56 protein-coding genes, 4 tRNA genes and 1 other RNA gene (1 of these 61 running past the window's edge) are annotated in these 55,064 nt (G+C 67.7%); 42 read left to right on the forward strand and 19 right to left on the reverse strand.

What is annotated here, in order from left to right; all coding sequences use genetic code 11:
* Positions 1-255: 255 nt before the first annotated feature.
* From ON43_RS00905 to ON43_RS00925, 5 genes are all read left to right on the forward strand, one after another.
* On the forward strand, positions 256-948 hold the full coding sequence (locus tag ON43_RS00905; RefSeq protein ID WP_040802444.1) for a dienelactone hydrolase family protein: 693 nt from the start codon (positions 256-258) through the stop codon (positions 946-948).
* Between the two features lie 88 nt (positions 949-1,036).
* Positions 1,037-1,126: transfer RNA gene (locus ON43_RS00910), tRNA-Ser, on the forward strand.
* A 38-nt stretch (positions 1,127-1,164) separates the two neighbouring features.
* Positions 1,165-1,237, forward strand: a tRNA-Arg gene (locus tag ON43_RS00915).
* A gap of 246 nt (positions 1,238-1,483) precedes the next feature.
* Entirely contained in the window at positions 1,484-2,221 is a 738-nt protein-coding gene (locus ON43_RS00920; RefSeq protein WP_040802445.1) for an MmyB family transcriptional regulator, read from the forward strand.
* Positions 2,222-2,311: 90 nt separating this feature from the next.
* Positions 2,312-2,983 carry a hypothetical protein gene (locus ON43_RS00925; RefSeq protein ID WP_040802448.1) on the forward strand — a complete coding sequence of 224 codons (672 nt, stop codon included), beginning with the start codon at positions 2,312-2,314 and terminating at the stop codon, positions 2,981-2,983.
* Between the two features lie 14 nt (positions 2,984-2,997).
* Here the strand turns inward: ON43_RS00925 and ON43_RS00930 are convergent, their stop codons facing one another.
* From ON43_RS00930 to ON43_RS00945, 4 genes are all read right to left on the reverse strand, one after another.
* Positions 2,998-3,714 carry a maleylpyruvate isomerase family mycothiol-dependent enzyme gene (locus ON43_RS00930; protein WP_051177733.1) on the reverse strand — a complete coding sequence of 239 codons (717 nt, stop codon included), beginning with the start codon at positions 3,712-3,714 and terminating at the stop codon, positions 2,998-3,000.
* Positions 3,715-3,741: 27 nt separating this feature from the next.
* The gene (locus ON43_RS00935) at positions 3,742-4,500 is read right to left on the reverse strand and encodes a DUF998 domain-containing protein (RefSeq protein WP_083913068.1); all 759 of its coding nucleotides are present in this window, start codon (positions 4,498-4,500) and stop codon (positions 3,742-3,744) included.
* Positions 4,501-4,623: 123 nt separating this feature from the next.
* Entirely contained in the window at positions 4,624-5,043 is a 420-nt protein-coding gene (locus ON43_RS00940; RefSeq protein ID WP_040802449.1) for a very short patch repair endonuclease, read from the reverse strand.
* Positions 5,044-5,136: 93 nt separating this feature from the next.
* Positions 5,137-6,279, reverse strand: a complete 1,143-nt coding sequence (locus tag ON43_RS00945) for a DNA cytosine methyltransferase (protein ID WP_040802451.1) — start codon at positions 6,277-6,279, stop codon at positions 5,137-5,139.
* 274 nt (positions 6,280-6,553) lie between these two features.
* Between ON43_RS00945 and ON43_RS00950 the strand changes: the two genes are divergently transcribed.
* Positions 6,554-7,156 carry a putative glycolipid-binding domain-containing protein gene (locus tag ON43_RS00950; RefSeq protein ID WP_083913070.1) on the forward strand — a complete coding sequence of 201 codons (603 nt, stop codon included), beginning with the start codon at positions 6,554-6,556 and terminating at the stop codon, positions 7,154-7,156.
* Between the two features lie 9 nt (positions 7,157-7,165).
* On the opposite strand, the gene ON43_RS00955 is transcribed toward ON43_RS00950, so the two are convergent.
* Entirely contained in the window at positions 7,166-8,116 is a 951-nt protein-coding gene (locus ON43_RS00955; RefSeq protein ID WP_040802454.1) for a prephenate dehydrogenase, read from the reverse strand.
* A 58-nt stretch (positions 8,117-8,174) separates the two neighbouring features.
* Here ON43_RS00955 and ON43_RS00960 point away from each other — a divergent pair, with 58 nt between their 5' ends.
* The 4 genes from ON43_RS00960 to ON43_RS00975 all read left to right on the forward strand — a co-directional run bounded on the left by ON43_RS00960 (position 8,175) and on the right by ON43_RS00975 (position 9,982).
* Positions 8,175-8,714 (forward strand): tRNA adenosine deaminase-associated protein, encoded by a 540-nt coding sequence (locus tag ON43_RS00960; RefSeq protein ID WP_040802456.1) that lies wholly within the window; start codon positions 8,175-8,177, stop codon positions 8,712-8,714.
* Between the two features lie 35 nt (positions 8,715-8,749).
* On the forward strand, positions 8,750-9,187 hold the full coding sequence (locus ON43_RS00965; protein ID WP_040802548.1) for a nucleoside deaminase: 438 nt from the start codon (positions 8,750-8,752) through the stop codon (positions 9,185-9,187).
* 55 nt (positions 9,188-9,242) lie between these two features.
* Positions 9,243-9,330 (forward strand) — tRNA-Ser (locus ON43_RS00970).
* Between the two features lie 163 nt (positions 9,331-9,493).
* A complete protein-coding gene (locus ON43_RS00975; protein ID WP_040802458.1) occupies positions 9,494-9,982 on the forward strand; it encodes a hypothetical protein in 489 nt (162 codons plus the stop codon).
* On the opposite strand, the gene ON43_RS00980 is transcribed toward ON43_RS00975, so the two are convergent.
* The 3 genes from ON43_RS00980 to ON43_RS00985 form a co-directional block, all read right to left on the reverse strand.
* Complete coding sequence (locus ON43_RS00980) at positions 9,967-10,263, reverse strand: hypothetical protein (RefSeq protein WP_174416432.1); 297 nt, start codon at positions 10,261-10,263, stop codon at positions 9,967-9,969. The genes ON43_RS00975 and ON43_RS00980 overlap by 16 nt on opposite strands.
* A gap of 125 nt (positions 10,264-10,388) precedes the next feature.
* On the reverse strand, positions 10,389-10,601 hold the full coding sequence (locus ON43_RS44545) for a hypothetical protein (protein WP_157513861.1): 213 nt from the start codon (positions 10,599-10,601) through the stop codon (positions 10,389-10,391).
* A gap of 162 nt (positions 10,602-10,763) precedes the next feature.
* Entirely contained in the window at positions 10,764-11,330 is a 567-nt protein-coding gene (locus tag ON43_RS00985) for a TetR/AcrR family transcriptional regulator (protein WP_051177735.1), read from the reverse strand.
* Positions 11,331-11,420: 90 nt separating this feature from the next.
* Between ON43_RS00985 and ON43_RS00990 the strand changes: the two genes are divergently transcribed.
* Positions 11,421-12,530: an FAD-dependent monooxygenase gene (locus ON43_RS00990; protein WP_218003184.1), complete on the forward strand. Its 1,110-nt coding sequence runs from the start codon at positions 11,421-11,423 to the stop codon at positions 12,528-12,530.
* Here ON43_RS00990 and ON43_RS00995 read toward each other — a convergent pair whose 3' ends face one another.
* Both ON43_RS00995 and ON43_RS01000 read right to left on the reverse strand, forming a co-directional pair.
* A complete protein-coding gene (locus tag ON43_RS00995) occupies positions 12,531-13,733 on the reverse strand; it encodes an FAD-dependent monooxygenase (protein ID WP_040802462.1) in 1,203 nt (400 codons plus the stop codon).
* Positions 13,734-13,891: 158 nt separating this feature from the next.
* Positions 13,892-16,216, reverse strand: a complete 2,325-nt coding sequence (locus ON43_RS01000; protein WP_040802464.1) for an MMPL family transporter — start codon at positions 16,214-16,216, stop codon at positions 13,892-13,894.
* Positions 16,217-16,457: 241 nt separating this feature from the next.
* Between ON43_RS01000 and ON43_RS01005 the strand changes: the two genes are divergently transcribed.
* From ON43_RS01005 to tgt, 5 genes are all read left to right on the forward strand, one after another.
* Positions 16,458-17,045 (forward strand): TetR/AcrR family transcriptional regulator, encoded by a 588-nt coding sequence (locus ON43_RS01005; protein WP_040802466.1) that lies wholly within the window; start codon positions 16,458-16,460, stop codon positions 17,043-17,045.
* A 38-nt stretch (positions 17,046-17,083) separates the two neighbouring features.
* Entirely contained in the window at positions 17,084-17,623 is a 540-nt protein-coding gene (locus ON43_RS01010) for an RrF2 family transcriptional regulator (RefSeq protein ID WP_083913071.1), read from the forward strand.
* A gap of 89 nt (positions 17,624-17,712) precedes the next feature.
* The gene (locus ON43_RS01015; protein ID WP_040802468.1) at positions 17,713-19,446 is read left to right on the forward strand and encodes an ABC transporter ATP-binding protein; all 1,734 of its coding nucleotides are present in this window, start codon (positions 17,713-17,715) and stop codon (positions 19,444-19,446) included.
* Positions 19,443-21,407 (forward strand): ABC transporter ATP-binding protein, encoded by a 1,965-nt coding sequence (locus tag ON43_RS01020; RefSeq protein ID WP_083913072.1) that lies wholly within the window; start codon positions 19,443-19,445, stop codon positions 21,405-21,407. Before ON43_RS01015 ends, ON43_RS01020 begins: the two co-directional genes overlap by 4 nt.
* Positions 21,408-21,473: 66 nt before the next feature.
* Entirely contained in the window at positions 21,474-22,733 is a 1,260-nt protein-coding gene (gene tgt, locus ON43_RS01025; protein WP_040802470.1) for a tRNA guanosine(34) transglycosylase Tgt, read from the forward strand.
* A 76-nt stretch (positions 22,734-22,809) separates the two neighbouring features.
* Here the strand turns inward: tgt and ON43_RS01030 are convergent, their stop codons facing one another.
* Positions 22,810-23,583: a queuosine precursor transporter gene (locus ON43_RS01030; RefSeq protein WP_040802473.1), complete on the reverse strand. Its 774-nt coding sequence runs from the start codon at positions 23,581-23,583 to the stop codon at positions 22,810-22,812.
* A 61-nt stretch (positions 23,584-23,644) separates the two neighbouring features.
* On the opposite strand from ON43_RS01030, the gene ON43_RS01035 reads away from it, so the two are divergent.
* Entirely contained in the window at positions 23,645-24,250 is a 606-nt protein-coding gene (locus ON43_RS01035) for a DUF4190 domain-containing protein (protein WP_040802475.1), read from the forward strand.
* A gap of 75 nt (positions 24,251-24,325) precedes the next feature.
* On the opposite strand, the gene ON43_RS01040 is transcribed toward ON43_RS01035, so the two are convergent.
* The 3 genes from ON43_RS01040 to ON43_RS01050 form a co-directional block, all read right to left on the reverse strand.
* The gene (locus tag ON43_RS01040) at positions 24,326-25,132 is read right to left on the reverse strand and encodes an RDD family protein (protein ID WP_040802477.1); all 807 of its coding nucleotides are present in this window, start codon (positions 25,130-25,132) and stop codon (positions 24,326-24,328) included.
* Between the two features lie 57 nt (positions 25,133-25,189).
* Entirely contained in the window at positions 25,190-26,143 is a 954-nt protein-coding gene (gluQRS, locus tag ON43_RS01045; RefSeq protein ID WP_040802479.1) for a tRNA glutamyl-Q(34) synthetase GluQRS, read from the reverse strand.
* Between the two features lie 98 nt (positions 26,144-26,241).
* Complete coding sequence (locus ON43_RS01050) at positions 26,242-26,739, reverse strand: DUF309 domain-containing protein (RefSeq protein WP_040802558.1); 498 nt, start codon at positions 26,737-26,739, stop codon at positions 26,242-26,244.
* A gap of 393 nt (positions 26,740-27,132) precedes the next feature.
* Here ON43_RS01050 and ON43_RS01055 point away from each other — a divergent pair, with 393 nt between their 5' ends.
* Positions 27,133-27,342, forward strand: a complete 210-nt coding sequence (locus ON43_RS01055) for a DUF397 domain-containing protein (RefSeq protein ID WP_040802481.1) — start codon at positions 27,133-27,135, stop codon at positions 27,340-27,342.
* A gap of 131 nt (positions 27,343-27,473) precedes the next feature.
* Here the strand turns inward: ON43_RS01055 and qcrB are convergent, their stop codons facing one another.
* Positions 27,474-29,108: a cytochrome bc1 complex cytochrome b subunit gene (gene qcrB, locus ON43_RS01060; RefSeq protein WP_040802483.1), complete on the reverse strand. Its 1,635-nt coding sequence runs from the start codon at positions 29,106-29,108 to the stop codon at positions 27,474-27,476.
* A gap of 97 nt (positions 29,109-29,205) precedes the next feature.
* Between qcrB and ON43_RS01065 the strand changes: the two genes are divergently transcribed.
* Positions 29,206-30,627, forward strand: coding sequence for a WS/DGAT domain-containing protein (locus ON43_RS01065; RefSeq protein ID WP_040802485.1), 1,422 nt, complete (start codon positions 29,206-29,208; stop codon positions 30,625-30,627).
* Between the two features lie 43 nt (positions 30,628-30,670).
* Here ON43_RS01065 and ON43_RS01070 read toward each other — a convergent pair.
* Both ON43_RS01070 and ON43_RS01075 read right to left on the reverse strand, forming a co-directional pair.
* A tRNA-Ser gene (locus ON43_RS01070) sits at positions 30,671-30,756 on the reverse strand.
* A 54-nt stretch (positions 30,757-30,810) separates the two neighbouring features.
* The gene (locus ON43_RS01075) at positions 30,811-31,884 is read right to left on the reverse strand and encodes a hypothetical protein (RefSeq protein WP_040802487.1); all 1,074 of its coding nucleotides are present in this window, start codon (positions 31,882-31,884) and stop codon (positions 30,811-30,813) included.
* A gap of 100 nt (positions 31,885-31,984) precedes the next feature.
* Between ON43_RS01075 and ffs the strand changes: the two genes are divergently transcribed.
* Together ffs and ON43_RS01080 are read left to right on the forward strand one after the other, a co-directional pair.
* Positions 31,985-32,079, forward strand: an RNA gene (gene ffs, locus ON43_RS43305) — signal recognition particle sRNA small type.
* Between the two features lie 107 nt (positions 32,080-32,186).
* Complete coding sequence (locus ON43_RS01080; RefSeq protein WP_040802490.1) at positions 32,187-33,476, forward strand: aspartate aminotransferase type Ic; 1,290 nt, start codon at positions 32,187-32,189, stop codon at positions 33,474-33,476.
* 90 nt (positions 33,477-33,566) lie between these two features.
* Here the strand turns inward: ON43_RS01080 and ON43_RS01085 are convergent, their stop codons facing one another.
* The gene (locus ON43_RS01085; RefSeq protein ID WP_083913073.1) at positions 33,567-34,421 is read right to left on the reverse strand and encodes a methyltransferase domain-containing protein; all 855 of its coding nucleotides are present in this window, start codon (positions 34,419-34,421) and stop codon (positions 33,567-33,569) included.
* Between the two features lie 76 nt (positions 34,422-34,497).
* Here ON43_RS01085 and ON43_RS01090 point away from each other — a divergent pair, with 76 nt between their 5' ends.
* The 18 genes from ON43_RS01090 to ON43_RS01170 all read left to right on the forward strand — a co-directional run bounded on the left by ON43_RS01090 (position 34,498) and on the right by ON43_RS01170 (position 51,401).
* The gene (locus ON43_RS01090) at positions 34,498-35,076 is read left to right on the forward strand and encodes an HhH-GPD-type base excision DNA repair protein (protein ID WP_083913074.1); all 579 of its coding nucleotides are present in this window, start codon (positions 34,498-34,500) and stop codon (positions 35,074-35,076) included.
* Between the two features lie 114 nt (positions 35,077-35,190).
* A complete protein-coding gene (locus tag ON43_RS01095; RefSeq protein WP_040802492.1) occupies positions 35,191-35,910 on the forward strand; it encodes a DUF8020 domain-containing protein in 720 nt (239 codons plus the stop codon).
* 155 nt (positions 35,911-36,065) lie between these two features.
* Positions 36,066-36,797, forward strand: a complete 732-nt coding sequence (locus ON43_RS01100; protein WP_040802494.1) for a DUF8020 domain-containing protein — start codon at positions 36,066-36,068, stop codon at positions 36,795-36,797.
* 141 nt (positions 36,798-36,938) lie between these two features.
* A complete protein-coding gene (locus ON43_RS01105) occupies positions 36,939-37,511 on the forward strand; it encodes a flavin reductase family protein (RefSeq protein ID WP_083913076.1) in 573 nt (190 codons plus the stop codon).
* Between the two features lie 46 nt (positions 37,512-37,557).
* The gene (locus ON43_RS01110) at positions 37,558-38,430 is read left to right on the forward strand and encodes an amino acid ABC transporter permease (protein WP_083913075.1); all 873 of its coding nucleotides are present in this window, start codon (positions 37,558-37,560) and stop codon (positions 38,428-38,430) included.
* Positions 38,431-38,442: 12 nt separating this feature from the next.
* A complete protein-coding gene (locus ON43_RS01115) occupies positions 38,443-39,207 on the forward strand; it encodes an amino acid ABC transporter ATP-binding protein (RefSeq protein ID WP_040802496.1) in 765 nt (254 codons plus the stop codon).
* 28 nt (positions 39,208-39,235) lie between these two features.
* The gene (locus tag ON43_RS01120; protein WP_040802498.1) at positions 39,236-40,219 is read left to right on the forward strand and encodes an ABC transporter substrate-binding protein; all 984 of its coding nucleotides are present in this window, start codon (positions 39,236-39,238) and stop codon (positions 40,217-40,219) included.
* A complete protein-coding gene (locus tag ON43_RS01125; RefSeq protein WP_040802501.1) occupies positions 40,216-40,725 on the forward strand; it encodes a GNAT family N-acetyltransferase in 510 nt (169 codons plus the stop codon). Before ON43_RS01120 ends, ON43_RS01125 begins: the two co-directional genes overlap by 4 nt.
* The gene (locus ON43_RS01130) at positions 40,722-41,792 is read left to right on the forward strand and encodes an LLM class flavin-dependent oxidoreductase (RefSeq protein ID WP_040802503.1); all 1,071 of its coding nucleotides are present in this window, start codon (positions 40,722-40,724) and stop codon (positions 41,790-41,792) included. The genes ON43_RS01125 and ON43_RS01130 overlap by 4 nt, the downstream gene beginning before the upstream one ends.
* The gene (locus ON43_RS01135; RefSeq protein ID WP_040802505.1) at positions 41,789-43,405 is read left to right on the forward strand and encodes an ABC transporter substrate-binding protein; all 1,617 of its coding nucleotides are present in this window, start codon (positions 41,789-41,791) and stop codon (positions 43,403-43,405) included. Before ON43_RS01130 ends, ON43_RS01135 begins: the two co-directional genes overlap by 4 nt.
* 4 nt (positions 43,406-43,409) lie before the next feature.
* Positions 43,410-44,369 carry an ABC transporter permease gene (locus tag ON43_RS01140; protein ID WP_040802507.1) on the forward strand — a complete coding sequence of 320 codons (960 nt, stop codon included), beginning with the start codon at positions 43,410-43,412 and terminating at the stop codon, positions 44,367-44,369.
* Complete coding sequence (locus ON43_RS44550; RefSeq protein WP_157513862.1) at positions 44,362-44,523, forward strand: hypothetical protein; 162 nt, start codon at positions 44,362-44,364, stop codon at positions 44,521-44,523. Before ON43_RS01140 ends, ON43_RS44550 begins: the two co-directional genes overlap by 8 nt.
* Entirely contained in the window at positions 44,516-45,388 is an 873-nt protein-coding gene (locus ON43_RS01145) for an ABC transporter permease (protein ID WP_040802510.1), read from the forward strand. The genes ON43_RS44550 and ON43_RS01145 overlap by 8 nt, the downstream gene beginning before the upstream one ends.
* Positions 45,385-47,010 carry a dipeptide ABC transporter ATP-binding protein gene (locus tag ON43_RS01150; protein WP_040802512.1) on the forward strand — a complete coding sequence of 542 codons (1,626 nt, stop codon included), beginning with the start codon at positions 45,385-45,387 and terminating at the stop codon, positions 47,008-47,010. Before ON43_RS01145 ends, ON43_RS01150 begins: the two co-directional genes overlap by 4 nt.
* Positions 47,010-48,086: an LLM class flavin-dependent oxidoreductase gene (locus ON43_RS01155; protein ID WP_040802513.1), complete on the forward strand. Its 1,077-nt coding sequence runs from the start codon at positions 47,010-47,012 to the stop codon at positions 48,084-48,086. The genes ON43_RS01150 and ON43_RS01155 overlap by 1 nt, the downstream gene beginning before the upstream one ends.
* An 8-nt stretch (positions 48,087-48,094) precedes the next feature.
* On the forward strand, positions 48,095-49,459 hold the full coding sequence (locus ON43_RS01160) for an NtaA/DmoA family FMN-dependent monooxygenase (RefSeq protein WP_040802515.1): 1,365 nt from the start codon (positions 48,095-48,097) through the stop codon (positions 49,457-49,459).
* The gene (locus ON43_RS01165; RefSeq protein WP_040802517.1) at positions 49,456-50,268 is read left to right on the forward strand and encodes a DUF1684 domain-containing protein; all 813 of its coding nucleotides are present in this window, start codon (positions 49,456-49,458) and stop codon (positions 50,266-50,268) included. The genes ON43_RS01160 and ON43_RS01165 overlap by 4 nt, the downstream gene beginning before the upstream one ends.
* Complete coding sequence (locus ON43_RS01170; protein ID WP_040802519.1) at positions 50,265-51,401, forward strand: LLM class flavin-dependent oxidoreductase; 1,137 nt, start codon at positions 50,265-50,267, stop codon at positions 51,399-51,401. Before ON43_RS01165 ends, ON43_RS01170 begins: the two co-directional genes overlap by 4 nt.
* Positions 51,402-51,602: 201 nt before the next feature.
* On the opposite strand, the gene ON43_RS01175 is transcribed toward ON43_RS01170, so the two are convergent.
* The gene (locus tag ON43_RS01175) at positions 51,603-52,877 is read right to left on the reverse strand and encodes an ROK family transcriptional regulator (RefSeq protein ID WP_040802521.1); all 1,275 of its coding nucleotides are present in this window, start codon (positions 52,875-52,877) and stop codon (positions 51,603-51,605) included.
* 514 nt (positions 52,878-53,391) lie between these two features.
* Here ON43_RS01175 and ON43_RS01180 point away from each other — a divergent pair.
* The 3 genes in view from ON43_RS01180 to ON43_RS01190 are tightly spaced (at most 9 nt apart) and all read left to right on the forward strand, a layout consistent with a single transcriptional unit that may run on beyond the window.
* Complete coding sequence (locus ON43_RS01180; RefSeq protein WP_051177737.1) at positions 53,392-54,180, forward strand: GntR family transcriptional regulator; 789 nt, start codon at positions 53,392-53,394, stop codon at positions 54,178-54,180.
* Complete coding sequence (locus tag ON43_RS01185) at positions 54,181-54,408, forward strand: 4Fe-4S dicluster domain-containing protein (RefSeq protein WP_040802523.1); 228 nt, start codon at positions 54,181-54,183, stop codon at positions 54,406-54,408.
* A 9-nt stretch (positions 54,409-54,417) separates the two neighbouring features.
* A protein-coding gene (locus ON43_RS01190) for an ABC transporter substrate-binding protein (RefSeq protein WP_040802525.1) crosses the window boundary here: on the forward strand, positions 54,418-55,064 show its start. Its footprint extends 733 nt past the window's final position; only the first 647 of its 1,380 coding nucleotides appear in the window; its start codon is at positions 54,418-54,420; the stop codon falls past the right edge of the window.

The following is a 55,064-nucleotide window of genomic DNA, read 5'->3' on the forward strand; positions in this document are numbered from 1 at the left end:
ACTGGCCAGCTTCACCGCGCCGGGGTGGGTCTTCCCGGCGACGTACGCCGGGATGGCATCGAGGTCCGGGCGAATGTGCGCACTCACCCCTATACCCTAAGTCCCGTTCGTCCGGGGCCGCCCGGGGGTGGCGGCGCACCGGCCCGCCGCGGGTTGCCCGGTTTGCTCGAATGCCGCTCGGCCGGAATATCTCCGGAAGATCGGACCCCCGGAAAGATTTATCCCGTTTTTACCTAGCGCAACTACAGTGGCCCTATGTCGGGCATCTATCGAGAACACGCCCCTGTGCACGACACGACCACGGTCCCGCTCACCGTGCTCGAACCCGAGGGACACGCCCGCGGCGGCATCGTGGTGTTGCACGAATCACGCGAATTCACCGAGCCATTGCTGGAACTCATGCACGCGCTCGCCGCGGACGGCTGGACCGTCCTGGCCCCGGACCTCTTCCACCGACCCGTCAACGGCGCCGATCCGGACCGCGTCTTCGGCGACGACCTCTTCGCCGACTTCGACGCCTGCTTCGACTGGCTCACCGCGCACGGCGTCTTCCGCGACTGCATCGGCGTGCTCGGCTTCGACTCCGCGGGCACCGCCGCCGCCCTGGTCGCCACCAACCGCCGCGTCGGCGCGGCGGTCAGTGTCGCCGCCCCCGGCATCGAGGCGCCCCTCACCCCGCAGGCCATCGCCCTGCTCGCCGCCGCCCCCGCCCTGCAGGCGCCCTGGCTCGGCCTCTTCGGCGAGGACGACCCCCTCACCCCGCCCGACCAGGTCGCCCGCCTGCGCGACGCCGCCGCCCGCGCCGATGTCGCCACCCTCGTCGTCACCTACCCGGGACTGCACCACCGCCCCGACCACCCCGGCTTCGACCCCACCGCCCTCGACGACGCCTCCGTCCTCGACGCCCAGACCAGAATCTACGAATGGTTCGACTCGCACCTACGCTGACCAGCCGATTTGGCCTATTGGTCACCCGCTGTGTAATCTTCTGTCCCGGCGGTTCGAAAGGAACCGGCGCCCTCGAAGAGGGGCACCAGGAGGCGTGCCAGAGCGGCCGAATGGGACTCACTGCTAATGAGTTGTCCCTTCACGGGGACCGGAGGTTCAAATCCTCTCGCCTCCGCCACCACTCGGTACGCCGGGTGTACACATTTGAATAAGCTTGCGCCCGTAGCTCAACGGATAGAGCATCTGACTACGGATCAGAAGGTTGGGAGTTCGAGTCTCTCCGGGCGCGCAATACAAGAGCCTCACACCGAACGGTGTGGGGCTCTTGGCTTTTCGGGGGATGCTGGCTTTCGGAGGGGTGCGTGGTGGGTTGATGCGCACCCCTCCGGCGCATCAACAACCCGGGCAAGCGGGCTCCAGCACTGGTCAAGGGTCGTTTCCCGGTGTGGGAAAGTCAATACATCGGTGTCGCACCAGAGGTGCGAGTCCGGTGCGGATGCGAGCCGGACGGGCGGAACGAGGAGGCGGAAGGTCGATGGCCAAAGGGCAACTGGCCGTATTCATCCGGTCGCGGCGGGATGCGCTCGGCATGACGCAGGCGCAACTGGCCGCGAGTACCGGGTGGTCCAAGTCCGCCGTCGAGAAGGTGGAGGCGGGAACCCTGACGCCCAGCCTGGAATTCGCGGGCGCACTGTTCGACGCCCTGGGGATCCCGTACATCTATCGGGAACGCATCGTGGCGGCGCTCTATCCGGGTGCGCTGGACCGCGTGCTGGGCCCCTCGCCCGCCCTGCCCGACGCGGACGCCCTCGCCGACCTCGAGGACCTGCCCTATCCGGCCGCGTACCTCGCCCTGCCCGAAGGCGACGTGCTGGGCGTCAACACCGCATGGGAGGCCCTGTTCCCCGGGCTCGAGGCGAAGTCGAACGTCTTCGGCTACTTGTTCACCGATCCGGAGTCCGAACGGGTCTTCGCGGACTGGAATCAGGTGGCACACGGATTCGTCTACGGCCTGCGCACGATGGGCCCGATCTCGGTCGCCGAGTCCGTCCTGAACGAGATCGTCGAGCGCTGCCGGGTGCACCCGGAGTTCGACCGGATGTACACAACGGACCCGGACGGCCCGGCCACCCTGCAACCCGTGCTGCGAGTAGCCGACCCCACTACCGGTGCCGTCCGCAAGCTGCACATCAAGATCGACAAACCCCACCTCCCGCACAGCTCCTGGGTCACCTACCGCCTCGTCCCGGTGCGGCGAACGGATCGAGATTAGCGGTTGTTGGTGCGGCCAACATTAGATATATTGGATCTACCAACATTGGTGTCGCCAACATTAGGCGGCAACCACGGGTAGGAGATTCCAATGAGTACCGTTCCCACTCCTCGAGCCGAGCGCGTTCTGATCGTCGGCCGCAGCCCGAGCGTCCTTCTCGAAGCGGTCGAAATCCTGCGCGGCAGAGGGTATGACGCCAATGCCACGAACCAGTTCGACGATGTCCTCGACGATTACGACGTGACGGCCATCGATGTCCTCACCTTCGGCGGGATGGTTCCCGCGGACACCAAGCAGTACTTGCGCGAGGAGGTGACGAAGCTGAATCCCGCGGTGACCGTTGTCCAGGGACTCGCGGGGATGGCGGGGCTGATCGCGGCACAGGTCGAGGCAGTCACCGCGATCGACACGCAGGCGGAGGTCGCCTACGACAGCACGAAACGATCGGTGCTGATCACGCTCACCCGAGCGGCTCATGTCACCGTCGAGACGTGGTGGGGGACATCGTTCCAGCCTCCGGAGCCGAAGAGTGCGTCGGCGGTGGTGTTCGACGGCGAACTCGAACCCGGCCATCACACGATCGCGATGCCGGACGACCTTCCGTCCGTAGCGTCCTTCGCGGCCGCGCGGATCGACGACGCGGTCCATGTGTTCACGGTCGGGGCGATGCCTGCGGCCGTCACTCAGCTGGCGCCGGCCACGGCGACGGATCGGCGGCTTCCCGAGGTCGCGAAGGTGCTGACGCACACCGAACTGCGATGAGCCTTCGGCCCCGACTACTTCCAGGCGGCGAGGTCGGGGAGGTCGCCGGTGAGGTCGGTGCCCGGGGAGCGGCCGATGAGCCAGGCGGCGAGAGATGCGGCGGTGCCGGAGATTTCGGCGGTCGGCGTGCCGACGGTGCCGGAGTAGCCGGTGTCGGTGGCCGTCACCGTGAATCCCGCATTGTCGACCGGTTTCACCTCGGTGAGGGATTGGGCGAGCAGGCGGGCGGTGAATTCCGGGGACCACTCGGCGGGGGTGTAGCCGATATCGAGGTCCACGTGGTGGATTTCGACCTCGAGCAGGCGCATCCACGGGATACGCGTGGCAGGGATTTCGCCGCCCTGCCGATTGCGGACGAGGGTGGCCCAGCGGTCGGCGGGCATGACGCGGGCGAGGGCGAGCCAGCGTTCGGCAGACGCGGTGAGGTCCTCGAGCTGTTCGCGCAGCGGGCGGGGAGCGCCGGCCTCGATATCGGCCTCGCGGAGGAATTGGCTTGCGTACTGCGGGGTTTCGATACCGGTGCGGGCCCACAGCAGCAGGTTGACCAGGCTGTCGGCATTGCGGGACAGGTGGGCCAGGACGTGGCCGCGGGTCCAGCCGGGGAGCAGCGAGGGCTCGACCAGGTCGGCGTCGGTCAGGGCGGCCACCGCCGGGAGCAGCCGCGCCGTCGCGGCGGCGACGGTGTCGAGCAGGGCGGTGGTCTCGGCGAGTTGCGCGGCGTCGCTGGTCACGATTCCGACCCTAGTGCGTCGGGGCGGTCAGCCGCCGGACGATGTCGCCTTGCGGCGGCGAGCCGGGGCGCCGGAATCCCGTTCGGCGACAACGATTTGCACGGCCAGCGCGATCAGCCACAGCGACATGGCCCCGACCTGGATGCGTTGCGCGATGCCGAGTCCGTAGTTGCCGGGCAGGTTGTCGGCGATCAGCATCCACGCCGTCACCACGGAGCCGACGATCAGAATCCACAGGCCGGTGTGCCGCAGAATCGGCCAGCGCCGGTACTTGAACGCCGCCACCGTGAACGCGATCATCGCGATGTAGATGGAGAACACCGCCAGCGTGCTGGTGAGCGCGTGAATCTGGTGCAGCTGCGGGAAAAGCCCGGTATCCACATACCGTTTCGGCCCGTCCGGATCCTCGGGCACGATCGGCCACTGCGCGTCCGCGATGGTGGAGGCGCCGAAGCAGGCCAGCGCCACCCAGCCGATGGTCGAGTACAGCCGCCGCGAGAACAGCAGCAGCCCGCCCAGTCCCGCCACCACCAGCAGCGAACCCGAGACGGTGTCGCCGGTGGTGAACACCCAGCGGAAGGGCGCGCCCTTCTCGGCGAGCTGGCTGAGGAACGTATTGGTGGGATTGCTGTGGATCGGCAGGATGAATTCCAGAACCCAGGACGAATAGCCGAGTCCGGCGACCGCGATCAAGATCGCGATGAACCAGCGCAGGATCCGACGCCATCGCGGCTGGAGCGGTACCGCCCTCGGCGCCGCCTCGGCTAGTTTCTGCTCGGTTGGCATCACCGCGCTCGCTTTCGCTGGCCCTCGCTCACCCAAGTGACTGCGCTGCCCGCAGTCGATCTGTCCGGACTGGTCGGCTGGTCCGGTCGTAGGACCATTGTCTCCCATCCGCGGACGGTGCTGTCACACCCCGCGTGCCAGCACCCGCATCACCAGGTCGGCCGCCGATTCCGCGCCCTCGTGTTCCCACACCCGGATCACGGTCCAGCCCGCCGCCGCCAGCCGGGCGTCGGTATCGCGGTCCCGCGCCACATTCCCCGCCAGCTTCTCTGCCCACCACTCGGCATTGTTCTTCGGATGCGTCGCGTGCTCGGGGCAGCTGTGCCAGAAGCACCCGTCCACATAGACAGCCACCTTCCGACGCGGGAACACGATGTCGGCCCGCCGCCGCAGCCCGGGCAGCGGAGCCCTGTCCACGAAGAACCTCGAACCGCGCCGATGCAATTCCCGCCGCAGGGCCAATTCCGGTTTCGTCCCCACCCGCCGCTGTTTGGCCATGCGCGCGCTGGTCGCCGCGTCGGTGCCCGGCCGTCCGGCGGTCATCGGGTCCGGTCCGCCCGAATCCGGGCCGCTACCACGGGAAATCTCACGCGGCCATCCTCGTCGCGGTGCGCGCGGCCGGCAAGGTTCCCAGCCTCACGCGGCTTCGCTCGGAGCGCCTCCCATGCGCTCGAGGTGATTGGCCACATCGTCGAGGAAGCCCTCCGGGAAGCGCAGTGAACCCATCGCCGTGCGGCGCAGGAATCCGGCGGTCGCGCGCGCCGACAGCAGCCGGGAGTCGTCGAGGAACCAGCGCAGATCCTCGTAGGGCGCGTGAACGGGCCAGGTGGACACCGGAACCCGATGCACCTCCCCGCGATGCCCCCAGGCGGCCGTCGGCCAGCTGCGCCGGGTCAGCGGTTCGCCCTCCGGGTACGGATCGTCGGCCGGTTCGGTGATGCGCTCGGCGATCCAGGACGCCATGCGCACACTCACCGCATTGCCGACCAGCTTCCAGCGATGCCCCCGCCGGACCCCCGGCACCGCCAAAGCCGGTGTGGTCCAATCCCGATCGAAGCCCTGCAACCGCTCGCAGTCGGTGATGCCGGGCGTGACCAGCTCGCCCGAGGGCAGCCGCACGGCGGGCGGGCTCGCGATGCCCAGGCCGGAACCGCCCTTCAGGGTCGGCACCGCGTTCACCGCCCAACCGAGCCCACGAGTGCCCTCGGTCCAGTAGAAGCCGCACGGATCGTGCGCCGGATCGCCCACTTCGCGCGGCCCCGCATCCGCCCCGAACAGCACCGGCCGGGGATCCTCGGTGCGCGAGGCCAGCATCAGCACCCGCTCCCGCCGCTGCGGCAGGCCGAACGCGCGCGCGTCGACCACCCGGTAGGCCCAGGTGTAGCCGAGTTCGCCGAGCGCCCCGGTGATGTGCCGCATGGCCGCCCCGCCCCCGAGCTGCAGCATGAACGGCACATTCTCGATGAGCAGCCAGCGCGGCCCCTTCTTGCGCTTGACCAGCCGGAACACCTCATCCACCAAACCCGAACGGGCCCCGGTGATTCCGGCCGTGCGCCCGGCCTGCGACAGGTCCTGGCAGGGGAATCCCGCCGCCACCAGCTCCGTTCCGGACGGCAGCGCGCGCAGCTTGGTCACATCGGAATGCAGTGGCACGTCCGGGAAGTGCGCGGCCAGCACCGCCTGCGCCCCGGTGTCGATCTCACACAGCAGTTCGCTGCGCCACCCGTGCGCCGCGAGCCCGAGCTCCAGTCCGCCGATGCCGGCGAACAGGCCGACCATCCGCGCGCCCGTCACAACAGTCCCTTTCACCCCGGAGTCCCCGTGCCTCGAGCAGGTTACTCGAGTCGCCGCACCCCCATCGTGATCAACACTGTTCCACAGCCCGCCTCCAGAGCCGTCCGCTATCACCAGGTCGGTTGATCACCATGCGATGGCGTGGGAAAACGCCGAGAAGCGGCCCGCACCATTGCATGTTGATCACGATGTCCGGCGCGGGGAGTGATACCGGCCGGGGAGCGCGGGGGTGCGGGGTGGGGGAACTACGGTGATAGGGGTGACGGATAACGGGAGTGAGGACGCCAAGCCGGGTGCGCCGCGGTGGCCGGCCATTCTCACCTGGCGGGCGCACAACGCGTCGCGGATGGAGTCGGTGCGGGTGGTGCTGAGCGGCAACCGGATTCGTGCCGCGGGCCGCATCATCGCCGGTGACTGCGAGGACCATCCCGCCTTCAGCGCCTCCTACGACCTGGTCACCGACGAGGCCGGGGTGACCAAGCGTCTGTCGCTGCGCAGCACCCTCGCCACCGGCGAACGCCACGCCTCCATCGCCCGCGACGAGGAGAACTACTGGCTCATCGACGCCGGAAACACCCACGTGCGCTCCACCTTCGGCGGCGCGCTGGATGTCGACGTGGTGCTGAGCCCCTTCTTCAACACCCTCCCGATCCGCCGCTACGGCCTGGCCCACGCCAGCGAGGACGTCCAGGTCCCGGTCGTCTACGTCCGCCTCCCGGACCTGCTGGTCCAGGAGGCCTCCCTCACCTACAGCAGCGGGCCGGACGGCATCCACGTCCTCTCGCCCGTCTCCTCGGCCACCGTCACGGTCGACGAGGACGGTTTCCTGCTCGACTACCCGGGCCTGGCCGAACGCATCTGACCGCCCGGCTCAGTCCAGGGAGGTGATGACGCCGCCCGCCCGGCCCGCGTCGATCAGCTTGGTCAGCCAGTTGTGGTCGCCGGGACGGACATCGGTGATGGCCCAGCGGGTGTTGTCGTCGTAATCGGTGCGGGCGTCGTGTCCGGCCTCGACGAGTTCGGTGATGGTGCCGTTGGCGCGGAGGCTGTCGCGGGCCTCGGTGAGCACCTCGAGCGTGTCGTCCAGAACGTCCAGCAGCGCGGCCGCATTGGGTTCGCAGATGGCGCGGACCAGGTCCGGAGCGGTGGCGGCGACGCGGGTGCCGTCGCGGAACGAGCCCGCCGCCAGGCCGAGCGCCAGCGGGCCGCCGTTGGCGCCCTCGATGGCGAGGGCCTCGGCCAATACGTGGGGTAGGTGGGAGATGCGCGCGACCGCGCGGTCGTGCTCCACCGCCAGCACCGGCACCACCACCGCGCCGCAGTCCAGCGCCAGCTGCGCGACACGCCGGAAGGGGTCGGCGTGCACGCCGGGATCCACGCTGACCGCCCAGGCCGCGTCCTTGAACAGGTCGGGAGCCGATGCCGCCCAACCGGATTCATTGGTCCCGGCCATCGGGTGGCCGCCGACGTAGTGCGCGGTCAGCTCGTTGCGCTGCACGGCCGCGGCGACCGGGGCCTTCACGCTCACCACGTCGGTGAGCACGCAGCCGGGGGCGAAGGTCTTCACATCGGAGAGCACCGCGTCGATGGCGGGCATGGGCACGCCGACCACGATCAGCGCGTCGCGTCCGGCGGCCCGGGTGAGCACCGCCTCGACATCGCTGATCACGTCGTATCCGTCCATCCGGGCGGCCTTCGCGCCGACCTCGGACCGGTTGTAGCCGAACGCCTCGTACCCCGCCGCGGCGGCGGCGCGCAGCACCGATCCGCCGATCAAACCGGTACCCAGGACGCACACAGCTGGTTTCGGAGAGCCCGTCATGCGATCAGATTCGCATACGACTTCAACATTTCCCCCGAAGCGGACTACCGTTGCGGCCATGGCAGCACAGCGCTCGAGCACGAACAGGGCGGCGTCGGACGAGTTCGACGACGTGGAAGGGTTCGCAGTGGCGGTTGTCCGCGAGGAAGCCAACTGGAAAGTGACGCCCCTGAGCGAGGCGGCACTGTCCAGTCTGTCCGCAGCGGAGCACGAATTGCGTGCGCTGCGAAGTTCCGGCGCGACATTCGGCCTGCTCGACGTCGACGACGAGTTCTTCATCATCCTGCGCCCGGGCCCCACCGGCAGCCGAATCCTGCTGTCGGACGCCACGGCCGCCATCGACTACGACATCGCGGCCGATGTGCTGGAGGAACTCAATATCGAGATTCCCGACATCGATCCCGACGAACTCGACGACATCGAGCCCTGGGAGGAGGGCGACCTCGGCGTGCTCGCCGATCTCGGCCTGCCCGAACCGGTGCTGGCCGTCATCCTCGCCGAGACCGACCTGTACCCGGACGAGCAGCTCGGCATGATCGCCCAGCGCCTCGGCTTCGCCAACGAGTTCTCCGCGGTCCTGGACAAGCTCCCGCGTTGATCGGCTCGCTCGCCTCCCACGCCTCCGACGAGGCGATGATGCGGGCCGCCATCGACGCGGCGCGGGCCGCCGACCCGCGCGACGTCCCCGTCGGTGCGGTCGTCTTCGACGCCGAGGGCCGCGAGCTGGCGCGCGCCGCCAATGCCCGTGAGGCCCTGGGCGATCCGACCGCCCACGCGGAAGTCCTGGCCCTGCGCGCCGCCGCCCAGGTGATGGGCGACGGCTGGCGGCTGGAAGGCGCGACCCTCGCCGTCACCCTCGAGCCCTGCACCATGTGCGCGGGCGCCCTCGTCCTGTCCCGCGTGGGCCGCCTCGTGTTCGGCGCCTGGGAGCCCAAGACCGGCGCCGTCGGCTCCCTCTGGGACGTCGTCCGTGACCGACGTCTCAATCACCGCCCCCAGGTCCGGGCCGGCGTCCTCGAACCCGAATGCGCCTCCCTCCTGGACGTTTTCTTCAAATCCCAGCGCCCCTGACCCCCTTCTCCAGGCGATTTCAGGATCACCGGGGTGCTCAGGTAAAGTCACCTGCGGTGGCGTGTCCGAGCGGCCTAAGGAGCACGCCTCGAAAGCGTGTGAGGGGTAACCCCCCTCCGAGGGTTCAAATCCCTCCGCCACCGCTGAGGAGCCCCTCACCTGTTCCGACAGGTGAGGGGCTCTTTCTATTTCCTGGAAGCCCGGAAGTAGCTCTTTATCCGAACGAAAAGGATTGGTTAAGGGGCACTTTCGAGGATTGCTTGCGACGCAGCACTTTCCGCGCGAGCGAGCAGCCAGGAGACCCCCATGTCGTACCCGCACCACCAGCAAGGTCGTCCGGCCTGCAGCCCGTTTCCGGCACCCACACCGCCTCCGCCCAGCGCCGCCGGAATCGTCGCCGCCCTGTTCGCACTGGGTCTCGGTGGGCTCGCCACCCTGGGTACCTTGCTGGGCTACTGGACGTGGTGGCACTTCTCCGCCGATATTCGCGAGATGGTCGGGACCGAGTCGTGGATGGTCTGGCGTCCGCTGGCGGCCCTGCTGCTGGTAACCGGCGGCATCCTGCTCCTGCGCCGTCTGACCGTAGGCCGCGCACTGGTGATCACCGGCATCGTCGCGCAGTCCATCGAGACGATCAGCGTCTGGCGCGAATATCCGGCCCGCGACCTCGAATCGCTCATCTGGATGCTGGGCGTCGTCGGCTTCTACCTGACCGTCGTCATCCTGGCCGCCCACCCCTCCACCACCCGCTGGATCCGAACCCGCGAATATCCCGCCACTCAGGCGATTTCGTAGTGCAAGACCTTGTCGGTCCGCTCCAACAGGAACCGATCGTCCTCCGGGTAGTAAACGGCCTTCTCGATATCGGCCCCCGCAAACCCCTCGATGGCCGCGTACGACTCCCAGAAGCTCAGCGTGACAACCTCGGCCCGCTCCCCATCGACCCGGGTCAGCATCCAAGCCCCCCGATTCCCCGGAGTCTGCTTGTACTCCTTGATCCCGGTGTCCTCGATGTACCTGACGTACTCGTCGACATCGGTCGCGCGGATCACCCCGCGCCAGATACGAGCGATCATCTCGGGATAATAGGCCCGAACAACAACTGCCCCAGCCCGTTTGGTGTGGAGCAGTTGGGTTTACGCATGCATACTCCCGGCCGGTGCGGGTGAGTTGGTCGGAGGCGTGGGCGCGGCGTGAGCTGTTAGGGCCAGCACCAGTTCAGGGTGGCGGAGCCGGGGGTTGGGATGTGGACGCAGATGTTGATGGTGATGTAGGGAGCGTCCACGTTCGAGAGGGTGGGCTGGGCGGGGGATGGGGTTGCAGGATCGGTTGCTGAGGCGGAGGGGGGTGCCAGGGCGAGAAGAGGGATGGCCAGTGCGGCGACCGCTGTCGTGCGGGCGATTCCTGCGCGCATTTGATCAACTCCCTGAGGTTTCGCGAGCGTGATGACATAGGGGGCGGGGCGTGAAAAGGGTTGTGGGTATTCACGGTAACGGCGGAATGATGGATAGCTGAGAGGTTTCTGGGGCACCGTTCAGTGGGGGCACTCGGTGGTGCCCGCACTGTGATCGGGCGGTCAGGTGTGCAGGCCGCGAAGGAGGAGGTCGAGGACTCGGTTGACGGCGGTGGGGTAGGGCTCGTTGGGGGCGGCGTAGATCTGGAGGGTCATCAGGCGGCCGATGTCGGCGGGGGTGACGTCGGGGCGGAGGGTGCCGTCGGTGTGGGCCTGGGTGGTGAGGCGGTCTATGCGGTCGGTGATGGTGGTGCGGATTTCGGTGAGGGCTGGGTCGGCTTTGATGTCGGCGTGGAGGGTGGGTTCGATGGCGGATGCCGTTGCGCCCAGGCGGAGTTCGGCGCATTCGCGGAGTAGGCGGGCGAGGGCCTGCCAGGCGTCGGGGGATTCGCGTTCGGCGGTGGCGGCCAGGTCGGAGAGGGCCGAGAGGTAGGAGTGGGCGGCCGCGGTGATGAGGGCGCCGCGGTCGGGGAAGCGGCGGTAGAGGGTGCCTACGCCGACACCGGCGGCGTCGGCGATTTCCTTCATGGAGACGTTGACGCCCTGCTCCCGGAAGACCAGTTGGGCGGCGGCCAGGATCTGGTCGCGATTGCTGCGGGCGTCGGCTCTGAGCTCGGCCGTTGTCCTCACCTCCGATAAAAGTGGACGAAATTCTTCCGTTTACTGTACCTTGTTGGAAGTGGACGAAAATCGTCCACTTCCAACAAGAAGGTGATGACGATGAACAAGACGGTGTTGATCTCCGGAGGCGGGATCGGCGGCTCGACCGCCGCGTACTGGCTGGGGCGCAATGGATTCGACGTGACGGTGGTCGAGCGGGCTGCCGCGCAGCGGTCCAGTGGGAACCCGATCGACGTGAAGGGGCCCGCGGTCGATGTGGTCGAGGGCATGGGGGTGATGCCGAAACTGCGTGCGGCGGCCTCGACGGTGGATCGGATGAGATTCGTGGACACGGTCGGAAGGAAGCGGTCGGGCTTGCGGCTCAGCGCTTTTCAGGATGGAGCGGGTGACCGTGAGGTCGAGGTCGCTCGGGCGGACCTGGCCGCGATCCTGCTCGACGCGGCCCGGGAGCATGCCGAAATCCGCTGGGCCGATTCGATTTCCGGGGTCGCCCAGGACACGGACGGTGTGGATGTCACGTTCGAGAGCGGTGAATCCGCCCGCTACGACTACGTGATCGGGGCCGACGGTCTGCACTCGAATGTGCGGCGGCTGGTCTTCGGCGCGGAGTCGCAGTTCATCCGCCACATGGGCATGTACGCCGCGGCCCTGCCGGTCGAACGGGCCCTCGGCGACGAGCACGAAGTGGTCATGCTCAATCTGCCGGGCCGGGCCATCTCGGTGCACCCGACCAAGGGAAAAGCGGTGGCGGCCTTCATGTTCCGCCAACCGGCGGTGCCCGGATTCGATCACCGCGACCTCGCCCAGCACAAGGCCCTGGTGGCCGAAGCCTTCGCCGGAGACCTCGGCATCTTCGCCGATTACCTCGATCAGCTGAAGGCCGCCGACGACCTCTACTTCGACTCGGTGAGCCGAATCAGCCTGCCGAGCTGGTCATCCGGCCGCGTCGCCCTGCTCGGCGACGCCGGATCCTCCCTCTCGCTCTTCGGCGACGGCTCCACCCTCGCCATCGCGGGCGGCTACACCCTCGCCGAGGAACTCACCCGCACCCCCGATCACCCGGCCACCGCCCTCGCGACCTACGAACAGCGCCACCGCAAACTCGTCGAACCCAAGCAGCGCGGCTTCCGCGCCGCCACCGCCCTCATGGTCCCCGCCACCTCCGCGGGCATCGCGATCCGCAATACCGTCACCCGCTTCATGCGGTGATCAGTACGTCGGGAGGACGTAGTCCTGGGTCTGGTCGAGCATCTTCATCATGATCGGGCGGAAGAGCTTGGTGGTCATGAGCTTTCCGATGCGCTGCATCACCTTCAGGCCGAGCTTCGAGGTGGGGAGCATCATTTGGATGCCGCCGCCGGGGAGCTCCTTGGCCTTCTCGAGGAACGGGGTCACCTGCGCCTCGTACCGAGCCAGCGCGGCCGGGAGATCGCCTGGGGTGGCGGCGATTTCACCGGCCAGCAGGTACGCGCCGACGATGGCCATGGCGGTGCCCATGCCAGTCATCGGGGAGCCGCAGAATCCGGAGTCGCCGAGCAGGGTGACGCGGCCCTTGGACAGGGTCGGCATGTCGACGCGCACGAGTTCGTCGAAGTAGAAGTCGGGAGCGTGCTCCAGTTCGGCGAGCGCCTCCGGAACCACCCAGCCCGCGTCGGCGAGCATGTCGCGAATCAGCTTGTGCTGGGTGGGGATATCGCCGCGCAGCGCGGGAATCTGGTCGGTGCGCAGGGTGATGATCGCCTTCGAGGTGGTGGGATCGTAGTCGGGCCGGATGCCGAGCGAGGCGCGCGGCACCACCCGCATGGACAGCCAGTCCGGTTCCGCGACGGCCGGGGTGGGCACGGTGTAGAAGGACATGTAGCCGCCGAGGAAGGTGGTGAACTGCTCCTCGGGTCCGAACACCAGCTTGCGGGTCCGCGAGTGCACGCCGTCCGCGCCGATCACCAGGTCGTAGCGCTCGCTGCGTCCCGAGTCGAATCCGACGGTCACCCCGTCGGCGTCCTGGTCGATGGTCTCGATCCAGTCGCCGTAGCGGTAGTCGAGTTCGCCTGCGGTACCGGCGAGTTCGGTGAGCAGCACATCATTGAGGTCGCCGCGGCTGATCTCGATATCGGCGACCGGCCCCTTGCCGTCGAACATCTCCATGGACATGCGGTAGACCGGGCTGCCGTCGGTCTTGACGATGCTCATGCCTTTCTCGTGGAGCAGGCGCTTGTTGATGCCTTCCATCAGCCCCATGCGCTCGGCCACCTCGCGGCTGGGCCCGCGCAGATCCACGGCCTGTCCACCCGGTCGCGGGGCGGCGGCCCGCTCGACCACGGTGACGGCGATGCCCGCCCGAAGCAGTTGCAGCGCAACGGCGTTACCGGCGATGCCGCCGCCGGCGACGAGGATGTGGAGGTTGGTGCTCATTGATCTCTCCCGGTCTGATGAAGAACTTCCGTCTAAGACATATGTCTAACAGAGTCTGAAACAAATGTCTAGAACAGATGTCTAAGAAGCCGTTCACCACCGGAAACGCACTCGGCCCCCACCCGAATCGGGCAGGGGCCGAGCGACTTACGAGCGGATCAGCCGACCGTGGCCGGCTCCTTCTCCAAGACCGGCGTCGAGGACTGCTTGAGCTCGGCGAGCTTGCTGCCCTCCACGTCGATGTCGGGGAGGATGCGGTCCAGCCACTTCGGCATCCACCAGGCCCGATCGCCCAGCAGGGCGAGCAGGGACGGGATGAGAATCATGCGCACGATGAAGGCGTCGAAGAAGACGCCCGCCGCCATGGCGAAGCCCATGGACTTGGCCACCACGTTCTCGTCGAGCATGAACGCGCTGAACACCGAGATCATGATGATGGCGGCCGAGGTCACGACGCGCGCGCCGTGGTGGTAGCCGCTGATCATGGCGTCCTTGGCGGACTTGCCGTGCACGTACTCCTCGCGCATGCGGGTCACCAGGAAGACCTGGTAGTCCATGGCGAGGCCGAATACCAAGCCGATCAACATGATCGGCAGGAAGCTGACCAGCGGATGCGGGTCGAACAGGCCGAAGGTGCCTTCCTGGAACAGCAGTACCGTCGCGCCGAAGGTGGCGGCCATGGAGAGCAGGAAGCCCAGCGCGGCGGTCAGCGGGACCAGGATGGAGCGGAACACCAACAGCAGCAACAGGAACGCCGCTCCGGCCACGATCGACAGGTACGGAATGATCTTGTGCAGCAGGGCCTGTGAGACATCGGTGTAGATCGCGGTGCTGCCGGTGATGCCGTACTCCATGCCGTACTGGCTCTTGAAGTCCGACTCGGCGTTGCGCGCGCTCTCGACGAGGTCCTTGGTTTCCTTGTTGTTCGGCCCGGACTTGGGCACGCCCATGAACAGCGCGGCCTGGCCGTCCTGACTGCGCTGCGCGGCCGTCAGATAATCCATGCCCGGGTAGTGCGCGAGCTTGGTCCGCAGCTCACCGAGCGCCTTGTCGCGATCCGCCTCGGGCGTCTTCGAAAGATCAACGGCCACCATCAGAGTGCCGTTGGAGCCCTCGCCGAAGCCCTTGGTCTGCAGGTCGTACGCCTTGTAGAGGGTGGTGTCCTTCGGCATGGAATCGCCGCCGGGCAGACCCAGCTGCAGATTCACCGCCGGCGCGGCCAGCAGGCCGAGCAGCACCACCGAGGCGGCGAGGGTCAGTGCGGGAGCCTTGCCGATGAAGCGGGCGAAGCGAATTCCGTTGGTGACCGAGTTCTCGTCCTCGGGATCGTGCTGGGCGACCAGCGGCAGCTTCGGCTTGAACAGCGTGCCGCCGAACGCGCCGAGCAGCGCGGGCATCAGGGTGACCGCGACCAGCACCGCCATCGTGGCCGTGATCGCGCCGCCGATACCCATGTAGGTCAGGAAGTTGACGCCGACGAAGCTGAGCCCGGCCAGCGCGATGATGACGGTCAGACCGGCGAAGATGACCGCGGAACCGGCGGTGCCCACCGCGGTGCCCGCCGCCTCTTCCGGCGAATCCGATACGGCCAGTTCGTGTTTGTAGCGCGACACGATGAACATGGCGTAGTCGATGGACAGCGCGATGCCGATCATCGAGGCCAGGGTCGGGGTGAAGGCGGGCACGGTCAGCCAGTGGGTGCCGAACATGACGATGGACATGGCGGTGCCGACACCGAAGATCGCGGTGATGATCGGCACGAACGCGGCGACGATGGCGCCGAACGCGATGATCATGACCACCAGCGCCACGCCGACGCCGATCATCTCGGACGCGCCGCCGGCGGCCTGCTTCTGCTCGATATTGCCGGTGAGCTCCACCTGGAGACCGGCGTCGCGGGCGCTCTGCCCGACCTTGTAGGCCGCGTCCTGGTCGTCCGGGGTGATGTCGGCGAACTTCGGAATGCTGTACAGCGCCTTGACGACCGCCACCGAATCCGGGTTGGTCTTGTTCAGGACGTTGAGCGGCGCGTTCGAGCAGTTGGCCGCGAAGTTCGGGTCGGAGCGATTGCCGTCGAGGCAGTCGATGCCCGCGCGCTGCCCGATCTGCTTGGTGGCGGCGATCGGATCCATCGGCGGGGCGTTCTTGTCGATGATGTCGAGCTTGCCGAGGTCGGCGAGGAAGCCCTGCAGGGCCGCCTTGTTCTTGGGATCGGTCAGCTTCTCACCGTCGGGCGCGGCGATCACATAGGTGCCGCTGACGGTGTTGGAGTCGAAATCCTTGGAGGCACCCGGGAAGTGCTTGTCGAGGATCTCGGTGGCCCGCTCGGACGGCAGGCCGGGCATGGAGAAGCTGTCCTGGAACGGTTTGGCGAGGGCGGCGCCGGTGCCGCCGATGACGAGTAGGGCGGCGATCCACGCCGTGATGACGAGCCATTTCCGGCGGAAGGCGAACTTTCCCCACCGATAGAGGTATACGGACACGAGGGGTTCTCCTGGCGAATGGTTTACGGGCGAAACAGGTCTGCTGTGTGCGAGCGCGTAGACAGGCACTGCCGCCTGGGAGCTTCGGCCCCCCGGCCTCCACGAAACTTGAATTCTGCCTACCGTGCGGTAGGTAGACTACCGACCGAGTAAGTGGAGGAACAACCTCGACTCTAGGTGGCGTGCGTCGCATCCCGAGCTGGATGACTCACGGACCGAGCGCGGGTGAGAGGATGAGAGCATGGGCGCCCCAGTCGTTTCCGGAACAGTTGTCGCAGGTAGAAGCACCAAGGATGCGATCAGGGAGGCCGCGCTCCAGCTATTTTCGACCAAGGGGTTCGACCACAGCAGCCTGCGCGAGGTCGCCGATGCGGTGGGAATCACAAAAGCTTCGCTCTACTATCACTATGCCTCGAAGGTCGATCTGCTGATCGCGATCATCGAGCCGATGTTCGACGAGCTCCGCGCGCAGGTCGACCGCCTCGACGACATCGAGCACACGCCCGAGAACGTGCGCGAGGTGATCAGCGAGCGGCTGCGCTCGACGCTGGCCAATCGACAGGTGGGCGCGCTGTGCATGCGCGATACCGTCGCCATCGTCAACGCCCTCGGCAATCGCTATCCCGACCTGATCGAACTGCATCACCGCACCTGCCGGTGGCTGGCCGGACCCGGCGCCGACGCCGACACCCTGCTGCGCGCCACGGCCGCCATGCAGGTGCTCAGCACCGCCATGATGTCCCAGGAGATCGTGCCCGACACCGATACCGCCCACGTCGAGACGATCCTGTTGAATGCCGCACTCGGCGTGCTGTATCCGGCGCGATAGGGTTTTTCCTCACCACCGATTCAAGATCAGGAGTTTCCGTGCACATCACCGCGAAGGTCGATTACGCGGTGCGCACGCTCGTGGAAATCGCGAAGGCGCAACCGGATTCGGTGAAGGCCGACGCCATTGTCGCCGCCCAGGACATTCCGCCCAAGGTGCTGGAGTCGGTGGTCTCGGATCTACGCAAGGGCGCACTGGTCACCAGTCGCCGCGGTCCCGACGGCGGATACCGCCTGGCCCGACCGGCCGCGGAGATCAGCATCGCCGATGTGATTCGCGTGGCCGAGGGCCCGCTGGCGTCGGTGCGCGGGCAGCGGCCCGAGGATGTCGCCTACCCGGGCGCCGCCGAACCGCTGCAGCGGGTGTGGATCGGGCTGCGGGTGAACATTCGATCGATTCTGGAGCGGGTGACCATCGCCGATATCGCCCACGATCTGCTGCCGTCCTTCCTCGACGAGCTGCTGCGCGACCCCGACGCGTGGACCCGCCGCCCCCGCCCGACCGGCGGCCCGGTCCCGGCCCCGCAGGTCACGCCCGGTGCGGCCGAATGGCGCGATCTGGACCGCCCCGATATCTGAACCCCGATCGGTATGACGCGGGCCACTATCCGACAGCGCCGGAAAACGTCGCGGCGGCGGTCGGGATCTGGCGGTAGCCTGCCAGCATCATGTTGATCCGACTCCTACGCACCTTCCTGTGGACCTACCGCAAACAGTTGGCGGGGGTCGTCGTGCTCCAGCTGATCTCGGTCATCGCCATGCTGTATCTGCCCACGTTGAACGCCGACATCATCGACAACGGCGTCACCAAGGGCGATATCGGCTATATCTGGTCCACCGGCGGCTGGATGCTGCTGGTGACCGCCATTCAGATCGTCGCCCAGGGCATCTCGGTGTATCTGGGCGCGCAGGCCGCCATGGGCGCGGGCCGCGATATGCGCGCCGCCCTGCTGCACCGGGTCGGCACCTTCTCCGCGCGCGAGGTCGGCGTCTTCGGTGCGCCGTCGCTGATCACGCGCAATACCAATGACGTCGGACAGGTGCAGCTGCTCATCCTGATGAGCGCCACCATCCTGGTCATGGCCCCGATCATGTGCATCGGCGGCATCTTCATGGCGCTGCGCGAGAGCATGCAGCTGTCGTGGCTGCTGCTCATCGCGGTGCCCGCGCTGGGCCTGTCCATGGCCTTCATCATCAGCCGCATGGTGCCCGGCTTCCGGCGCATGCAGGAGCGCATCGACGCGGTGAACCGCGTTCTGCGCGAACAGATCACGGGCATTCGCGTGGTGCGCGCCTTCGTCCGGGAGCGGCAGGAGACCTGGCGTTTCGGGGTCGCCAATACCGAGCTGACCGAACAGTCGCTCTATGTCGGCAAGTACATGGCGCTGATGTTCCCGGCCGTCATGCTGATCTCCAATGTGACCACCGTCGGCGTCATCTGGTTCGGCGGCCACAATATCGACAACGGGGAGATGCAGATCGGCTCGCTGACCGCGATGCTGGCCTACATCATGCAGATCCTGATGGCGGTCATGATGGCCTCGTTCCTGGCCATGATGGCCCCGCGCGCCGCGGTCTCGGCCGAGCGCATCGGCGCGGTGCTCGACACCGAGTCCTCGGTGGACGAACCGCGGCTGCCGCAGCCGTTCAAGGGCGATCCCGGCACGGTGGACCTGCAGTTCGCCGAGTTCAAGTTCCCGGGCGCGGAGAAGCCGGTGCTGCGGGCCATCCGATTCCAGACCACGCCCGGTACCACCACCGCCATCGTCGGCGCCACCGGCGCGGGCAAGACCACGCTGATCAATCTGATCCCGCGCCTCATCGACGTCACCGACGGCGCGGTCTACGTGGGCGGCACCGACGTGCGGCACCTCCAATTGGAGACGCTGCGTTCGGAGATCGGGCTGGTGCCGCAGAAGGCGTACCTGTTCTCCGGCACCGTCGCCTCCAATCTGCGCTACGGCAAGCCGGACGCCACCGACGAGGAACTCTGGCACGCGCTGGAGATCGCACAGGCCGCCGACTTCGTGCGGGAGATGCCCCAAGGGCTGGAAACCCCTGTGGCACAGGGTGGTACGACCGTATCCGGCGGTCAGCGCCAGCGCCTGGCCATTGCCCGCGCGCTGGTCCGCAAGCCGCGCATCTACCTGTTCGACGACTGCTTCTCCGCCCTGGACGTCGCCACCGACATGCGGGTCCGCGACGCCCTGAAGCCGGAGACCGCGAACGCGTCGGTGATCATTGTGGCGCAACGCATCTCGACCATCCGCGACGCCGATCAGATCGTGGTGCTGGAGGACGGCGCCATGGCCGGCATCGGCACCCACGACCAATTGCTCAGGGACTGCAGGGAATACCGCGAGATCGTGGAATCCCAGTTCAGCGCGGAGGAGGTGCGATGAGGCCCGGAACCGTCAATCCCGGTGCGCCGGACGCCAAGGCGAAGTCCTTCGGCCCGTCGCTCAAGCGCCTGCTGCGCCTGCTCGCACCCGATCGCGTCTTCCTGGTGATCGTCTTCGTGCTGGCCGTCGGCTCGGTCGTACTGAACACGCTGGGCCCGCAGATCCTCGGCAAGGCCACCAACCTCATCTTCGACGGTGTGGTCGGCAAGCAGCTGCCCGCGGGGCAGAGCAAGGACCAGCTGGTCGAGGGGCTGCGCGCGAGCGGCAACTCCACCTTCGCCGACATGCTGGCCAGCATGGACGTGATTCCCGGTACCGGAATCGATTTCACCGCGGTCGGCCATGTGCTGGCCTGGGTGCTGGCGCTCTACATCGGCGCCTCGGTGTTCCAGTGGCTGGAGGCGCAGCTGCTGATCATCCTGATCAACCGGACCGTGAAGCGGTTGCGCGCCCAGATCGAGGACAAGATCCACCGGCTGCCGCTGCGCTACTTCGACTCCATGCCGCGCGGCGATGTGCTCTCCCGCGTCACCAATGACGTCGACAATGTGGCACAGACGTTGCAGCAGACCATGTCCCAGCTGATCATCAACGTGCTGTCGGTGATCGGCATCCTGATCATGATGTTCTGGATCTCGTGGATCCTGGCCCTGATCGCCCTGCTGACAGTGCCTTTGGCGATCATCGTGACCGCGCAGATCGCCAAGCGCTCCAAGCCGCACTTCGTGGACCAGTGGAAGCTGACCGGCGATGTCAACGCTCAGGTCGAGGAGGCCTTCACCGGCCACGAGGTGGTCAGCGCCTTCGGCCGCGTGCGCGAGGTCGGCGAGCGTTTCGACGAGACCAACGACAAGCTCTACAACGCGTCGTTCAAGTCGCAGTTCATCTCCGGGCTGATCATGCCCGCCATCATGTTCCTCGGGAACCTGAACTACGTGCTGATCGCCGTGGTCGGCGGCCTGCGGGTGGCGTCGGGTCAGCTGTCGCTGGGTGAGGTGCAGGCCTTTGTCCAGTACTCGCGCGGATTCACCCAGCCGCTCACCCAGATCGGTTCCATGATGAACCTGCTGCAGTCGGGTGTGGCCTCGGCCGAGCGCATCTTCGAGATCCTGGACGCCGACGAGCAGTCGGCGGATCCGGATCCGGAGGATTCGCGTCCGGTGGATCGCGGCCGGGTGGCGTTCGAGGACGTGTCCTTCCGCTACGAGCCGGAGACGCCGATCATCGAGAACCTCTCGCTGGTGGCCGAACCCGGGCACGTGGTGGCCATCGTCGGGCCGACCGGTGCGGGCAAGACCACACTGGTCAACCTGCTCATGCGGTTCTACGAGGTGGATTCGGGCGCGATCACCATCGACGACGTCGACATCACCCGCATCACCCGCGACCACCTGCGCTCGCGCATGGGCATGGTGCTGCAGGACACCTGGCTCTTCGGCGGGACCATCCGGGAGAACATCGCCTACGGCAACCCGAACGCCTCGGAGGCCGACATTCTCGAGGCTGCCCGCGCTGCCTACGTGGACCGGTTCGTGCACGCGCTGCCGCACGGCTACGACACCGTGATCGACGAGGAGGGCTCCGGCGTCAGCACCGGTGAGAAGCAGCTCATCACCATCGCCCGGGCGTTCCTGGCCAAGCCGTCCATCCTGATCCTGGACGAGGCCACCAGCTCGGTCGACACCCGCACCGAGCTGCTCGTGCAGCACGCCATGGCGGCGCTGCGGCGGGACCGCACGAGTTTCGTGATCGCGCACCGGCTCTCGACGATCCGCGACGCCGACACCATCGTGGTGATGGAGAAGGGCAAGATCGTCGAGCAGGGCACCCACGACCGGCTGCTCGCCGCCAAGGGCGCGTACTCACGCCTCTACAACGCCCAATTCGCCGCCGCCATCACCGACGGCGAGGGCGAGAACGTGGACGATCCGGAGCCGGACGCGGTCGCACTCACCAAGTGATCCCCTTCCAGCCATCTGGCCCGCACCCAAAGGTGCGGGCCAGATGGCTTTTCACGAAGTGAGAAGATGAGCGTCGTGTCTGCACCCTCCGAGTTCTCGTTCAAGGTCGGTACCCGTCTGGAAGGACGGCACGGCAGGACGGGCGTGATCAGTACGCCGCACGGCGACATTGCCACGCCCGCCTTCACGCCGGTCGGTACCAAGGCCACGGTCAAGGCCGTGCTGCCCGAGACCATGAAAGAGCTGGGGGCGCAGGCACTGCTCGCCAACGCCTACCACCTCTACCTGCAGCCCGGTCCGGACATCGTGGACGAGGCCGGGGGCCTGGCCAAGTTCATGAACTGGAACGGCCCGACCTTCACCGATTCGGGCGGCTTCCAGGTCATGTCGCTGGGCGTCGGCTTCAAGAAGGTGCTGGCCATGGAGTCGGTCGGCGTGCAGGACGACGATGTGATCGCCAAGGGCAAGGAGCGCCTGGCCCACGTCGACGACGACGGCGTCACCTTCCGCTCGCACCTGGACGGCTCCAGGCACCGGTTCACGCCCGAGGTGTCCATGGGCATCCAGCATCAACTGGGTGCGGACGTCATGATGGCCTTCGACGAGCTCACCACGCTCATGAACACCCGTGGCTACCAGGAGGAATCGCTGGAGCGCACGCGCCGCTGGGCCCAGCGCTGCCTGGACGAGCACGAGCGGCTCACCGCGGCGCGGCCGCACAAGCCGTATCAGGCGCTGTTCGGGGTGATCCAGGGCGCGCAGTACGAGGACCTGCGCCGCAAGGCCTGTCGCGATCTGGAGGCGCTGCGTGGCGCAGCCGGAACGGGATTCGACGGATACGGCATCGGCGGCGCGCTGGAGAAGCACAACCTCGGCACCATCGTCGGCTGGTGCTGTGACGAACTGCCGGAGAACAAGCCGCGGCATCTGCTCGGCATCAGCGAGCCCGAGGACATCTTCACCGCGGTGGAGAACGGCGCGGACACCTTCGACTGCGTGAATCCCTCACGCGTGGCGCGCAATGCGGCCATGTACACCGACGAGGGCCGCTTCAATATCAATACGGCGCGCTTCAAGCGGGACTTCACGCCCATCGACGAAACCTGCGACTGCTACACCTGCGCCAATTACACGCGCGCCTACATTCATCACCTGTTCAAGGCGAAAGAGATTCTCGCGGCGACACTTTGCACCATCCACAACGAGCGCTTCACGGTGCGCCTGGTGGACCGCGTGCGAGAAAGCCTGGACGGCGGCTATTTCGACGACTACAAGACGGAATTCCTGGGCCGCTGGCGCGGCCGCATCAAAGCCCCTGGGCTGTAAGGGGATTCACGCGGCCGCGCCTCGTGCGCCTTCGGGGTTTCAGGGGAACCCCTGAGAGCCCCGAGAGTTGGCCTACTTACTCGTAGATGGCGGCCCGTTCGCGCGGGCGGTACGAGGGTTCGCGCTTCTTGAGGAAGGCGATGCAGCGGTAGCTGATCGGCAGCACGCACGCCTCGACGAGGGTCTTCCAGACGAAGCCCACGATCAGGTAGTTGAGGTAGTCGCCCCAGGTGTGAATGCCGATGGCGGTGGCCGCGATCGAACAGAACACCAGGGTGTCGCCGAACTCGCCCGCGACGGTGGAGCCCATCAGCCGCGCCCACAGGTGCTTCTCCTTGGTGCGCTCCTTGATCAGCACCAGGGTGGCCGAGTTCAGGAACTGGCCCACGAAGTACCCGGCGATGCCGGCGAAGGCCAGCTGCGGGGTATGGCCGAGCACATCCTTGAACGACGACGCGTTCTGGTCGAGGCCGTCACCCGTGGGCAGCCAGATGACCACCTGGAAGCAGGCGATCATGAGCAGCAGCGCGGCGAAACCGTAGTAGACGGTGCGGCGGGCGGCCTTGAAGCCGTAGACCTCGCTGAGGACGTCGCCGATGACATAGGCCAGCGGGAAGAGGAAGAACGCGCCGTCCATGGTGACGGGCAGCACGGTGATCGGGCCGAACGAGAGATGACTGTCGGTGAAGAACTGCACGCCCTTGGCGACGCAGACATTGGAGATCAGCAGGACGGCGGTGAAGGCCACCGCCACCTGGGTGAAATATCCCCCAGCCGGATCCGCGAACGAGGCGTGCTCCGACGTGGGGTGTCCAGATCGGCCGGAATCGACCGTTTTCGTATCACTCACGCGGAAAGTATCCCTGCCTGGACCGATACGCACGGACCGACGGGTGTCTTAGGCTTGATGAATGACGAATCCCGGCGATTCCGACGAGTGGTGGAAGCAGTACGGCGGTGAGGGCGTGACGCCCGAGAATCCGCCGGCGGCACCCCAGCAATCGGTGCCGCAGCAACCGACGCCGCCCCCGGCCGGCTACACCTCCGGGCCGCAGTATCAGAATCCGCCGATGACACCGCCGCCGCAGCCGGTATATCCGAATTACCCTCCGCCGCAGTCGAATTACTCGCAGCCGCAGGCGACACCGGCTCCGGGTTATCCGGTCGCCGGGCAACCGCCGGGCGTCGGTGCACAGCCGCCGGGGTACGGCTATCCCGGCTACCAGCCCTACGGCTACGGCGCGCCGACCCAGCAGACCAATTCGCTGGCCATCGCCTCACTGGTGGTGTCGATCATCGGCCTGCCCAGCATGTTCTTCTGCCTGTTCATCCCGGTTATCTCGATCGTCGGGCTGGTGCTCGGCATTGTCGGGCTGAACCAGATCAAGAGCAATCAGCAGCAGGGCCGCGGCCTGGCGCTGGGCGGCATCTGGGTGGGTGCGATCGGCATCGTCATCGGGCTCGGGCTGCTGCTGATCCTCATTATCGCCGGGGACTGGAATTCGTCGACGTACTAGAGAAAATCGTAGTGCGGCAATAAGAATGGGGCGCATCCGCGAGGATGCGCCCCATTCTTGTCCGGTTCGAGGGACTCAGCCCTTGAGCACCTGGGTGCCGCCCGCGAACTTGTCGTGCCAGCCCTGCTTGTTCGGGTCCTGCTCGATGGTGACCGCGATGTAGATCATCAGACCGATGCTGATCAGGTTGCCGATGCACCAGACGATGTCGGCGAGCACGAAGATGTTCCGCTTGATCGAGGTCTGGATGTCCAGCGGCGCGCCGCCGGGGCCGATCACCCGCAGCCCGAGGATCTTCTTGCCGAGGGTCTGACCGTTGTTCTGGGTCTCCAGCAGCACGAAGTAGGCCGTGATGATGATGGTCGACAGCGCCCCGCCGATGATGCTCGCGCCGATGCCGCCGCCCATGGCGGACTGCAGGATCCCGACGACGATGCCGGTGGGGATGCCGGCGATCAGGTAGTCGATGATGCGGGCGCCGAAGCGGATCCACAGGTCACCGGGCACCGCGCCGCCGAAACCGCCTGCGCCGTAGCCGGGCTGGCCGCCGCCCGGGTAGGGCTGGTAGGCCGGCTGGCCGTAGGGCTGCTGCTGGCCGTAGGCGTCGGACTGGCCGAAGGACGGCTGGCCGAAGGACGGCGGCTGCTGCTGGCCGTACTGCGGCTGCTGCTGCCCGTACGGATCCGACGGCGGCTGCTGCTGACCGTACGGGTCGGACTGCTGGCCGTAGGGCTGCTGCGGCTGCTGACCGTAGGGATCGGACTGACCGTAGGGCTGCTGCTGCTGCCCGTACGGCTGCTGGGGCTGCTGCCCGTAAGGCTGCTGCCCGTACGGCTGGCCACCCTGCGGATATTGGTTGGGGTCGTACCCACCGCTCGTCATCTGTTTCGCCGTCCTCGTCGAATTCGTTCGGGATCTGGTCGAGTGCGTACGTTACGGTTATGAACTGGGTTGCAACAACCCGTTGGGGTCGAGTGTCCACGGTTCTCGGGGCAGGTCTGCGGGCCGGAATTCTTCCAGCAGATCGGACGGCGTGTTTGCGCCGATGTAACCCAATGACGCCGCGAGCGCGCCGAACACCTGTTGCGGGGATTCACCGAGCGCCATCCGGTCCCGCAGCGTGACTGCCCCGTCCCGTTTCGCCAGCCGCTGCCCGGCCGTGTTCAGTACCAATGGGACATGGGCGTATTCGGGCACCGGCAGGCCGAGCAGGGTGGCCAGATACGCCTGCCGCGGCGTGGAGGGCAGCAGGTCATCGCCCCGCACCACCTGGTCGATGCCCTGGTCGGCGTCGTCGACGACGACCGCGAGGTTGTAGGCGGGGGTGCCGTCACCGCGGCGCAGCACCAGATCGTCCACCGCGCCGCGGTATTCGCCGAGCAGCCGGTCGGTGACGGTGAATTCGCTGATTCCGGCGCGCAATCGCAGTGCGGCGGGGCGGCCCTCGGCGCGGCGCTCCCGGATCTGCTGATCGGTGAGATTCCGGCAGGTCCCGGGGTAGGCGCCCATCGGCCCGTGCGGCGCGGTGACCGCCTGCTGGATTTCCCTACGCGTGCAGAAGCATTCATAGGTGAGCCCGGCCGCGGTCAGGCGCTCGATGGCCGCCTCGTAGAGCGGCAGCCGCTGCGATTGCCACACCACCGGCGGGTCCCAGTCCAGGCCGATGGCCGCGAGATCCTCGAGCTGCCGCTCGGCCGCGCCCTTCTTCACCCGGTCCAGATCCTCGACCCGCATCAGGAAGCCGCGGCCCGTGGAACGGGCGAACAACCACGCGAGGAGTCCGGTGCGCAGATTGCCCACGTGCAAGTCGCCGGAGGGACTGGGCGCGAATCTGCCCGACGCCGGTCGAGATTCAACACTGCCGGGCGTTGCTGTGGCGGGGTCGGTGGACACGTCTGTCGATGGTAGTTCGCATACTTCGCACCACCGCCGATCCTCCGCATTCTTGCGGTTGCACACACGGAGTGTGGAACGGGAGTCGCGCTGCGAATTCAGTGCGAGATTGTGAGCCGCGGTCGAAGATCGTTCTCGGATATGGGTTTTCCCTGGTCAATGGCGCTGAGCAGGGTGTCGGCGCAGGCCAGCAGGCCGGGGGAGTCGATGCCGTAGGGGGCCGGTCCATAGGCCGTGAGGCGTTGCGTCGCGCGTTCGAGCAGGGTCCGGGCCCCTTTCGAATTTCCGCGTTGAATGTGGGTGAGCCCAACGGCAAATTGCGCGAGGCCCTGCCACAGCGACTTCTCCGCGAACGGACCGTTCTTCCAGGCCGCCTCGAGTACCTCGTGGGCGTTGAATGCCAGTCCGTCATCGATCAGCCGCTGTGCGTAGTCGAGGGTTTCGGCGGGCGGCAGGTCGAGATCATCGGGGATGCGCGGGACGCCCGGGCTGCCGAACGGGAGGGGTCGCCCAAAACGGTCGCGAGGACGGGCATTCCGGGCGCGGCCGTCCTCGTCACGGTCCCGGATGTCGTCGTCCTGTGCGTCCTGGGGCATGCCCTCCATGATTCCCCATGGCGGGTGCGCCGGCGCGCACCGAGTTCGCCGCGCGCGGACGGGAATGGCGCCGCAACGGAATTCGGACTTCTGAAATTCAAAAGCCTCAAATTGCGGCAAATTTAGCGCAAATAATTAGCTGGCTAACCTTGCCGTAAATTTGCTGATTGAAAACGAAAGAATGCGATCTCCTTATGACGAACCCTGCTAGTGTTTAGCGCGGGAACGGCCATCGGGGGTGCATTCCCATCGCGAAGTGCAAGAACTGGTTGTACGGAGCGTTTGCGTGCGGCCCGTGGCGCACCAGGGATTCGTGATTCTCGATGGATCCCAGGGTCACCAAGATCATTGCCAGCAAGATCTCGTGCTTGACGCAGCAAAGGAGCTAGTACCGTGAACCTGGATTACACAGGCGCCGTATGGCGCAAGAGCAAACACAGTGGCCCCAACGGCAACTGCGTAGAGGTCGCATTTCTCGGCGACGGAAACGTCGCGGTCCGGGACAGCAAGGAAAACGGCCGGGGACCGATCCTGGCCTTCACCCCCGGCGAATGGGACGCCTTCGTCGCCGGCGTCTCCGACGGAGAGTTCAAGCGGGCCTGACCGGCCGCGCTGAGGGCCTCGCCCCAGGCCCGACCCGGGAGAAAAGCAGAAGCCCCGAGTCCCGGAGACTCGGGGCTTCACTCTGTCCGGGCGGCCCGGCGAGCCCGGTGGCCAGGGCTGAACCCCGGTGGTTAGGGCCTGTGCCCGTTGCCCGAGTGGCCGTTGCCCGCGACCTGCTCCTGTGCCCGCCGCAGCACCGCCAGCTGCGCGTGCTCGGCCTCCCGATCATTGGCCGCATTGGTCTCCCGCTCGGCCGGTGGATCGGCGCGGAAGAACGCGCCCGTGCCCGGCCGGCCCGCGACACCCAGCTCGTTCATCTTCCGGGGCACCTTCGCGCCCTGGTACTCCAGGGGAATCGGATGACCGTGCTCGTCCACCGGTCCCAGCGGCTGATGCACTTCGATGTACTCGCCGTGCGGAAGCCGCCGCACCACACCGGTTTCGATGCCGTGCTCGAGGATGGCGCGATCACTGCGCTGCAGACCCAGGCACAACCGGTAGGCGATGGTGTAGGCCAGCGGCGGCACGGTGAGCAGGGCGATGCGGAAGGCCCAGGTGGTGGCATTGAGCGAGATGTCGAACTTGAAGGCGATGATGTCGTTGACGCAGGCCAGGGTGAGGATCAGATAGAAGCTCAGCGACATGGCCCCGATCGCGGTGCGCACCGGCACATCTCGCGGTCGCTGCAGCAGATTGTGCCGGGCCCGGTCGCCGGTGAGCCGCTTCTCGATCCACGGGTAGGCGATGATCAGGGTGAAGATCAACGGCATGAACAGCGCCACCGAGAACGCGCCCGGCACCGTGTGCCCGAATATGTAGAGCTCCCAGGCCGGGAACAGGCGCAGGAAGCCGTCGGTCCACATCATGTAGAAGTCGGGCTGGGTGCCGGCCGAGACCTGAGACGGGTTGTAGGGCCCCAGATTCCAGATCGGGTTGATCTGCAGCACCCCGCCCATGATCGACAGCACCGCCAGGGTGAAGGCGAAGAACGCGCCCTGATCCAGCGAGAAGACCGGCACGATGCGGGTGCCGATGACGTTCTTCTCGGTGCGTCCGGGCCCCGGGTACTGCGTGTGTTTCTGGTACCAGACCAGCGCGATGTGAACCACGATGAGCGCCAGCATGATTCCGGGCAGCAGCAGCACATGGGCGATGTAGAGGCGCGGAATGATGATGTTGCCGGGGAAGTCACCGCCGAACATGAGCCAGTGCAGCCAGGTGCCGATGACCGGACTGCCCAGCGTGATGCCGGCGAAGGCGGCGCGCAGGCCGGTGCCGGAGAGCAGGTCGTCGGGCAGCGAGTAGCCGAAGAAGCCCTCGAACATGGCCATGATGAACAGCAGCGCGCCGAGCACCCAGTTGGCCTCGCGCGGCTTGCGGAACGCGCCGGTGAAGAAGATCCGGCACATGTGAATGATCATGGACGCGGTGAACAGCAGTGCGGCCCAATGGTGCACCTGCCGCACGAACAGGCCGCCGCGCACGTCGAAGGAGATATTGAGCGCGGACTCGTAGGCGCGGGACATGGTGACCCCGCGCAGCGGCTGATAGGCGCCGTTGTAGGTCACGTCCTGCATGGAGGGATCGAAATACAAGGTCAAATAGACGCCGGAGAGCAGCAGAATGATGAAGCTGTAGAGCGCTATTTCGCCGAGCAGGAACGACCAGTGGGTCGGAAAGACCTTGTTGATCGAGCGTTTCAGGAATGCGGCACCCTGGTACCGCTCATCGGCCTCATTGGCCTGTACCGCCAGTTTGGTTGCCATTGCGGTCACCCCGCCCCCGGGAGAGATGTAAGGCTTCTACTACAAACGGTAGCACCCAGAGGGGTTGCACCGTATGGAGTTTCGTTAGGGTCAATGGGTGAAATCCCTGGCCGCCCGGGACGCCACCATGTACTGGCTGTCCGCGCGCACCCGCAACGATCTGTTCCTGCTCTACTGCTTCGCCGACACCGGACGCGATGCCGGTCGGCTGCGGGCGGACGTGGCGGATCGGGTCACGCATATTCCGGATTTGCTGATACACGTGCTGGATACTCCTGCAAACATTGCGTATCCCATTTGGGCGGCTTGCGAATTCACGAATGCTCAGTTCGCCGACCATGACCTCGGCGCGGCGACGTGGGCGAATGTCACCGCGGCCGTGGGCGACCTGCTCGGCACCGGTCTGCGCGCTGACGATCGGCCCTGGCGGCTGCACGTCTTCCGGAATGTCCGGGAAGTCCCGGGATTCGCTACCGACGAGTCCGCGCTCGTAGCGGTGCTCCAGCTATCCCACGCGCTCGCCGACGGTCGCCGCGCCGCGCTCATCGCGCGGGCCCTGTTCGGCCGCAGCGAATTTCCGGCAGCGCCGCCACGGCGTGAATCCGGCCCGTTCGTCGCGCGAGTCCTGCCGGACGGGATTCGCGAGACGGTGCTGAGCGGCTTCGCCGCTACCCGCGCCCTGCCCGGTATCCCGATCGGCATGGCGCGCACCGTCGTTCGCGGCCTGGCCGCCGCCCGGGCGCAGGGGCGGCTGGCCGAGCTGACCGCGGCGGGGGAACTGCCGCCGCCCGCCCCGGATGCCGAACCGACCGTCCTCAACGGCGGCGGTGCGGTCCCCACAATGCACGCCGTGCGAATGCTGGTGTGCGAGAAGGCGCGGCTGCGGGCGCCAGGCCACTCGGTCACCGTGGTGGCGCTCACCGCGGTCTCGTTCGCCTTGGAGCGCTACCTCCGGGATCGGGGCGAGCTGCCGCCCGAACTCCGCGCGCAGGTGCCGATGGCGTTCGCCGCCAGCGGCGACGGCCGCAACGGCTACCGCGACCTCTCGGTGGATCTGGCCGTCGCCGAGCCCACGCCGCGCGCCCGCGCCGACCGCATCGCCGCCGAGCTGGCCGCCCGCCGCGCCCGCGCCGCGCATCCGCTGCAGGCCGCCCGGGACGCGGTGACCGCCGTGCTGCCCGCCCCGCTGCTGCACCGCGATGTCATGCACGCCCCCATCGACACACTCCCCGAACGAGTTTCGGGTCACACCGTGGTGTCCAGCGTCGACCGGGGTGGCGCGGATCTCGAGTTCGGCGGTGGTGCGGTGCGATTCACAGCGGGCTTCCCGGCCCTGGGTGCGGTCATGCATCTGACCCACGGCGTGCACGGCCTGGGCGACACGGTCACGGTCTCGGTGCACGCCGATCCGGCCGTGCTGCCCGATCCCGACCGGTACGCGATGTTGCTGGAGTCGGCCCTGGACGAGGTTGCCTGCTCATTGCGGGGAACCGAGGCCTGCGGCAGCCCCAAGATATAAGGAAGGCCCCGTCCGGATCGAGTCCGGACGGGGCCTTCGCAAGCGGAGGATAGGGGATTTGAACCCCTGAGGGCTGTTAACCCAACCCGCGTTCCAGGCGAGCGCCATAGGCCACTAGGCGAATCCTCCGTCGAGCAATATACCGGGTGCACCCCTGTCGGAAGCAAATGCAGTGGTCGGGGGCTACTTCTTCTTCACATTGTCGAGTGCCTTGCGGGTCTGGTCCTTGCAGACCTGGGCGATGTCGTCCTTGCTGACCGTCTTGCCCTTGTACATGGTCAGCCGGATCTCGATCTTGACCGAGGCGTTGTCGTCCTTGACCGCGCAGGTGTAGTCGGTGGTGGTGAAGTAGGTGTAGTCGTCGGACTTGGACGCCCAGTAACCCTCCTGGCCGATGCCGGCCAGGTCACCGGAGGTGCGGCCGCTGCCGGTGGTGCCGGTGTCGAACTTCTTCCAGGTTTCGTACTCCGGGCGGTTGTACGCGCTGGAGGAACCGCTCAGGAAGGACACATCGAGGGTCAGGTCGGCGGTGTTGGTGTCGGTGGAACCGTATTTGTCGGGCTTGGTGGTCTCCTCGTTGCCCGCGCGGCATTCGAAGCGGCCACCCGAGTAATCGGTGGGCTTGGTCTCGGAGTGCTCGGGCGTGCCCTTGGAGTTGGCGGCGAACTTGCTGAGCACCGAGGTGTCGATCACGCTGCAGCCGTTGGTGACACCGTCCATGGTGTACTTCCCGGCATTCTTCTTCTTGTTGTCGCCGAGCGGCGAGGAGCCGTCGCCGCCGGACAGCGCGACCGCGCCGATGATCACGCCGACGATCACCACCAGGCCGATGACACCGCCGACGATCCAGCCGGTCTTGCTGCCGCCCGAGCGCGGCGGCTGCGGCGTCGCGTACCCGTAGGCGGGCGCGACCGGCGGCACCGGGGGCGGCGTGTACTGCTGCTGCGGGGCGCCGTACTGCTGTTGCGGGGCGGCGTACTGCTGCTGCGGGAAGCCGCCGGACACCGGCTGGCCGTAGCCGCCGGTCATCGGCTGCTGCTGCGGGTAGCCGCCGCCGGACTGCGCGGGCGGAACGGCCTGGGCGGGCGGGGTGTAGGGCGGCATGCCGCCCGCGGCGTAGTTCAGCATGGTCGGGTCCGCGCCCTGAACCGGTTGGCCGGGTTCGGTTCCGGTGGGCGGGGTGGCCCACCACTGCGCGGTTTCCTGCGCCTTCGCCGGGTCGTGCGTTCCGCCGGATCCTGGATCGGAACTCGTCATCTGATTCTTTCCCCTCCGGAAATGAGCGGGTGCCCCCGCGTATCGCAGGCATCGTATCGACCCCGGGCGGCACAGGTCTCGGTGAGCCGCTACACTGGCCGACGGATCCAGCGCGGCGCGCATCCTGTGAACTCCCCCAGGGCCGGAAGGCAGCAAGGGTCAACGGGCTCTGCCGGGTGCGCTGGGTCCCCTTTCATATATATCCCTGCCGATTCGGCGATGCCTCCTAGTAACGTGAGCGGTTGGGTTCGCGCTGAGCGCAACCCTGGACACACATCCCACGCCATTGGAAAGGCTGTCAGATGCCTCGGCAGACGCAATTCGGTTTGATGAGCCATGCGGAACTCGCGACGGAACACGAGACGCAGACCGCGAACTACGCGAAGCTCAAGACCGAGAAGCTGACGCTGGACATTACGAGGGGTAAGCCCTCGCCCGAGCAGCTGGACCTCTCGCGGGAGCTCCTCGAACTGCCGGGCGCCGCCGACTACCGTGACGCCAACGGCACCGACGTCCGCAATTACGGTGGCCTGCACGGCCTGCCGGAGCTGCGCGCCATTTTCGGTGAGCTGCTGAACATTCCGGTCTCGAACCTGCTGGCCGGCAACAACGCCAGCCTCGAGATCATGAACGATCTGCTGACCTTCACCATGCTGCACGGCAACGCGGATTCGGTGCGCCGCTGGGTCGACGAGCCGGTGCTCAAGTTCCTGTGCCCGGTCCCGGGTTACGACCGCCACTTCGCCATCACCGAGGCGCTGGGCTTCGAGATGATCCCGATCCCGATGAAGGGTGACGGCCCGGACACGCACCTGATCGCGGAGCTGGTGGCCTCCGATCCCAGCATCAAGGGCATGTGGGCGGTGCCCAATTACTCCAACCCGACCGGCATCACCTTCTCCGAAGCCGTTACCCGGGAACTGGTTTCGATGCCCACGGCCGCGCCGGACTTCCGCCTGTTCTGGGACAACGCCTACGCGGTGCACCCGCTTACCGACACCGCCGAGCCGGTGCTCGACGTGCTGGGGATGGCCGAGCAGGCCGGGCACCCGAACCGGGTGTTCGTGCTGGCCTCCACCTCGAAGATCACCTTCGCGGGCGCGGGTGTGAGCTTCTTCGGCTCCTCCACCGCCAATGTGGAGTGGTACCTGAAGCACCTGGGCAAGAAGACGATCGGCCCGGACAAGGTGAACCAGCTGCGGCACCTGCGGTTCTTCAAGGACGCCGAGGGCGTGCGCGCGCACATGCAGCGCCACCGCGAGATCCTCGAGCCCAAGTTCAAGCTGGTGCTGCGGATCCTGGAGGACCGCCTCGGCGCGTCGAAGGTGGCGTCCTGGACCGAGCCCAAGGGCGGGTACTTCATCAGCCTGGATGTGCTGGAGGGCACCGCGAGCAAGATCGTGGCGCTGGCCAAGGACGCGGGCATCGCGCTGACGCCCGCCGGGGCCTCCTATCCGTACGGAAAGGACCCGGAGGACAAGAACATTCGCATCGCGCCCAGCTTCCCCTCCACGGCGGAACTGGAGAAGGCGATGGACGGCCTGGCCACCTGCGTGCTGCTCGCGGCTTCCGAGAAGCTCATGAGTTTGTAACCAACTCTCGGACTCTCAGGGGGCTTCGCCCCCGACCCCCGAAAGCGACGGGCCGCGCACTCGAAAAAGTGCGCGGCCCTTGCGTTTTGGTCAGTTCGGCTTGTGCGCCAGCACGGCGAAGATGGTCACCGACAGGTGGACGTCACCGCTGGCCGCACCGGCCTCCAGGTCCGCCAGCAATTGCGCGCGCTGGGCCTTGCTGATCGAGCCGCGGGCGACGGCCCGATCGGCGACCCGCGCCACCAGCGCGCCCGCGCCGATGCTGCCGTCCTGGATCAGCGCGTGCGAGGCGATGTCGTCGACGACCAGTCCGGCGGCGGTGAGCTGTCCGGCCAGGCGGCGGCCCGCGAACGGGTTGGTGGTGCCGGCGATCATGGTCTCGATGACCTCGTGCACCACGTGCCGGTCGCCGGGATGCACGATGGCCGTGCCCCAGTCGCTGTCCATGACCACCACGCGGCCGCCGGGGCGCAGCACGCGGGCGATCTCCCCGGCCGCGCGGGCGGGTGCGGTCAGATGCTGGAAGACGCGCTCGCACAGCGCCACATCGAAGCTCTCGCTGCCGACGGGCAGGCCGTAGGCGTCGCCGCTGACGAAGGTGGCGCCGGACCCGGCCTGGGCGGCGCGGCGTTCGGCGGCGAGGAGCAGGTCCGGATCGGGTTCCACGCCGAGCGCGGTGCCGGTGGGGCCGACCCGGTCGGCGAAGGTCAGCACCTCCGAACCGGTGCCGGAGCCGATATCGACGGCGCTCTCGCCGGGGCGGGTGGCCAGGGCGTCATGGGCCCAGGCCCGCAGCCGCCGGATACCCGGCAGGGCCGCCTGTAGATCGTTGACGTCGACGAGCTGATCTTGTCCATCACGGTCGAAACGGTCCGGTCGCAGTCCGGCCCCTGCGTCAGGTTGCGACGCGGTTCGCACTGAAGAATTAGCCATGGTGTCGGGCATGCGCCGAGCCTAGTCTTTTCCGGTCCTCCGGGTGACCCGTGTCACGGCGACCCACGAGTAATGGGATGATCGACGCATGGTGAGCCGCACGCTGTGTATTGCGCAGGAATCCGATGCCGACGAGCTGCTTTCGACCGATGATTTCGCCTTGTTGGTCGGAATGATGCTGGATCAGCAGTTCCCCATGGAGCACGCATTCCGGGGTCCATGGAAACTCGCCGACCGCATGGGCGGCTTCGATATCCACAAGATCGCCGCCGCCGACCCCGAGGAATTCGAGGAGCTGGCCGCCACCCCGCCCGCCATCCACCGCTACGGCCGGTCCATGGGCCGCCGGGTGCAGGAGCTGGCCCGCTACATCGTCGAGAATTACGACGGCAATACCGCCGCGCTGTGGACCGACGGTGATCCGGACGGCAAGGAAGTGCTGAAGCGGATCAAGAAGCTGCCCGGTTTCGGCGACCAGAAGGCGCGAATCTTCTTGGCGCTCTTGGGCAAACAGCGCGGCCTGACGGCCACCGGCTGGCGTGAGGCGGCGGGCGCCTACGGCGAGGACGGCTCGCGCCGCTCGGTCGCCGACGTCACCGACGCCGAATCCCTCACGCAGGTACGGGAATTCAAGAAACAGGCCAAGGCCGCCGCCAAGGCGAAGTAACCGAGGTCACTCCCGGCCTATCGAATCAACCTGGTTTTTAACCTCCAGAAACCTGTGAGGTTGCTTAATGCTTGCCGCCGACAGTTCAGTTTTCGGCAGGGAAGCAGTACCAGAATGAAGATGAGGAAATTCGCCGGGATCGCAGCTTTGGTGATCGCGGCGACCGGCGTGACGGCGGGTACCGCTTACGGAGCTCCGGCCCCGACCGACAACGGCGCCGTCAATTACACCGGCCAGGTCACCGATACGGGTGCGATCATCCGGACCGATGCCGGTTCGCTGGTGGTCGAGGACGGCACCTTGAAGATCAAGGCGGCCAATGGAACCACCGTCGCGGGTGCGGAATTGAAGTTCCGGGTCGATGATTTCGAGTTCCCGGTCGCCGCGGAGATCTCCGATCACACCGCTACTCTTACTCCGCAGCTCGATCAGTCGCACGCCGTGTACAAGCCGGTGGCGCTGCCCTACGAGGATCAGGCCCCTTGGAAGAGCCAGTACGAGCGTGAGCTGGCCGCCTGGAACCGATTGACCAGCACCATCAGCGCGGGCGCCACCATCGGCACGCTGGTTGGCGGGCTGGGCGGTGCGGCACTGGGCTGCCTGGTCGGAGGTACCGTGGGAGCCTCGCTGATCACCCTCGGCTCGGCGGGCATCCTGGCTGCGATGTTCGTGCCGCTGCTGGGTGCCGCGGGTACAGGCTGCCTGATCGGCGCGGCCGCAGTCGGATTCGTCGGCACGTTCGCCGGCCAATTGTTCGTCACGGCTCCGGTTGCAATTGCCGCTGCGATTCAATACTTCACGACTATCAATCAGCCCTTCACTCCGGCGAAGTAGCCCACTTGGCAACCGATGGGCAGAAGTTCATCGGTTGACAACCGAAATGCCGCATTGCGTTTGTGGTGACCAGATTCGATCACTGCGTTCCAGGGGACACACCTGACCTTGTCCCCTGGAACGCAACTGCTCATCTGAAGAGGAACTCCACATACATGCGTCTCAAGAAATTCGCCGCGACCTCGGCCCTGGTGATCGCCTCTCTGGGCATTACCGCCGGGACCGTCCACGCTGCTCCGGCCGCTCCGGCCGATAACGGCATCAACTTCGTCGCCAACCTCACCGACACCAGCACGGTTATCCGTACCGACTCCGGGTCGCTGGTGAACGAGAATGGTGTCTTCAAGATCAAGGCAGCCGACGGCACCACCGTCGCGGGCACCGAGCTGAAGGTGCGCATCGAGGACTTCGAGTTCCCGGTCGTCGCGGACATCTCCGACCACACCGCCACTCTGACCCCGCAGATCGATATGGACCACGCGACCTACGCTCCGGTCGCCAAGGATGTTGCGCTGCCGTACGAGGACCAGGCTCCCTGGAAGTCGGACTACGACCGTGAGCAGGCTGCCTTCAACCGCATGAAGGACGAGATCAGCCTGGGTGCCACCATCGCCACCCTGGTCGGCGGTCTCGGCGGTGCGGCCCTGGGTTGCATCGTCGGCGCCGGTGTCGCTGCCAGCCTCGCCACCATCGGTTCGGCGGGCATCCTGTTCGCCATGTTCGTGCCGCTGCTCGGCGCTGCGGGCGCGGGCTGCCTCGTCGGCGCGGGCGCCGTGGGCTTCCTGGGTACCATCGCAGGCCAGCTGTTCGTCACCGCTCCGGTGGCCATCGCGGCCGCCGCTCAGTACTTCATCACCATCACCGGACCGAAGGTTCAGGCCAAGTAAGCGCCAAGGGGTACACGAGGAATCAGCACCACCTCATCGGGACAACCCGCTCGGTCGATCGTGACCGGGCGGGTTTTCGTTTTTGTATTCGGCGTGAGCCCAACCCTGTCGGCGGGCGACGCGCGGTGCTGCACTGGGTTGATGGGCGAGCTGACCAATGGGTCTTTGGGCCAGATAACCTCGATTCACGGCGCGGCTGCCGCGCTTGCATCCGTTGATGGGGCCGATCTGCGACGTACGTTCGCGCACTTCCCCAGCGGGGTGGTGGCGGTGTGTGCCCGGATCGGCGGGACGCCGTATGGGTTGGTGGCCAGTACGTTCGTGCCGGTTTCGCTGGATCCGCCGTTGGTGTCGATCTGCATTCAGTACTCGTCGGAGACCTGGCCCAAGTTGGAGACGGCGAGTCGGCTGGGGTTGAGTCTGCTCAGCAGTGAGCAGGAGCCGGCGGCTCGGGGGTTGAGTTCGCGGCGGGGGGATCGGTTCCGGAATGTGGAGTTGCGGTCCGGGCACGGGAACGCGGCGTTCGTGGCGGGGGCTACCGCCTGGCTGGAAACCTCGGTGTACGAGCAGGTTCCGGCGGGGGATCATGCCGTGGTGTTGCTGCGGGTGCATCGGGTGAGCGCCAGCGCGGAGTCCGAGCCGCTGGTGTTCCATCGTAGTGATTTCCGCGCTTTGTCCGGGAAATCCACTGCTGCCCAATTGAATTCAGCCTGATCGGGACCGGCGACAGCGCGGTGCAGGATTCGTATCGTCGGTTCTCATGAGCACCCTGGCGGTTCCCGCGCAGTCGGCGGCGACCGAACACGATGACGGCGACCTGCCGGTCGTCCGCACCCGCCACCCGTGGCGGTGGGTCACGGCGGCGGTCGCGCTGGTGCTGGTGGCGCAGTTCGCGCACGGGCTGATCACCAATCCGGGTTGGGACTGGGGCACTTTCACGCAGTACTTCACCGCGGCGTCGGTGTTGTCGGCGTTGAAGGTGACCCTGGAGCTGACCTTCTGGGGCACGCTGCTGGGCTTCTTCATCGGGATCTGGCTGGCCATCGGCCGGTTGTCGAAGAACCCGGTGCTGCGGGCCATCTCGTGGGCCTACGTCTGGGCTTTCCGGTCGATTCCGCTGATCGTGCAGCTGCTGTTCTGGTTCAACCTGGCGTATCTGTACAAGACGCTGTCGCTGGGGATTCCGTTCGGGCCGGAGTTCGCTCGGTTCGAGACCAATGGCGTGATCAGCGGATTCACCGCCGCCGTCATCGGTTTGGCATTGCATCAGGCCGCGTATTCGGCGGAGATCATTCGCGCCGGGATCATTTCGGTGGACCAGGGGCAGTGGGAGGCGGCGCGGTCGCTGGGCCTGCCGTGGCATCGGCAATTCTTCACGGTGGTGGCCCCACAGGCCATGCGCGGAATTCTGCCGAATGCCGCCAATGAGGTGATCAGTCTTTTCAAGGGCACCTCGATCGTGTCGGTCATGGCGATCGCCGAGCTGTTCTATCAGGTCCAGGTGATCTACGGCCGCAATGGCCGGGTGGTGCCGCTGCTCATGGTGGCCACGGTCTGGTACATCCTGCTGACCACCGTGCTCAGCGTCATTCAGTTCTATATCGAGCGGCACTACTCCAAGGGAAACCGATGAGTGGGGAAACCGATGAGTGAATTCGCCATCGAATTGCGCGGGATCCGAAAGTCCTTCGGCCACAACGAAGTCCTGTCCGGCATCGATCTGACCGTGCGCACCGGCGAGGTCACCGTCATCCTGGGCCCATCGGGTTCGGGCAAGTCGACGCTGCTGCGCACCATCAACCACCTGGAGCAGGTGGACGGCGGCACCGTGCGGGTGGGCGGCGAACTGGTCGGCTACCGCCGCAAGGGCGACAAGCTCTACGAGCTGCGCGAGCGCGAGATCCTGCGGCAGCGGGCGCGCATCGGCTTCGTCTTCCAGAACTTCAATCTCTTTCCGCACCTGACGGTTCGGGAGAATGTGGCGCTCGCCCCGGTGGCCGCCCAGCGCCGCTCCAAGGCCGAGGTGAACGCCGAGGCGCTGGAGCTGCTGGCGCGGGTCGGCCTGGCCGACAAGGCCGACGAGTATCCGAGCCGTCTCTCCGGCGGCCAGCAGCAGCGGGTGGCGATCGCCCGCGCGCTGGCGCTGCGGCCCGAGGTGGTGCTGTTCGACGAGCCCACCTCCGCGCTGGATCCCGAACTGGTCGGCGAGGTCCTCGATGTCATCAAGGATCTCGCGCGCGGCGGTTCGACGCTCGTGGTCGTCACCCACGAGATCGGTTTCGCCCGCGAGGTGGCCGACACCGTGGTGCTGATGGACGCCGGCCGCATCGTCGAGCAGGGTCCGCCCGCGCAGGTGCTCGACAACCCGTCGCATCCGCGCACCAAAGCTTTTCTCGCACATGTGCTCTGACGCACTTCATTAGGTAAAGGAACCGCCCATGTCTCTGGCGAGGAGCCGTCGCAGACGGATCACCGCACTGGCCGCTCTCACCGTTCTCGGACTGTTCGCGAGCGCGTGTGGCAATGGCGACGGCGGCACCTCGGAGACCCGGAGCGTGAACGGTCTGACCTATGACCTGTCCCCGGAACAGTCCGGGCGGATCCACGCCGCCAAGGTGGATTCGATCGCGGCGCAGGTTCCCCAGGCCATTCGCGATCGCGGCACGCTGGTGGTGACCGGTACCGCGGGTTCGACGCCGCCGCTGGGCTTCTACGCCACCGACGATCGCACGGTCGTCGGCTCCGAGGTCGACTTCTCCATCTTGATCGGCGACATCCTGGGCCTGAAGGTGGAACGCCGCAATGGCGACTTCGCCCAGAACTTCGTGAAGGTCGACTCCGGCGAGGCGGACCTGATGGTCAGCAATGCCACGGTCACCGAGGAGCGCAAGGAGAAGTACGACTTCGCCACGTACCGCCTGGACAATATCGCCCTCGAGGCGCCCAAGGATTCGACCTGGACCTACCAGGACCGGAAGTCGCTGGCGGGCAAGAAGATCGGCGTCACAGCGGGCACCAATCAGGAACAGCTCCTGGTCGCCTGGAACGACCAGAACGTGGCCGAGGGCCTGCCCAAGTTCGAACTCGCCTACTACCAGCAGGCGTCGGACTACTACCTGGCGCTGTCCTCCAACCGCATCGACGGGTACGTAGGCCCCAATCCGTCGGCCCAGTACCACTCCGCGACCACCGGCACCAAGGTGCTGACCACCTGGTCCGGCGCGGGCGACGCGCTGCAGGCCGAGATCGCCGCGATGACCCGCAAGGACAACGGCCTGATCGGCCCGGTACAGCTGGCCATCCAGTACGCCATCGACCACGGGACCTACAAGCAGGTCCTCGACCGCTGGGGCCTGAGCTCCGAGTCCGTGCAGCAGTCCCGGATCAATCCGCCCGGACTTCCGAAAAAGAAGAAGGGATGAGCGTGTCGCGCACCGTATTCCATGTCGCACAGCATGATCCGCTGGCTGCGCCGCTGCTGGCGGAGCTGGCCATCGAGTACAGCGGCCGCTACGGCGGAACCCCGGGCGAGGTGCACGCGGACCTGACCGGATATTCCGCGCACCACTTCGCCCCGCCGCACGGTGACCTGTTGATCGTTGTGGAGAACGGAGAGCCGGTGGCGGGCGGCGCATTCCAGCGCTACGACGCGAATACGGCCGAGCTGAAACGGATCTGGACCGCCAGCGAGCATCGGCGCCAGGGTCTGGGGCGATTCGTGCTCGAGCAGCTGGAGGCCGAGATCCTGCGGCGCGGGTATCGGCGGATCTACCTGACCACGGGCCCGCGCCAACCCGAGGCCGTCGCCCTGTACCTGGCCGCGGGCTACACCGCGCTGCCGCGCGACGTGAAGAAGCAGGTCGGTTACGTGCATCCCTTCGAGAAGTACCTGGTCGCCGACGCGGACGCGGAGGCGGTTCCGGCATGAAATTCCTGCTCCTGACACTCATTACGCACACGCCCGACCCCGTCACTGGCGTCACCGAGTCGCCGCGCCAGCGCCTGCGCCGCGTGGTTGACAGCGCGCGGCTGGCCGAGGACCTCGGCTACGACGGTTTCGCGGTGGGGGAGCGGCACGAGGATCCGTTCATCTCCGCGGCCCCGCCGGTGGTGCTCAGCCATATCGCCGCCGTCACTTCGCGGCTGGCGTTGTTCACCGGCGTCACCACCTTGAGCCTGCTGGATCCGGTGCGCGCCTTCGAGGACTACTCGACGCTGGACAATCTCTCCGACGGCCGTCTCGAACTGATCATCGGCAAGGGCAACGGCGCGGCGCAGGCCAAGCTGTTCCACGTCACCACCGATGACCAGTGGGATCGCAATCGCGAGGGTTACGAGCTGTTCCGCAAGCTGTGGGACAGCGACAACGTCACCTGGGAGGGCCGGTTCCGGCCGTCGCTGACCGAGGCCAAGGCGCTGCCCCGGCCGTTGCAGCCGCGCCTGCGCATCTGGCACGGCAGCGCCACCAGCCGCGAATCCGCGGATTACGCGGCGCAGCACGGGGATCCGCTGTTCTCGGCGAACGTCACGTATCCGATCGACTCGTACGCCGAACTCATCGACCACTATCGGGAGCGCTGGGCCGCATACGGCCACGATCCGGCGCAGGCGCTGGTGGGCGCGGGCACGGCGGGCTTCCTGGTGACCCGCACCTCGCAGGAGGCCCTGGACCTGTACCGGCCGATCTTCGAGGCACGGCAGGCGGTGGCACGGAAATTCGACGTGCCCATCGTCTTCGAGTCCGTCGAGGACTTCGCCGAGCGGTCCTCGGCCCTCATCGGCAGCCCGCAGCAGGTGCTGGACAAGGTGAGCCGCTACCACGAGCGGTTCGGCCACGAGGTGATCCACCTGAACGCGGACGCCGACGGCCGCACCGAGGCCCAGCACTACGACAGCCTCGAACTCTTCCAGGCCGAGGTCGCGCCCGAACTGCGCCGCCGCATTCCGAGCCGTCCGCTCGGAGCCGACCGCTACGACTTCGGAGATCCCCAATGAAACGTGCTATCGCAGCAACGGGCGCGGTCGCCGCCGCGTTCACCCTCGCCGCCTGCGGTGGCGGTGGTGACAATGGCGGCGGCAATGGCGAGCCCGCCGGTCCGCCCCAGGCGGGCGGCACCCTGCGCTACGGCCTCTCGGTCGCCCCGACCTGCTCGGATCCGGCGCAGTCCGCGACGAATCAGACCATCTACGTCACCCGGCAGATCGTGGACTCGCTCGTCGACCAGGATCCGGAGACCGGTGCGCTGAAGCCGTGGCTGGCCGATAGCTGGACGGTTTCGCAGGACGCCAAGTCCTTCACCTTCCATCTGAAGGACGGCATCACCTTCAGCGACGGCACCCCGCTGACCGCGGACTCGGTGCGCAAGAACCTGGACTCCATCGTCGCCCTCGGCGGCGCCAAGGCCCCGCTGGGCGCGAGCTATCTGGTCGGATACACCGGCAGCACGGTGGTGGACCCGCATACGGTGCGGGTGGACTTCTCCGGGCCGAACGCGCAGTTCCTGCAGGCGACCTCGACGCCGCAGCTGGGCATCCAATCCGATGCCACGGTCGCGAAATCGGCCGACGAGCGCTGCCTGGGGACGAATATCGGCAGCGGCCCGTTCACCTACGCGGAATGGAAGCAGAACGCCTCCGCGACGCTGGCCAAGCGGTCCGGATACACCTGGGGCTCCGCTGTTTTCGCGAGCCAGGGCGAGGCCTACCTGGACAAGATCGTGTTCACGGTGGTCCCCGAATCGGGTGTCCGCACCGGCAGCCTGGCCTCCGGTCAGCTCGACGCGATCAGTGACGCGCTACCGCAGGACATCGGGCAGATCGAGGCGGGCGGCGGCCGGGTGCAGTTCACCGCCAACCCCGGTGTCCCGTTCGGCTTGCAGGCGAATGTGACCCGCGGTCCGCTGCGTGATCCGGCGGTGCGGGCCGCGCTGGTGCCGGCGATCAATCGCAAGGAACTGGTGGACACCGTGCTCGGTCCGCAGTTCAAGGTCGCCACGAGTGTCCTCGCCTCGAAAACCCCTGGATACGCGGATCTTTCGGCACGGGTGAAGTACGACCCGGACACCGCCAAGAAGCTGCTCGACCAGGCGGGCTGGGTGCCCGGCCCGGACGGCATCCGGGTCAAGGACGGCCAGCGGCTGTCCGCGAGCGTCATCTTCGCGCCGGTGTTCGCGGGCAACCAGGCCATTCTCGAACTGACCCAGCAGCAGCTGAAGGCCGTCGGGTTCGATCTGCGCCTGGAGCCGCTGTCGGTGGCGGAATCGAATGTGCGCCAGAACAACAAGGACTTCGACTTCAACTACTACAACTCGACCCGCGCCGACGGTGACATCCTGCGCACCACCTTCGCGGTGAACCAGCGCAACCTGAACGCGCGCAGTGGACCCACGGAACCGCTGGATACCCTGCTGTCTCAGCAGCTTTCGGCCACGGACCCCACCGCCCGCGCCAAGATCATCGGCGAGGCCCAGACCGCGGTGCTCGACCAGGGCCTGTGGATTCCGACCATCGAACTGTCGCAGGCCATCGGCGTCGGCAAGAACGTGGCCGGGGTGAAGTTCGAGGCCTCGGCCCGGCTCCAGTTCCACGACACCTGGCTGAAGCGGTAATCCCATGGGCCGCTATGTGATCGGACGGGTGCTGCAGGCGGTGGGTGTGCTGTGGGCGGCGTTCTCGCTGTCGTTCGTGGTGCTCTACCTGCTGCCCGGCGACCCGGTGGACATGGCCGCCAATGCCGCCACCGGCACCCCCGTGGACGCGGCGGCCATCGCCGAGATGCGGTCCAGATACGGCCTGGATCAACCGCTCTGGGCGCAGTACTGGACGGCGCTCACCCACGCGGTGCGCGGCGACCTGGGCCATTCGATCTTCAGCGGCCAGACCGTCACCGGTGCGCTCGCCGACGCGCTGCCCTCCACCCTGGTGCTGGCCACCTTCGGCCTGCTGCTGGCGGTGCTGGGCGGCACGGCGCTCGCCCTGGCGGCCGCCTACACCGAGCGACCCTGGCTGCGCGGGGTGCTCACCGCGCTGCCGCCGGTGGGGGCGTCCATGCCCGCCTTCTGGGTGGGATTGCTCCTGCTGCAACTGTTCTCGTTCCGGTTGCGGCTGGTTCCGGCGATCGGCGGCACCGGATTCACCGGCACCATCCTGCCCGCGGTCACCCTCGCCATTCCGGTCGGCGCGGTCATCGCGCAGGTGCTCTACAGCAGTCTGGTCGCCACCTGGCGGCAGCCGTTCGTGGAGGTCGCCTTCGCCAAGGGCGCCTCGCGCTGGTGGGTGCAGCTGCGCCATGTGCTGCGTCCCGCCGCGACCCCGGCCCTGACCGTGGCCGGTCTCTGGGTGGGCCAGGTGCTGGCGGGCTCGGTGGTGACCGAGACCGTGTACTCGCGACCCGGACTGGGCCGGCTCACCCAGGAATCGGTGCTGCATCAGGACATTCCGGTGGTGCAGGGCATCGTCGTATTCGCCGCGCTGGTCTTCGTCACCGTCAACCTGCTCATCGATCTCGCCTACCCACTCTTGGATCCCCGTGTGGTGCAACGGGGTTCGCGGAAGGAGCGCGCTCATGCCTGACGGCCTGCCCCGCCACCTGATCCGGAACCTGCGCGAGCGGCTGCGCGTCCCGTCCGGGCCGCGCTCGCAGCTGCGGGTGATCACCCTGACCCACCCCATGCTCGATCCCGGCTTCGCCTACTGGCCCGCCGACGACGAAGCCTCCGATGTCTGACACGGCGGTCCTGGTTCACGAACCGATTCGGGCCCAAGGGATTTCCGTCCGCGACGCGGCGTCGTGGGCCCGCCGTCGGCTCGGCCTGATCATCGCCGGAGCGGTCGTGCTGCTTGTGCTGGCCTGGGCGGTCGCGCCATCGGTCTTCGCCGGTCGCGACCCCCTGCGCGGTATCCCGGCGCAGAAGCTGCGTGGTCCCAGTGCCCAGCACTGGTTCGGAACCGACAATCTCGGCCGGGACCTGTACACACGTGTCGTGCACGGCACCGGATTGTCATTGAGCGCCACCGTGTTCGCCGTGCTGCTCGGGCTGGTCGTCGGCTCACTGCTGGGCCTGGTGTCGGGCGCGGCGGGCGGGGTGGTGGACACCGCGCTGATGCGGGTGGTGGACGTGATGCTGTCCATCCCCGATCTGGTGGTCGCCCTCGCCATGATCACGGTGCTCGGTCTCGGCACCCGCAATGTGTCCATCGCCGTGGGTGTTTCGCTGATCGCCAGATTCGCGCGGGTGATGCGCGGCGAGGTGCTGCGGGTGCGGCGCGCGCCCTATGTCGAGGCGGCCTTCGCGTCGGGCGTGCGCTGGCACACCGTGCTCTTCCGTCATGTCCTGCGCAATGCCTATCTGCCGGTGGCGGCGCTGGCGGCCGTCGACTTCGGCGTCGCGGTGCTGTTCGTGGCCACGCTGAGCTTCCTCGGCTACGGGGCGGTGCCGCCGACGCCGGAATGGGGCTCACTGGTCTCCGACGGCCGCGCCTTCCTGGCCACCGCCTGGTGGATGACCACGCTGCCGGGTCTGGTCATCGTCGTCCTGGTGCTGTCCACCCAGCGCATCGCGCGCGCCCTCCAGAAGGACGGGGTCCGATGACCGATCACCTGCTGAGCATTGAGGGGCTGCAGGTCGAGTACCTGGGCAGTACCGGGACCACCGCCGCGGTGCGGGGTGTCGCGCTGACGGTGGAGCGCGGGGAGACCGTGGCGCTGGTGGGCGAATCCGGTTCGGGCAAGTCGACTCTCGCGCATTCGGTGATCGGGCTGCTCAATGGCGGCCGGATCACCGCGGGGGAGATCACCTTCGCGGGGGAGCGGATCGAGGGTGCGTCGCGGCGGACCCTGCAGCGGATTCGCGGGGCACGCATCGGACTGGTGCCGCAGGATCCGGGCACCTCGCTGAACCCGGTGCTGCGCATCGGCGATCAGGTGGCGGAGGTGCTGCGCATTCACGGCCGCGCCGATCGCCGCACGGCCCGCCTCGAGGCCGTCCGGATTCTGGAGCAGGCCGGACTGGACCGCCCGGAGTTGCGGGCGCGGCAGTATCCCCAGGATCTGTCCGGCGGTCAGCGGCAGCGGGTGCTCATCGGGATCGCCCTGGCCTGCGGGCCGGAATTGGTCATCGCGGATGAGCCGACCAGCGCGCTGGACGTCACCGTGCAGCGCCGCATTCTCGACCATCTGGCCCGGCGTACGGCGGAATCGGGGACGGCGGTGCTGCTCATCACCCACGACCTGGCGGTGGCGGCCGAGCGCGCGGACCGGATCGCGGTCATGCAGAACGGCGTGATCGTCGAAACCGGCACCGCGGCAGAGGTTCTCGGCAATCCGCAGCACGAATACACCAAACGCCTGATCGCCGCCGCGCCGAGCCTGGACCATGAGGAGCGGCCGCGCCCCGTCCGCGAACACGCGACCCCATTGCTGTCGGCGACCGGACTGCGGAAGTCCTTCCGGGTGACCAGGGATTTCACTGTGACCGCCGTCGATGACGTCTCGCTGGAGGTCCATCGCGGCGAAATCCTCGCCGTGGTGGGCGAATCCGGATCGGGCAAGTCCACGACCGCCCGCATCCTCGCCCGGCTCGCCGAACCCGATGCGGGCACGGTGACCTTCGACGGTCAGGACATCACAGGTCTGCGCGGCTCCGGTCTGCGTGCCCTGCGCCGCCGGATCCAAGTCGTCTACCAGAACCCCTACGTCTCGCTGAACCCCAAGCTGTCGGTCGGCAAGATCGTCGCGGAACCGTTGCAGGCGTTCGGAATCGGTGATCGCCGGACCCGGCGCACCAAGGCCGCGGAACTGCTCGAGCAGGTCGCGCTTCCAACGGATTATCTCGATCGCCGCCCCGCCGAACTCTCCGGCGGCCAGCGGCAGCGCGTCGCCATCGCCCGCGCCCTCGCCCTGCGCCCGGATCTGCTGGTGCTCGACGAACCCGTTTCGGCCCTGGACGTCTCGGTGCAGGCCCAGATCCTCGACCTGCTCGAACGCCTGCAGGCCGAACTGGACCTGGCCTACCTCTTCATCTCCCACGACCTGGCGGTGGTCCGGCGGCTGGCCGATCGAGTGGCCGTCATGCGCCAGGGCTGCGTGGTCGAAACAGCCACGACGGCAGAGCTTTTCGGCGATCCGCAGAACGACTACACCCGCGAGCTGCTCGCCGCGGTGCCCCGGGCGGCCAAGCCCGAGGTCCCCCTTCCGCTCGAAAGGACGGCGTGATGCCGCATCCCACTCCGCTGCTGCTGGGCCTGGAACTGTCCGGCACCGGTGCGCACCCGGCCTCGTGGCGCCGCGCCGACTCCCGCGCCGAGGAACTCTTCGACGCCCACTACTGGGTGCAGGCCCTGCGCACCGCGGAGGACGCGGGATTCGATCTCGCGTTCCTGCCCGATGCCTTCACCCTGCAGCCGGCCGGTGCGCTAGGCCGGCTGGACGCGGTGGCCGTGGCCGCCCGGGCCGCCGCCGAGACCCGCCGCATCGGCCTGGTCCCGCAGGCCTCGGTCACCCACACCGAGCCCTTCCATCTCTCGAAGGCCATTGCCAGCCTGGACTTCGCCACCGCGGGCCGGGCGGGCTGGGAGGTGACCGTCTCGGCCGGGGAATCGGCCCTGTTCGGCCGGAAACCGGAGCAGGACGACCGCTCCCGCTGGCACGAGGCCGACGAGGCGGTGGAGGTGGTGACCCGGCTGTGGGACAGCTGGGAGGACGACGCCGAGATCCGCGACCGGGCCACCGGCCGCTTCATCGACCGCGACAAGCTGCACTACATCGATTTCGCGGGTGAGCACTTCTCGGTGAAGGGGCCCTCGATCACACCGCGCCCGCCGCAGGGGCAGCCGCTGGTCGCGGTGCGCGCCGCCGATCCGCACTCCGCCCGCGTGGCCGTGCACCGCGCCGATCTGATCCGGATCGCCGCAACGGATCTCGCGTCCGCCGCCGCCATCCGCACCGAACTGCGCTCGGCCGTCGCCGCGGCCGGACGCGATCCGAACCGGGTCGCCGTGCTGCTCGACCTCGACGTCCACCTGGCCGGCACCGTGGACGCGGCCGCCGCCGAGGTCGCCGAGCTCGAGGACTGGATCGCGACACCCGCCCCGGCGACGGTGTTCCACATCGGCACCCCCGCCGAACTGCGCGACATCCTGCACCGCGTCGAAAGCGACTGTGCCGCCGACGGTGTGGTGCTGCGCCCGCTGGCCCTGGCCGCCGCGCTGCGGCAGCTGCCCGCCCTCACCCCGACCCTGCGCGCGCGGCTGGGCCTGCCGCGACCGGTCAGCCGCTACGCCGACGCCTAGGAGGCACCATGCCGGATCATCGGATACGCAAGCAGATTCACCTGGCCGCCCACTTCCCGGGCGTCAACCACCACACGGTGTGGACCGACCCGGACTCGGGCAGCCAGATCGACTTCGAGTCCTTCGTGCACCTGGCGCGCACCGCCGAGCGCGGGCTGTTCGACTTCTTCTTCCTGGCCGAGGGCCTGCGGCTGCGTGAACACCGCGACCGCATCCACGACCTGGATGTGGTCGGCCGCCCGGACACCTTCACCGTGCTGAACGCGCTGGCCGCGGTCACCACCCGGCTCGGCCTCGCGGGCACCATCAACACCACGTTCAACGAACCCTTCGAGCTGGCAAAGCAATTCGGGACCCTGGACCATCTCTCGGGCGGTCGCGCGGCCTGGAACGCGGTGACCTCCTCCGACGCCTTCACCGGCGAGAACTTCCGGCGCGGCGGCTATCTCGAGCACGCCAAGCGCTACACCCGCGCCCGCGAGGTGGTCGACGCCACCCGCGCACTGTGGGACAGCTGGCCCGCCGACGTGCTCGTGATCGACCGGGAGCGCGGGATCTTCGCGCGGCCGGTGCCGGAGGTCCGGTTCACCAGCGACCAGTTCGATATCGACGGCCGCTTCGTGCTGCCGCGCAGCCCGCAGGGCTATCCGGTGCAGATCCAGGCCGGGGATTCCGACGAGGGCCGCGAATTCGCCGCCGCCACGGCCGATGTCATCTTCAGCGCGCACGGCGAACTCGAGGACGGTCAGCGGTTCTACCGCGATGTGAAGGACCGGCTCGCCAAGTACGGCCGCGGTCGCGACGAATTGAAGATCCTGCCCGCCGCCGGATTCGTGCTGGGGGATACCGCCGCCGACGCGCAGGAGCGCGCCCGCCACATCCGCCGCCAGCAGGTGACGCCGCAGACCGCTATCGCCTTCCTCGAACAGGTCTGGGGCCAGGACCTTTCCGCCTACGATCCGGACGGCCCACTGCCGGATATCGATCCCGCCGAGGACGTGAACATCACCCGCGGCCGGGTCCGCCACGCCAAGGATCCGCGCGCCATCGCCGACGCCTGGCGCGCCCGGGCGGCCGCCGAGAACCTGTCCATTCGCGAGCTCATCATCGCGACCACGGCCCGCCAGCAGTTCGTGGGCACGCCAGCCCAGGTGGCCGCCGAGATCGACCACTACGTCCAGTCCGATGCCGCCGACGGTTTCGTGCTGGTCCCGCATCTCACCCCGGGCGGCCTCGACGAATTCGTCGACCGGGTCGTCCCGGAACTGCAGGCGCTGGGCAGCTTCCGCACCGAGTACACCGGCTCGACCCTGCGTGACCACCTGAATCTGCGCCACCCCCACCACAGCACCGAAGGAGTACGCGCCTCATGACCGCAGCCACCACCGAATTCGACCAGCAGTGGGCCACCTTCCGCGCCGAGCGCGCCGCCTGGGCGCGGCAACCGCTGGGCTGGCTGAGCCTGACCGGACTGCACTGGCTCGGGGAGCAGGAGGAGACCGTCGACGGCATTCCCGGCCGCTGGCGCGCCGACGGTGAGAACGTCTATGTCACAGTCGAATCCGGTGACGCCGAGTCGCTGCGCCTGGACGGCGAGGAGCTCACCGGTTCGGCCGTGCTGACCCCGGGCGAGGGCGCGCCAGGCCTCGAGGTCCGCACCGGCGAGCGGGTCATCGAGGTGATCCGCCGGACCGGCCAGTTCGCCCTGCGCATTCACGATCCCGAGTCCGCGACGCTGCTGTCCTTCACGGAAATCCCGGCCTACGAGCCGAATCCGTCCTGGACGGTGACCGGCCGCTTCGAGCCCTTCGCCGAGGCGCGCACCGTGACCACGGGCGCGGTGGTCGAGGGTCTCGAGCACCATCACAAGGCCGCGGGCACGGTCACTTTCGAGCTCGACGGCGAAGCGCGTCGACTGGTCGTCTTCGGCAGCGAGGCGCTCGGCCTGCACGTGCTGTTCACCGACGCGACCAGCGGCGTCACCACCTACGGCGGTGCGCGGCGGCTGGATCTGTCCCGCCCCGCCGCCGACGGCGCCGTGGTCCTCGACTTCAATCGCGCGGTCAACCTGCCGTGCGCGTTCACCGACTACGCCACCTGCCCGATCGCCCCGGCCGAGAACCGGCTGCCGGTGGCCGTCGAAGCGGGCGAGCGCGATCCGCGGAAGGAGCACTCGGCATGAGCATCCCCCTATCGGTCCTGGACCTCGCCCCCATCAGCGCCGGGTCGACGGCGCAGCAGGCGCTGCGCAACAGCATCGACCTGGCCCGGCACGCCGAACGCCTGGGCTACCACCGTTTCTGGGTCGCCGAGCACCACTTCGTGCGGGTCGCCAGCGCCGCGCCGACCACCCTCATCGGATTGATCGCCGCCGCGACGGAATCCATTCGCGTAGGGTCGGCGGCCGTGCAGCTCGGCCACCACACCTCGATCTCGGTGGTGGAGGCCTTCGGCACCATCGACGCGCTGTATCCGGGCCGCCTGGACCTGGGGCTGGGCCGTTCCGGCCACCGCGGTGAGCAGGTGCGGTCGGCGGGCGTCCCGCCGGTGCCCGCGCCCGATCGGCCCACCGAGGTGCGCGACGGCGTGGTGATCCCGCCCCCGTTCTTCCCCGGCCAGCTGCTCGACTTCTCCAGGGTGCGAGCGGGTTTGAGCGCGCTGCACCTGCCGGGTGCGCAACCGCTGCCCTACACCGACCAGGTCGAGGACATCCTGGCGCTGCTGGACGGCAGCTACGTCTCGCCCGACGGCGTGGAGTTGCACGCCGTCCCCGGTGAGGGCGCGGACATCCAGCCCTGGCTGTTCGGCAGCAGCGGCGGCGAAAGCGCCCAGCTGGCAGGGCGATTGGGGCTGCCGTTCGCGGCGAACTACCACGTGTCGCCGGGCACCATCGTCGAGACCGTGGAGGCGTATCGGGCGGCGTTCCGTCCGTCCGCGCGTTTCCCGCGGCCGTACTTGGTGGTGTCCGCGGATGTGGTGGTGGCCGAGGACGACGCCACCGCACAGCATCTCGCCTCCACCTACGGCCACTGGGTGTACAGCATCCGCAGTGGCGCGGGCGCGGCCGAGTACCTCGATCCCGCTACCGCGCCGCCGCTGTCCGATCAGCAGCGCCGCCTGGTCGACGATCGGGTCACCACTCAGTTCGTTGGCTCCCCGGGCACCGTCGCCGAGCGCCTGGACGCCCTGCGCAAGCTCACCGGCGCGGACGAAATCGTGGTCACCAGCGTCACTTTCGACCATGCCGACCGGCTGAACTCCCACCGCCTGCTGGCGCGCGAGTGGGGTCTTTCCCCGCAGGTGCGCGCCGCCTGAGACCCCCGACCGCCCGCCAGGAAGGGGACTCCGGGACGGGCGGCGGGACCCCCGCACCGCGCGCAAGGGCCTCGCGCGCGTGCGGGACTCGAGGTCGGGCCGGGCCGTGGACCGCCCGGCCCGACCTCTCGTAAAACAAAGGGACAGAAAAGAATCCCCGCCGGACGCATCCGGCGGGGATTCTCTTCTGTGTTTCTGCGGCTACCGCGACCGCGTGGCGCGGCGCATGGCGGAGAGCGGATCGGCGTAGAACACGCTCACCGAGGTGACCGCCGCCGCGAATTCCTGTACCCGGCCGCCGAATCGGCTGATCCGCAGATCCGCCGCGGGCAGCGTGGTCGATTCCGCGAAGGCCTTGGCCACCCGCTCCATGCCGGGTCGCCAGCCGGTGAAGGCCTGACCGCCCAGCACCACCCGATCCGGGTTGAACATGTCGCGCACCAGCGCCGCGGTGCGGCCCAGGATCTCGGCCCGCTCGATGAGCAGGTCGCGGGCGGCGGCATTGCCGGCGTCGGCGGCCCGGTAGAGGTCGGCCACGGCCGGGCGGCGCGGGGCCTCCGGCTTGGGCAGCACGCCCTTGCGCACGGCGCGCTCCAGCAGGGCGCGCTCACCGATGGCGGCCTCCAAGCAGCCGCGACGCCCGCAGGTGCAATCCACGTCCGAGCCGGTCGGCAGGTGCGCGATCGAGCCCGGGCCATTGGCGGGCGTGTGCACCCGGTCGTGCAGAGTCACTGCCACACCGGCGGTTTCGCGGGCGTACACGAACAGGCTGCTACCCGGTCGCGACTCCTCGGCCGGATCGCGCGGCGCCAGCAGCAGTTCCGCCGCCGCCATCGCCTCGACATGCGCCGAGACCGAGACCGGCAGATCCAGCACGCTGCTGAAGACCGCCGCCACCGGCGCGGCCTGCCAGCCCAGTCGGGGATGGTCGACCACGCCCGCGGCGGGATCGACCCGGCCGGCCAGCGCGACACCGGTCCACAGCGGCTTGCGCCGCGGCAGCCGGTCCAGGAACGCCTTGGCGCTGCGGGCCACTATGGTCAGCGCCGCGTCCTGAGTCGTTTGGGGAGTGGCGATTTCGAGCCCGCCCAGAATGCGGCCGGACAGGTCCGCGGCCACGATGCGGGTCACGGTGAACCCGATGTGCACACCCAGCGTCACGTACGAGTCGGTGTCGACCTCGAACGGCACACGCGGGCGGCCCACCGCGCCGGACGCGGTCAGATCGGCGCGCTCGCGCAGCAGCCCGGCCGAAAGCAGCGAGGACACTTGGCGATTCACGGTGGCGATGCTCAGACCGGTGGTCTGGGCGGCGATATCGCGGAAGATCGGGCCGCGGGTGGCGGCGCGCAGGACCGCGGCCGCCGGGTTATCGGTGATGCGCAGTTCCGGCGGGACCGCCGGGCGGGCCGGAGCCAGCCGCGCGGTGGGGGCGGAGACGGCGCCGTGGGGACGTTCGAGCGTGGGGCTGGACACTTTTGGGAATCCTTGCTGCGGTCCCGCCTGCCTACAGGGGGACGAATGCCTACATGGAGGTATCAGCTGTGCAGCGAGGAACCCGGATTCGCGGGAGCGGTGACGCTCCGGACGATCGGGCTCAGAACTCGGCTGCGCGACGGCAGGGACAACACAGTTCCCGTTGCCGCGGCAGCCGAACGCCCAGCGCGACGGTCACGTAGGTGACCCGCGGCGCGGAGAGAGGGCGATTGGCAGACATGGGATCAAAGTATCATTCCGATCACGGTGAACGGAAGCCATAGCGGCTTTCGGCCCTGCTCCACGCATTCCGATCACCCTGATTTCAAGCCCGTCCGCAGCGCCCGGGGTGGCGCAATATCCGCGTTCGCCGCTGTTTCGGCAGGCCACGCGAGAGCCGTGGCGGCGCAAATACGCACCGCCTCCCGGCACCCGTCGTGAGCGCCCGGCCGTGCCTCGCTTCCACCGATACCCTTCCTGAAATCGCAGGTCAAAGGCGTGGAAAGGAGTCGAGGTGTCGCCGGAACCGGTACCGCTGCGCGCCCCCGAACGCCGGGCCGATCGCGCCCGCCAGGTGGCCGACGTGCTGCGTCAGCAGATCCACACGGGCGCCTTCGATCGGGCGCTGCCGTCGGAGTCCGCACTCGCCGCGGAATTCGCTGTGTCGCGCAACACAGTTCGCGACGCGCTGGCGCTGTTGAAGGATGAGGGGCTGATCGAGCGCGCCCCGAAGGTCGGCACCCACGTCGCCCAGCGCAAGTACGACCACGGGCTCGACGCCCTGCTCGGGTTGAAGGAGACGCTGCGCGGACACGGCGAGGTCCGCAACGAGGTGCGTGCCGCCCGGCGGATCACCCCGCCGCCCGCCGTCGCACGCAAGCTGCGCCTCGAACCCGGCGAGCAGGCCGTCTATATAGAACGGCTGCGCTATCTGGGCGATCTGCCGCTGAGCCTGGACCTCACCTACCTGGTCCCCGACATCGGCGACGAGGTGATCGCCCGCGACCTCGAGACCAATGACGTCTTCGCGCTCATCGAGCAGATCAGTGGCGGTCCGCTCGGATCCGCCGATCTCGCGCTCGAGGCCATCACCGCCGACGCCCACTCCGCCATGACCCTGCAGATGCCCGAGGGCGGCGCACTACTGCTGCTGGAGCGGCTCACCAGACTCGAGGACGGCCGCCCGGTCGACCTGGAATACATCCGCATGCGCGGGGACCGGATCACCATGCGCGGCAGCCTGACCCGGCCGCCCGAGCGCACACCCGGCCCCGACGCGGGCACCGACTGGAGGTTGACCTAGATGGCCATGGTCGAACAGCGGGCCGATGTCCCGGTGACCATCGACGAATCGCTGTGCATCCAGGGCTGCACGCTGTGCGTGGAGATCTGCCCGCTGGATTCGCTGGCGATCAATCCGGACAACGGCAAGGCGTTCATGCACGTCGACGAGTGCTGGTACTGCGGCCCGTGCGCCGCCCGCTGTCCCACCGGCGCGGTCACCGTCAATATGCCCTACCTGCTGCGTTGAGGAAAACCCATGAAGCTTCACCCCGCCCGCCTGGCCACGGCGGCCATTGCCGCCACCCTCGCCCTGACCGCGTCCGGCTGCTCCCTGGAGAACACCGGCGGCGGTGACACCGTGAAGGTCGTCATCGGCTACCAGTCCAAAACCATCAATACCGTCACCGCCGGAACCCTGTTGAAGGCCAAGGGCTTTCTGGCGCAGCGCCTGAACGCGCTGGGCGGCAAGAAGTATCAGGTCGAGTGGCAGGACTACGACACCGGCGCGCCCATCACCGCGCAGATGGTGGCCGAGAAGATCGATATCGGCTCGATGGGCGACTACCCGCTGCTCATCAACGGCTCCCGTACGCAGGCCAATGAGCGGGCCAAGACCGAACTGGTCTCCATCACCGGCTACAACCCCAAGGGCGCGCTGAACATGGTGGTGGTCGCGCCCGACTCCAAGGCGCAGACCATCAATGATCTGGCCGGGCAGAAGATCTCGGCCAGCGTCGGCTCCGCCGGGCACGGCACCCTGGTGCAGGCGCTGACCCGGGCGGGCATCGATCCCAAGTCCGGCGTCGAGGTGCTCAACCAGCAGCCCCAGATCGGTTCCTCCGCACTGGAATCCGGGCAGGTGGCGGCGCTGTCGCAGTTCGTGGCCTGGCCGGGGCTGCTGGT

The organism is Nocardia concava NBRC 100430, from assembly GCF_000308815.1.
Classification (GTDB): Bacteria; Actinomycetota; Actinomycetes; order Mycobacteriales; family Mycobacteriaceae; genus Nocardia; species Nocardia concava.

What these genes read in the sequence shown, in the direction of transcription:
- ON43_RS00905 (WP_040802444.1), top strand. Translation starts at nt 256, where the DNA reads ATGTCGGGCATCTATCGAGAACACGCCCCTGTGCACGACACGACCACG.
- ON43_RS00920 (WP_040802445.1), top strand. Translation starts at nt 1,484, where the DNA reads ATGGCCAAAGGGCAACTGGCCGTATTCATCCGGTCGCGGCGGGATGCG.
- ON43_RS00925 (WP_040802448.1), top strand. Translation starts at nt 2,312, where the DNA reads ATGAGTACCGTTCCCACTCCTCGAGCCGAGCGCGTTCTGATCGTCGGC.
- ON43_RS00935 (WP_083913068.1), bottom strand. Translation starts at nt 4,500, where the DNA reads ATGCCAACCGAGCAGAAACTAGCCGAGGCGGCGCCGAGGGCGGTACCG.
- ON43_RS00940 (WP_040802449.1), bottom strand. Translation starts at nt 5,043, where the DNA reads ATGACCGCCGGACGGCCGGGCACCGACGCGGCGACCAGCGCGCGCATG.
- ON43_RS00945 (WP_040802451.1), bottom strand. Translation starts at nt 6,279, where the DNA reads ATGGTCGGCCTGTTCGCCGGCATCGGCGGACTGGAGCTCGGGCTCGCG.
- ON43_RS00955 (WP_040802454.1), bottom strand. Translation starts at nt 8,116, where the DNA reads ATGACGGGCTCTCCGAAACCAGCTGTGTGCGTCCTGGGTACCGGTTTG.
- ON43_RS00960 (WP_040802456.1), top strand. Translation starts at nt 8,175, where the DNA reads ATGGCAGCACAGCGCTCGAGCACGAACAGGGCGGCGTCGGACGAGTTC.
- ON43_RS00965 (WP_040802548.1), top strand. Translation starts at nt 8,750, where the DNA reads ATGATGCGGGCCGCCATCGACGCGGCGCGGGCCGCCGACCCGCGCGAC.
- ON43_RS00975 (WP_040802458.1), top strand. Translation starts at nt 9,494, where the DNA reads ATGTCGTACCCGCACCACCAGCAAGGTCGTCCGGCCTGCAGCCCGTTT.
- ON43_RS00980 (WP_174416432.1), bottom strand. Translation starts at nt 10,263, where the DNA reads ATGATCGCTCGTATCTGGCGCGGGGTGATCCGCGCGACCGATGTCGAC.
- ON43_RS44545 (WP_157513861.1), bottom strand. Translation starts at nt 10,601, where the DNA reads ATGCGCGCAGGAATCGCCCGCACGACAGCGGTCGCCGCACTGGCCATC.
- ON43_RS00990 (WP_218003184.1), top strand. Translation starts at nt 11,421, where the DNA reads ATGAACAAGACGGTGTTGATCTCCGGAGGCGGGATCGGCGGCTCGACC.
- ON43_RS00995 (WP_040802462.1), bottom strand. Translation starts at nt 13,733, where the DNA reads ATGAGCACCAACCTCCACATCCTCGTCGCCGGCGGCGGCATCGCCGGT.
- ON43_RS01005 (WP_040802466.1), top strand. Translation starts at nt 16,458, where the DNA reads ATGGGCGCCCCAGTCGTTTCCGGAACAGTTGTCGCAGGTAGAAGCACC.
- ON43_RS01015 (WP_040802468.1), top strand. Translation starts at nt 17,713, where the DNA reads ATGTTGATCCGACTCCTACGCACCTTCCTGTGGACCTACCGCAAACAG.
- ON43_RS01020 (WP_083913072.1), top strand. Translation starts at nt 19,443, where the DNA reads ATGAGGCCCGGAACCGTCAATCCCGGTGCGCCGGACGCCAAGGCGAAG.
- tgt (WP_040802470.1), top strand. Translation starts at nt 21,474, where the DNA reads ATGAGCGTCGTGTCTGCACCCTCCGAGTTCTCGTTCAAGGTCGGTACC.
- ON43_RS01035 (WP_040802475.1), top strand. Translation starts at nt 23,645, where the DNA reads ATGACGAATCCCGGCGATTCCGACGAGTGGTGGAAGCAGTACGGCGGT.
- ON43_RS01040 (WP_040802477.1), bottom strand. Translation starts at nt 25,132, where the DNA reads ATGACGAGCGGTGGGTACGACCCCAACCAATATCCGCAGGGTGGCCAG.
- ON43_RS01050 (WP_040802558.1), bottom strand. Translation starts at nt 26,739, where the DNA reads ATGCCCCAGGACGCACAGGACGACGACATCCGGGACCGTGACGAGGAC.
- qcrB (WP_040802483.1), bottom strand. Translation starts at nt 29,108, where the DNA reads ATGGCAACCAAACTGGCGGTACAGGCCAATGAGGCCGATGAGCGGTAC.
- ON43_RS01075 (WP_040802487.1), bottom strand. Translation starts at nt 31,884, where the DNA reads ATGACGAGTTCCGATCCAGGATCCGGCGGAACGCACGACCCGGCGAAG.
- ON43_RS01080 (WP_040802490.1), top strand. Translation starts at nt 32,187, where the DNA reads ATGCCTCGGCAGACGCAATTCGGTTTGATGAGCCATGCGGAACTCGCG.
- ON43_RS01085 (WP_083913073.1), bottom strand. Translation starts at nt 34,421, where the DNA reads ATGCCCGACACCATGGCTAATTCTTCAGTGCGAACCGCGTCGCAACCT.
- ON43_RS01090 (WP_083913074.1), top strand. Translation starts at nt 34,498, where the DNA reads ATGGTGAGCCGCACGCTGTGTATTGCGCAGGAATCCGATGCCGACGAG.
- ON43_RS01095 (WP_040802492.1), top strand. Translation starts at nt 35,191, where the DNA reads ATGAAGATGAGGAAATTCGCCGGGATCGCAGCTTTGGTGATCGCGGCG.
- ON43_RS01100 (WP_040802494.1), top strand. Translation starts at nt 36,066, where the DNA reads ATGCGTCTCAAGAAATTCGCCGCGACCTCGGCCCTGGTGATCGCCTCT.
- ON43_RS01105 (WP_083913076.1), top strand. Translation starts at nt 36,939, where the DNA reads ATGGGCGAGCTGACCAATGGGTCTTTGGGCCAGATAACCTCGATTCAC.
- ON43_RS01110 (WP_083913075.1), top strand. Translation starts at nt 37,558, where the DNA reads ATGAGCACCCTGGCGGTTCCCGCGCAGTCGGCGGCGACCGAACACGAT.
- ON43_RS01115 (WP_040802496.1), top strand. Translation starts at nt 38,443, where the DNA reads ATGAGTGAATTCGCCATCGAATTGCGCGGGATCCGAAAGTCCTTCGGC.
- ON43_RS01120 (WP_040802498.1), top strand. Translation starts at nt 39,236, where the DNA reads ATGTCTCTGGCGAGGAGCCGTCGCAGACGGATCACCGCACTGGCCGCT.
- ON43_RS01125 (WP_040802501.1), top strand. Translation starts at nt 40,216, where the DNA reads ATGAGCGTGTCGCGCACCGTATTCCATGTCGCACAGCATGATCCGCTG.
- ON43_RS01130 (WP_040802503.1), top strand. Translation starts at nt 40,722, where the DNA reads ATGAAATTCCTGCTCCTGACACTCATTACGCACACGCCCGACCCCGTC.
- ON43_RS01135 (WP_040802505.1), top strand. Translation starts at nt 41,789, where the DNA reads ATGAAACGTGCTATCGCAGCAACGGGCGCGGTCGCCGCCGCGTTCACC.
- ON43_RS01140 (WP_040802507.1), top strand. Translation starts at nt 43,410, where the DNA reads ATGGGCCGCTATGTGATCGGACGGGTGCTGCAGGCGGTGGGTGTGCTG.
- ON43_RS44550 (WP_157513862.1), top strand. Translation starts at nt 44,362, where the DNA reads ATGCCTGACGGCCTGCCCCGCCACCTGATCCGGAACCTGCGCGAGCGG.
- ON43_RS01145 (WP_040802510.1), top strand. Translation starts at nt 44,516, where the DNA reads ATGTCTGACACGGCGGTCCTGGTTCACGAACCGATTCGGGCCCAAGGG.
- ON43_RS01150 (WP_040802512.1), top strand. Translation starts at nt 45,385, where the DNA reads ATGACCGATCACCTGCTGAGCATTGAGGGGCTGCAGGTCGAGTACCTG.
- ON43_RS01155 (WP_040802513.1), top strand. Translation starts at nt 47,010, where the DNA reads ATGCCGCATCCCACTCCGCTGCTGCTGGGCCTGGAACTGTCCGGCACC.
- ON43_RS01160 (WP_040802515.1), top strand. Translation starts at nt 48,095, where the DNA reads ATGCCGGATCATCGGATACGCAAGCAGATTCACCTGGCCGCCCACTTC.
- ON43_RS01165 (WP_040802517.1), top strand. Translation starts at nt 49,456, where the DNA reads ATGACCGCAGCCACCACCGAATTCGACCAGCAGTGGGCCACCTTCCGC.
- ON43_RS01170 (WP_040802519.1), top strand. Translation starts at nt 50,265, where the DNA reads ATGAGCATCCCCCTATCGGTCCTGGACCTCGCCCCCATCAGCGCCGGG.
- ON43_RS01185 (WP_040802523.1), top strand. Translation starts at nt 54,181, where the DNA reads ATGGCCATGGTCGAACAGCGGGCCGATGTCCCGGTGACCATCGACGAA.